Origin of the sequence: Moraxella sp. CTOTU48841, from assembly GCF_032061225.1 — a bacterium.
Lineage (GTDB): Bacteria > Pseudomonadota > Gammaproteobacteria > Pseudomonadales > Moraxellaceae > Faucicola > Faucicola cinerea.
The window spans coordinates 1-57,671 of the sequence record NZ_DAMBFQ010000001.1 but is presented as its reverse complement, the minus strand read 5'-3'; the positions used below and the strand labels follow the sequence as shown (position 1 = coordinate 57,671).

The 57,671-nt window shown below is 44.3% G+C and carries 40 protein-coding genes (1 of these 40 running past the window's edge); 24 read left to right on the top strand and 16 right to left on the bottom strand.

Annotation, left to right across the window (positions count from 1 at the left end; genetic code table 11):
* Together lpxK and kdsB are read left to right on the top strand one after the other, a co-directional pair.
* Positions 1 to 537, top strand: partial view of a tetraacyldisaccharide 4'-kinase gene (lpxK, locus tag RT034_RS00200; protein WP_313012208.1) — the 3' portion only. The gene continues 552 nt to the left of window position 1, outside the view; only the last 537 of its 1,089 coding nucleotides appear in the window; its start codon lies beyond the left edge, outside the window; its stop codon occupies positions 535 to 537.
* A gap of 21 nt (positions 538 to 558) precedes the next feature.
* Positions 559 to 1,353 (top strand): 3-deoxy-manno-octulosonate cytidylyltransferase, encoded by a 795-nt coding sequence (kdsB, locus tag RT034_RS00195; protein ID WP_313012205.1) that lies wholly within the window; start codon positions 559 to 561, stop codon positions 1,351 to 1,353.
* Between the two features lie 57 nt (positions 1,354 to 1,410).
* Here kdsB and RT034_RS00190 read toward each other — a convergent pair whose 3' ends face one another.
* The 3 genes from RT034_RS00190 to RT034_RS00180 all read right to left on the bottom strand — a co-directional run bounded on the left by RT034_RS00190 (position 1,411) and on the right by RT034_RS00180 (position 3,616).
* A complete protein-coding gene (locus RT034_RS00190; RefSeq protein WP_313012203.1) occupies positions 1,411 to 2,412 on the bottom strand; it encodes an LLM class flavin-dependent oxidoreductase in 1,002 nt (333 codons plus the stop codon).
* 70 nt (positions 2,413 to 2,482) lie between these two features.
* Positions 2,483 to 3,409, bottom strand: coding sequence for a LysR substrate-binding domain-containing protein (locus RT034_RS00185; RefSeq protein WP_313012201.1), 927 nt, complete (start codon positions 3,407 to 3,409; stop codon positions 2,483 to 2,485).
* Positions 3,410 to 3,466: 57 nt separating this feature from the next.
* Positions 3,467 to 3,616 (bottom strand): type II toxin-antitoxin system HicB family antitoxin, encoded by a 150-nt coding sequence (locus RT034_RS00180; RefSeq protein WP_313012198.1) that lies wholly within the window; start codon positions 3,614 to 3,616, stop codon positions 3,467 to 3,469.
* A 324-nt stretch (positions 3,617 to 3,940) separates the two neighbouring features.
* Between RT034_RS00180 and RT034_RS00175 the strand changes: the two genes are divergently transcribed.
* Genes RT034_RS00175 through RT034_RS00160 form a run of 4 tightly spaced genes read left to right on the top strand, consistent with a single transcriptional unit; the run spans position 3,941 to position 8,563 of the window.
* Positions 3,941 to 5,539, top strand: coding sequence for an AmpG family muropeptide MFS transporter (locus RT034_RS00175; protein WP_313012196.1), 1,599 nt, complete (start codon positions 3,941 to 3,943; stop codon positions 5,537 to 5,539).
* Positions 5,532 to 6,386 (top strand): peptide chain release factor N(5)-glutamine methyltransferase, encoded by an 855-nt coding sequence (gene prmC, locus RT034_RS00170; RefSeq protein ID WP_313012192.1) that lies wholly within the window; start codon positions 5,532 to 5,534, stop codon positions 6,384 to 6,386. The genes RT034_RS00175 and prmC overlap by 8 nt, the downstream gene beginning before the upstream one ends.
* Positions 6,387 to 6,441: 55 nt before the next feature.
* Positions 6,442 to 7,236 (top strand): HesA/MoeB/ThiF family protein, encoded by a 795-nt coding sequence (locus tag RT034_RS00165; RefSeq protein WP_313012188.1) that lies wholly within the window; start codon positions 6,442 to 6,444, stop codon positions 7,234 to 7,236.
* Positions 7,237 to 7,249: 13 nt separating this feature from the next.
* Positions 7,250 to 8,563 (top strand): ABC1 kinase family protein, encoded by a 1,314-nt coding sequence (locus RT034_RS00160; protein WP_313012184.1) that lies wholly within the window; start codon positions 7,250 to 7,252, stop codon positions 8,561 to 8,563.
* Between the two features lie 12 nt (positions 8,564 to 8,575).
* Here the strand turns inward: RT034_RS00160 and RT034_RS00155 are convergent, their stop codons facing one another.
* Together RT034_RS00155 and RT034_RS00150 are read right to left on the bottom strand one after the other, a co-directional pair.
* Positions 8,576 to 10,798 carry a DNA primase gene (locus RT034_RS00155; protein ID WP_313012182.1) on the bottom strand — a complete coding sequence of 741 codons (2,223 nt, stop codon included), beginning with the start codon at positions 10,796 to 10,798 and terminating at the stop codon, positions 8,576 to 8,578.
* A gap of 87 nt (positions 10,799 to 10,885) precedes the next feature.
* Positions 10,886 to 11,968, bottom strand: a complete 1,083-nt coding sequence (locus tag RT034_RS00150) for an outer membrane protein assembly factor BamD (RefSeq protein ID WP_313012178.1) — start codon at positions 11,966 to 11,968, stop codon at positions 10,886 to 10,888.
* Positions 11,969 to 12,217: 249 nt separating this feature from the next.
* On the opposite strand from RT034_RS00150, the gene RT034_RS00145 reads away from it, so the two are divergent.
* Complete coding sequence (locus RT034_RS00145; protein WP_409566280.1) at positions 12,218 to 13,273, top strand: RluA family pseudouridine synthase; 1,056 nt, start codon at positions 12,218 to 12,220, stop codon at positions 13,271 to 13,273.
* 102 nt (positions 13,274 to 13,375) lie between these two features.
* On the opposite strand, the gene RT034_RS00140 is transcribed toward RT034_RS00145, so the two are convergent.
* On the bottom strand, positions 13,376 to 13,948 hold the full coding sequence (locus RT034_RS00140; RefSeq protein ID WP_313012170.1) for a hypothetical protein: 573 nt from the start codon (positions 13,946 to 13,948) through the stop codon (positions 13,376 to 13,378).
* 378 nt (positions 13,949 to 14,326) lie between these two features.
* Here RT034_RS00140 and RT034_RS00135 point away from each other — a divergent pair, with 378 nt between their 5' ends.
* From RT034_RS00135 to RT034_RS00090, 10 genes are all read left to right on the top strand, one after another.
* Positions 14,327 to 15,523 carry an amino acid aminotransferase gene (locus RT034_RS00135; protein ID WP_076776244.1) on the top strand — a complete coding sequence of 399 codons (1,197 nt, stop codon included), beginning with the start codon at positions 14,327 to 14,329 and terminating at the stop codon, positions 15,521 to 15,523.
* A 290-nt stretch (positions 15,524 to 15,813) separates the two neighbouring features.
* Complete coding sequence (locus RT034_RS00130; protein ID WP_219299432.1) at positions 15,814 to 16,596, top strand: vWA domain-containing protein; 783 nt, start codon at positions 15,814 to 15,816, stop codon at positions 16,594 to 16,596.
* Between the two features lie 61 nt (positions 16,597 to 16,657).
* A complete protein-coding gene (locus RT034_RS00125; protein ID WP_313012163.1) occupies positions 16,658 to 18,739 on the top strand; it encodes a PP2C family serine/threonine-protein phosphatase in 2,082 nt (693 codons plus the stop codon).
* A 3-nt stretch (positions 18,740 to 18,742) separates the two neighbouring features.
* Positions 18,743 to 21,163 (top strand): hypothetical protein, encoded by a 2,421-nt coding sequence (locus RT034_RS00120; RefSeq protein WP_313012160.1) that lies wholly within the window; start codon positions 18,743 to 18,745, stop codon positions 21,161 to 21,163.
* 41 nt (positions 21,164 to 21,204) lie between these two features.
* Positions 21,205 to 22,113 (top strand): RDD family protein, encoded by a 909-nt coding sequence (locus RT034_RS00115; protein WP_313012158.1) that lies wholly within the window; start codon positions 21,205 to 21,207, stop codon positions 22,111 to 22,113.
* A 49-nt stretch (positions 22,114 to 22,162) separates the two neighbouring features.
* Positions 22,163 to 24,397 carry an FtsW/RodA/SpoVE family cell cycle protein gene (locus tag RT034_RS00110; RefSeq protein ID WP_313012155.1) on the top strand — a complete coding sequence of 745 codons (2,235 nt, stop codon included), beginning with the start codon at positions 22,163 to 22,165 and terminating at the stop codon, positions 24,395 to 24,397.
* 59 nt (positions 24,398 to 24,456) lie between these two features.
* Positions 24,457 to 27,480, top strand: coding sequence for a penicillin-binding transpeptidase domain-containing protein (locus tag RT034_RS00105; protein ID WP_313012151.1), 3,024 nt, complete (start codon positions 24,457 to 24,459; stop codon positions 27,478 to 27,480).
* Between the two features lie 25 nt (positions 27,481 to 27,505).
* Entirely contained in the window at positions 27,506 to 29,095 is a 1,590-nt protein-coding gene (locus tag RT034_RS00100; protein ID WP_313012147.1) for a hypothetical protein, read from the top strand.
* A gap of 57 nt (positions 29,096 to 29,152) precedes the next feature.
* Positions 29,153 to 30,049, top strand: a complete 897-nt coding sequence (locus tag RT034_RS00095; RefSeq protein ID WP_313012143.1) for a pseudouridine synthase — start codon at positions 29,153 to 29,155, stop codon at positions 30,047 to 30,049.
* 51 nt (positions 30,050 to 30,100) lie between these two features.
* Entirely contained in the window at positions 30,101 to 31,471 is a 1,371-nt protein-coding gene (locus tag RT034_RS00090) for an FAD-binding oxidoreductase (RefSeq protein ID WP_313012139.1), read from the top strand.
* A gap of 15 nt (positions 31,472 to 31,486) precedes the next feature.
* Here RT034_RS00090 and thiE read toward each other — a convergent pair whose 3' ends face one another.
* The 3 genes from thiE to RT034_RS00075 are packed head-to-tail and all read right to left on the bottom strand — an operon-like array spanning position 31,487 to position 33,558.
* Positions 31,487 to 32,143, bottom strand: a complete 657-nt coding sequence (gene thiE, locus RT034_RS00085) for a thiamine phosphate synthase (protein WP_313012138.1) — start codon at positions 32,141 to 32,143, stop codon at positions 31,487 to 31,489.
* Positions 32,133 to 32,594 (bottom strand): GNAT family N-acetyltransferase, encoded by a 462-nt coding sequence (locus RT034_RS00080; protein ID WP_313012135.1) that lies wholly within the window; start codon positions 32,592 to 32,594, stop codon positions 32,133 to 32,135. The genes thiE and RT034_RS00080 overlap by 11 nt, the downstream gene beginning before the upstream one ends.
* 31 nt (positions 32,595 to 32,625) lie before the next feature.
* Entirely contained in the window at positions 32,626 to 33,558 is a 933-nt protein-coding gene (locus RT034_RS00075; protein ID WP_313012132.1) for a lantibiotic ABC transporter permease, read from the bottom strand.
* Between the two features lie 464 nt (positions 33,559 to 34,022).
* Here RT034_RS00075 and RT034_RS00070 point away from each other — a divergent pair, with 464 nt between their 5' ends.
* Positions 34,023 to 35,468: an FAD-dependent oxidoreductase gene (locus RT034_RS00070; RefSeq protein ID WP_313012129.1), complete on the top strand. Its 1,446-nt coding sequence runs from the start codon at positions 34,023 to 34,025 to the stop codon at positions 35,466 to 35,468.
* A 217-nt stretch (positions 35,469 to 35,685) separates the two neighbouring features.
* Here the strand turns inward: RT034_RS00070 and RT034_RS00065 are convergent, their stop codons facing one another.
* Positions 35,686 to 37,350: a fatty acid--CoA ligase gene (locus RT034_RS00065; protein ID WP_313012127.1), complete on the bottom strand. Its 1,665-nt coding sequence runs from the start codon at positions 37,348 to 37,350 to the stop codon at positions 35,686 to 35,688.
* Positions 37,351 to 37,594: 244 nt separating this feature from the next.
* On the opposite strand from RT034_RS00065, the gene RT034_RS00060 reads away from it, so the two are divergent.
* From RT034_RS00060 to RT034_RS00050, 3 genes are all read left to right on the top strand, one after another.
* Complete coding sequence (locus RT034_RS00060) at positions 37,595 to 38,782, top strand: JmjC domain-containing protein (RefSeq protein ID WP_313012124.1); 1,188 nt, start codon at positions 37,595 to 37,597, stop codon at positions 38,780 to 38,782.
* A gap of 12 nt (positions 38,783 to 38,794) precedes the next feature.
* On the top strand, positions 38,795 to 39,466 hold the full coding sequence (locus tag RT034_RS00055; protein WP_313012120.1) for a hypothetical protein: 672 nt from the start codon (positions 38,795 to 38,797) through the stop codon (positions 39,464 to 39,466).
* 80 nt (positions 39,467 to 39,546) lie between these two features.
* Positions 39,547 to 40,104 carry a hypoxanthine-guanine phosphoribosyltransferase gene (locus tag RT034_RS00050; protein ID WP_099808079.1) on the top strand — a complete coding sequence of 186 codons (558 nt, stop codon included), beginning with the start codon at positions 39,547 to 39,549 and terminating at the stop codon, positions 40,102 to 40,104.
* 102 nt (positions 40,105 to 40,206) lie between these two features.
* Here the strand turns inward: RT034_RS00050 and recD are convergent, their stop codons facing one another.
* From recD to RT034_RS00035, 3 genes are read right to left on the bottom strand one after another with little or no spacing between them, the layout of a single operon-like run.
* Positions 40,207 to 42,168: an exodeoxyribonuclease V subunit alpha gene (gene recD, locus RT034_RS00045; protein WP_313012116.1), complete on the bottom strand. Its 1,962-nt coding sequence runs from the start codon at positions 42,166 to 42,168 to the stop codon at positions 40,207 to 40,209.
* 30 nt (positions 42,169 to 42,198) lie between these two features.
* Positions 42,199 to 46,713, bottom strand: coding sequence for a UvrD-helicase domain-containing protein (locus RT034_RS00040; RefSeq protein WP_313012115.1), 4,515 nt, complete (start codon positions 46,711 to 46,713; stop codon positions 42,199 to 42,201).
* A 25-nt stretch (positions 46,714 to 46,738) separates the two neighbouring features.
* Positions 46,739 to 51,316: an exodeoxyribonuclease V subunit gamma gene (locus RT034_RS00035; protein ID WP_313012110.1), complete on the bottom strand. Its 4,578-nt coding sequence runs from the start codon at positions 51,314 to 51,316 to the stop codon at positions 46,739 to 46,741.
* Between the two features lie 362 nt (positions 51,317 to 51,678).
* Between RT034_RS00035 and RT034_RS00030 the strand changes: the two genes are divergently transcribed.
* Positions 51,679 to 51,891, top strand: a complete 213-nt coding sequence (locus RT034_RS00030) for a hypothetical protein (RefSeq protein WP_239742402.1) — start codon at positions 51,679 to 51,681, stop codon at positions 51,889 to 51,891.
* A 24-nt stretch (positions 51,892 to 51,915) separates the two neighbouring features.
* Here RT034_RS00030 and RT034_RS00025 read toward each other — a convergent pair whose 3' ends face one another.
* Both RT034_RS00025 and RT034_RS00020 read right to left on the bottom strand, forming a co-directional pair.
* The gene (locus tag RT034_RS00025; protein ID WP_050325384.1) at positions 51,916 to 52,587 is read right to left on the bottom strand and encodes a YoaK family protein; all 672 of its coding nucleotides are present in this window, start codon (positions 52,585 to 52,587) and stop codon (positions 51,916 to 51,918) included.
* 187 nt (positions 52,588 to 52,774) lie between these two features.
* Complete coding sequence (locus RT034_RS00020) at positions 52,775 to 53,578, bottom strand: enoyl-ACP reductase FabI (protein ID WP_099834020.1); 804 nt, start codon at positions 53,576 to 53,578, stop codon at positions 52,775 to 52,777.
* 190 nt (positions 53,579 to 53,768) lie between these two features.
* Here RT034_RS00020 and folE point away from each other — a divergent pair, with 190 nt between their 5' ends.
* The gene (gene folE / locus RT034_RS00015; RefSeq protein WP_312538998.1) at positions 53,769 to 54,347 is read left to right on the top strand and encodes a GTP cyclohydrolase I FolE; all 579 of its coding nucleotides are present in this window, start codon (positions 53,769 to 53,771) and stop codon (positions 54,345 to 54,347) included.
* A gap of 247 nt (positions 54,348 to 54,594) precedes the next feature.
* Positions 54,595 to 55,653, top strand: a complete 1,059-nt coding sequence (locus RT034_RS00010; protein WP_313012103.1) for an NAD(P)H-dependent flavin oxidoreductase — start codon at positions 54,595 to 54,597, stop codon at positions 55,651 to 55,653.
* A gap of 78 nt (positions 55,654 to 55,731) precedes the next feature.
* Here RT034_RS00010 and ggt read toward each other — a convergent pair whose 3' ends face one another.
* Positions 55,732 to 57,501, bottom strand: a complete 1,770-nt coding sequence (gene ggt / locus RT034_RS00005; protein ID WP_313012100.1) for a gamma-glutamyltransferase — start codon at positions 57,499 to 57,501, stop codon at positions 55,732 to 55,734.
* Positions 57,502 to 57,671: the final 170 nt, after the last annotated feature.

Genomic DNA, 57,671 nt, shown 5'->3' with positions numbered 1-57,671 from the left:
CGCGAACCGATTAAACGGCTGTATCAGCCCAATACCACCGTCATATTTCACCAAAGTGATTGGCAGGATACGCAGACTTTAACCCATTTTTCAAATAGCCTAAGCAAAAATTGTCATAGCGTGTCCCCAGATATTCGTATGCATTTGCTACAAAAACCATTAGAACCTTTATTTAAAACGCCTTCGCAAGATAGTCTACCTCCCCAACAAGTCATTGCTATGACGGGGATTGGATTGCCGCAGCGTTTTTTCAATAGCCTAAGCCAATTAGGATTTAACATCATACCGATGCCATTGAATGACCATCACACTTATAGTTTGCAAGATTTTGCCAACTTGCCAAAGTTACCGATTATCGTCACCGATAAGGATGCGGTCAAATTGCGTGTCTTGTTCGCCCAAGTTCATGAGAAAAATGACATTGCAATAAACATCTGGGTGTTACCGGTAGAAGCTGAATTATCAGCCGCCTTTTATGCGTTAATCGACCGACAAATCGGTAAATTGGTTACCCTGGCTGACAACGCTGACAATTAAAAAACTCGTAGGAAATACAATATGTTAAAACATTTGGTCATACCAGCCCGTCTAAAAAGTACCCGACTACCCAACAAACCGCTGTTAGAAATTCATGGCAAACCGATGATTCTATGGGTGATTGATCGTGCCAATGCGGTGAAATCGGCGGGCATTGCCGATGATATTTTTGTGGCAACAGATGATGATAGCATCGCTCAACTGTGTCAAGACTATGGGGCAGCTGTCATCATGACTGACCCCAATCATGCGTCTGGCACTGATAGGCTTGCTGAGGTAGCTAGATGTCAGCAGTGGTCAACTGAAGATATCGTGATTAATATGCAAGGCGATGAACCACTCGTGCCTGCAGGACTCATCAAACAAGTGACTGAGCTTCTGCTACAAAAAAAAGATTGCGTGATGGCGACTTTGGCTGAACCCATCCAAAGCGTTGAAGAGTTTTTACGGCCATCGGTGGTCAAAGTCGTTAAAAATGCTCACCAGGAAGCCTTGTATTTTAGCCGAGCGCCAATTCCTTACGATCGCCATACAGCATTGTTGACTGACCCGCCAATCAGTGGGGAAAATAGTGCGCCAAAAAACGCTTACCGACATCTAGGTATTTATGCTTACCGGGTTAGTTTGTTACAACAATTTAGTGTTTGGCAGCAAGGCGAGCTAGAGCAGCTTGAATCATTGGAACAATTGCGTATTTTGGAGCAAGGCATGCGTATCGCCATTGATGCTGCTTCAGAATTGTTGCCGCCCGGTGTAGACACGCAAGAGGATTTGGATCGGCTCAATGAGTTGGCGTTATCAGAATTATTGAAATAATAAAAAAGCCCAAGTTAATCTTGGGCTTTTTTGTAGTTTGCGTTTTTAGGGTTTTGATTAGCTTTTTAAGCTAAATAAATCAAGCGCTTTCACCAAAGATAAGGAGTTGAGGCGGGCTTGTTGGTCATAAATATTACAAGTGACAATCAATTCATCAGGACGGATAGTCTCAAGGAAATGGTCAAGTTTTGGTTTGACACTGTCAGGTGTACCGACAAACGAAATTGCCAACGATGATTCAACCATGTATTTTTCTGCAGATGTCCAAAAAGCATCAATATTCTCAATCGGTTTTGGCATTTGTGAGGGTTTACCACGGCGCAAATTGACAAAACTTTGCTGCGCTGAGGTGAATTGGTAAGCGGCTTCCTCATCGGTATCGGCCAATAGCAAGTTACTTGCTACCATTACATAAGGTTGTTGCAAGTAGCGAGACGGCTTGAAATTCTCACGGTACAATGTCACCGCTTGCGATAACATCTGCGGCGCAAAATGCGAAGCAAACACATAAGGCAACCCTAATGCAGCGGCAAGACTGGCGCCAAATAAAGACGACCCTAAAATCCAAACAGGGACATTCAAGCCATTAGCCGGCATAGCGGTCACTGTCTGACCATCGAGCGGGTCAAAATAATGCATCAGCTCTTGCACATCTTGCGGGAAGTTTTCGGCATCATTCATGGTGCGGCGCAAGGCACGGAACGTTGCTCCATCCGTACCCGGGGCACGACCCACGCCCAGATCGATACGTTCGCCATACAAAGTGGCTAACGTACCAAACTGTTCTGCGACCACTAAGGGTGCATGGTTAGGCAGCATGATACCGCCTGAGCCAATTCGTATTGTTGAAGTGTGAGCGCCAATGTGAGCTAGCAACACACTGGTTGCAGTACTGGCAATGCCGCGCATGTTATGGTGTTCAGCCAGCCAATAGCGATTAAAACCTACTTGTTCGGCAGTTTGGGCAACAGTCACCGCTTGCTTAAGCGCGTTTTTAGCGTCGCTCCCTTCAGGTACAGGAACAAGGTCTAAAAATGAAATAGGGATTTGTTTGGTCATCTTTGTCATCATTGTAGTCATCATAAAAAGAATAGTAGTCCCTTTATAATGGCGAATCCAAAAAAATCAATCACCCAAATTGTTGCTGACAAATATCAATGAAAGCTTTGCCAAAATTACGGATATCCCCATCGACACGGGTGGCTATCCACGTCACATGTTTTCCAAAAATTTTCGTTGGAATTTTGACAAGATTGCGATAATTTTGACCTTCAAATGCCATTTCAGCAATCGTGCCCACGCCCATACCAATACCGACATAGGTACTAATCACATCGGCATCCAAAGCAGTAAGTACAATATTGGGCGTCAGTTCTGCCGCGCTAAAGGCTCTATCAATCGCACCACGACCCGTAAAACCGCCGTGATAAGTGATAATCGGATATTTCGCTAAGGTCTGGATATCAATTTCGGTGCGATTCTCAAGCTCATGTCCCACGGGCACAATCACATGATGATACCAATCATAATAGCGAATACAGTGTAGATTATCGTGCGCAAGCAGCGATTCAGTTGCGATGCCAATGTCGGCTTGACCTTGTGCCACCATATTGGCAATCGACTCAGGGTCAGCTTGATGTAAAATCAGATGGACATTGGGAAATTGTTGTTTAAAGCGCTGTATCACCCAAGGCAACACATAACGTGCTTGGGTATGCGTCGTGGCAATTGATAATTCACCCTGATGGGGATTTTGAAAATCTAAGGTTAAATTTTCAATCGACCTTACTTCCACAAAGATTTTCTCAATATGCGGCAGTAGCAGCTCACCGATAGGGGATAGACCCACCAATCGTTTACCCTGACGCACAAACACTTCCGCCCGAAGCTGACTTTCGAGCGCGGCAATATGCTTACTAAGACTGGATTGACTGGTATGTAATACTTTGGCAGCTTGGCTCAGATTGTAATTATTAATCACAGTCTGCCAAACGGTTTCAAGTTGTTTGAGTTGGATTTGTAAATAACGTTGATTGATGACAACATTGATTGCCATAAAATGACCTTAATAAAAAAACGAAATAAAATGCTCGCTATAGGAGCTTGGTTGAACTTAAAAATTAACAAAACTAGGCATTACCGCCATACGTGTATTAGACACTGCGCCTGCCATGCTACTATCAATTACAAATATGCTTTCAATATCAGGTACCGTGACATGATAGGCATTATTTTGCTGATAGATAGCAATCGGGTATTGCATAATTTGCCTCAAAGCCGCTAACAAAAAGGTTAAAAGTCACCGCAGGGTGTCAAGTATAGCATATTACCATAAAATAGCAGGTTCAAAACCTAGCTGCTTATGTCAGGCTTATTAAATAGGGTTAAAATTTAAAAAATTGATTAATGTGACAAGTCTGCAAACATTGGCTCAGTTATCGACTTGATTGCAGTGCCGCCTTGTTTCAGATATCAACGTTTCAGACATCTATAATAATTTTAGTTTGTCTACACCTAGAAAACCGCTACAATAGCAAGATTTTAATGAAGTTTTGTGGTAAATCGTGCGCGATGAGTGAGAGGTAACATGGAAATATCAAAACAACCTGTGTCAAACGACCAAGCGGCGCTACCAAGCGAAAGCTCAACAGGCACAAAAAAGTCTTGGGGCGAAGCCATCAAAGCCTATATGGACAAGCGCGCTTGGGTGATGTTGCTATTGGGTTTTTCTTCAGGGTTGCCTTATCTATTGATATTTTCTAGTTTATCAATTTGGCTCAAAGAAGCAGGGTTTGATATCAAAATTATCACCATGTTTAGTTGGGCGATGCTGGGGTACTCGTTTAAGTTTGTTTGGTCGCCACTCGTCAATGCTGTGCCGATTCCATTGTTTACTAAAATGCTGGGACAACGCCGTAGTTGGCTAATTGTGGCACAAATTGTGGTCGCCTTTGCAATTTTTATGCTTGGTAGTTTCAATCCCACCAGTGATGTTGTACTTGATTACATGGCATTTTTTGCCGTGTTGTTAGGTTTTTCAGCGGCGACACAAGACATTGTGATTGATGCTTATCGCATTGAAATTGCTGAAAAATCCATGCAGCCCGTACTCTCTGGTATGTTTATGGCAGGCTACCGAATCGGTCTGATTGTTGCAGGGGCAGGGGCGCTGTTCTTGGCAGAATATTTTGGCTCGACCAAAGCCACTTACAACTACGCTGCTTGGCAACAAACCTATTATATTATGGCATGTTTGATGCTCATAGGGGTTGTCACTACCCTTTTGATCAAGGAACCCACCGTCACCCGTGAGCAGCATGAACGCCCGATGTCGGATTATTTTCAACTGTTTTTACTATTTTTAATTTCAGTGATTGCGCTGATTGCCAGTTTTATTGTCATCGGTCACGTGCTTCCAGAGACTGAGTCAAAATTTTTGGGCTTTGTTTATGAGAGTATTAAATTTATTGGCGCTGTTGTTATCGCCATTAGCACCGCTTTAGTGTTATTAAAAGCCAAAATCATCAAAAAGCAAGTCGCGGTTGACATGTGGGTCGCGCCAATTCAAGACTTTTTCATTCGTTATGGTAAAAAAGCCGTATGGCTGATTTTATTGATAGGCTTGTATCGTATTTCAGATATTGTGGCAGGTACGACGTCAAACTTGTTTTATGTCAATTTAGGCTTTAGCAAAACCGATATCGCCTTGGCGGTCAAAACCTTTGGGATGGGGATGTCAATTGTAGGTGGTATTCTAGGCGGCTTGCTTGCCGAGCGTTTTAAAATCATGAACGCTATGTTGATTGGTGCTATTTTAGCTTCAGCCAGTAATTTATTGTTTGTGATTTTAGCGGGCAAGGGACATGATTTTTTTTACATGTACTCAGCGGTGATGTTTGATAATCTCGCATCAGGTCTAGCAAGTGCTATCTTCGTCGCCTTTTTATCCGTATTGACCAATATTCGCTTTAGCATGGTACAGTATGCACTGCTTAGTTCATTGATGACGTTAACACCAAAAATTTTGGGTGGCTACTCAGGTGCGATGGTAGAGACCATGGGATATCCTGCTTTTTTCACTTTTACTGCATTGATTGGGGTGCCTGTGCTGTTGTTGATTTATATGGTAGATAAGCATGTGATGAGCCAAGATGCGACAAGAAGCGATAACATCACCCATGAATAACCCAATGTCATCTTACACTATTCAATCATTGTTGGCTGTACCAAGCACGGTTGAAAAACATATCCGCAAACAGTTGCTGGGTGAGTATCTTCATGTAGGGCAAACTTATCTTATTACCCATGATGGCGAAATGGTGACTGCAACAATAGCCACTCAATATTTTGCTGCGCTAGAGGAGTTGATAGCCGGCAAACCATTCGCTTATGTGCTAGGTAAACAAAGTTTTTGGCAGCATGAGTTTTTAGTCAACCAGCATACTTTAATACCGCGTCCTGATACCGAAAGGTTGATAGAAGCGGTGCTTAATCACCATAAAAATAGCCTAAGCAAAATAATGAATATTTTAGATTTAGGCACGGGGTCAGGCTGTATTGCCATCACGCTGGCAGAGGAATTTAAAAATTCATCCGTTAGTGCAGTAGACAAATCACCTGATGCACTGAAGATGGCAGCACAAAATGCTAAAAGACTAGGGGTTAATAATATCGCGTTTTTTGAAGGCAGTTGGTATGAACCCTTTATGACAACCCATGCAGATGAAAACAACAAATTTGATATCATCGTATCTAATCCTCCTTATATCGATCCCAACGATCCCCACTTGGCAGGCTTAACCGATGAACCCATTAGTGCGCTAATCGCGGATAATAAAGGTATGGCGGATATCTGTCATATTGTCAAAACTGCGCCACAATTTTTACAGCCTCATGGGTTATTAGCCATTGAACATGGGTATGATCAGGGCGAACAGGTTAGGGGTGTGTTTTTGTCAAATGGCTTTGACGAGGTAATCACCGTCAAAGACTATGGTGATAATGAACGGGTAACGCTAGGTGTACTAAATTAGTGTACTAAATTAATGTGCTAAAATAGCCTAAGTAAATATGTGAAATTTAACTACTATGTCAAAACAAACAGAATTAACCGATGCAGAAATGCTACGCTATGCCCGCCAAATATTGCTAGAAGGGTGGGATATAGAAGCACAAACGCGGCTAAAAAATAGCTGTGCGATTATTATTGGGATGGGCGGGCTAGGCTGCCCACTTGCAGAAACCTTGTGCCGTGCTGGCATTGGCAAACTACTGATTATTGATGATGATACGATTGATGAGAGCAATCTGCAGCGGCAGTCGTTATTTACCCCTCACGACATCGGTCAATCTAAAGCGCTGGTAGCCAAGGCTAAATTACATGAAATCAATGTATTTTGTGAGGTTATCGCCATACAAACGCGTTTGACAGCAGATAATTATCAACAAATGGTTGAACAAGCTAAATTAAATAGCCTAAGCAAATTAATCTGTGATTGTACAGATAACTTCAAAACACGAGACCTCATTAATACCATCGCTGTCAAGTCAAATTTGTCATTATTATCAGCCTCAGCCATAGCGCAAACCGGGCAATTAGCATTATTTGCGCCGCAGCAGGGTTGCTATCATTGTTTATTCCAAGGAATAGGGGATGACGAACGAACGTGTGCCACTAGCGGCGTGCTTGCCAGTACTACCCAAATCATCGGCAATCTTCAAGCCCAAGCGGCTTTAAGTTTTTTGGGACTGGGCATCAATCCTATAGCGCAAACGTTATTGCTATGGAACGGCAAAACCATGAATCTTAAAAAACTTCACTATCATAAAGACGCTAACTGCGAGATTTGTAGCCAACCATCCGCTATAACAGACGTAATTTAAAATAGAGTCAATCATGCAAAAAAATCACTTTTTAAAAAAATCCTTAAATGTCATTCAGCGGGTCGGGAAGACGGCAACCGTTGCTGGCAAAGCAGGGCTACGCATTGCCCAAGGCGAAAAAATGACCCCAGCGCTGCTGCGTCAAAGCTTTGAAGAGTTGGGTACTACCTATATTAAAATCGGTCAGTTTATTGCCAGTACCCCGTCCATCTTTCCCCGCGAATATGTGACAGTATTTCAAGGCTGTCTGGATCAAACCACGCCCATGCCTTACAGTTATATTGAAGGCGTCTTAAGAGAGGAACTAGAAAAGGGCGGACAGACACTGGAAGATATTTTTCAAAGTATTGAGGTCACACCGCTAGCATCTGCATCCATCGCCCAAGTTCACAGTGCTATTTTAAAAAATGGCGATAATGTGGTGTTAAAAGTGCAAAAGCCTGAAGTAGATACCATCATTCAAACCGATTTAGGTATGATGGTTGGATTAACTAAACTGATTGATAGTATCGCACCGTCGCTAAAATTTGCCAGTATTTCACCCATTATTGATGAAATCCGTTTGCGCATGGCAGCAGAAACGGACTTCTTACAAGAAGCCAAAAACATTGATGATTTCCAAGATTTTTTGAAAAAAACTGACAATCATAAAGTAGTCGCACCCGATGTCTATCATGATATCAGCACCAAAAAAGTACTTGTCATGACACGGTTCTTTGGGGTGTCGATGATTGATGATGCTGCCATGCGTCAATACTGCAAATATCCCGCACAGGTGATGACAGATACTTTAAATACATGGTTTTCTAGCTTGATGTTGTGCAATAGTTTTCATGCCGATTTGCATGCAGGCAATTTGATGTTGTTGACCGATGGTCGTATTGGCTTTATTGATTTTGGGATTGTAGGCAAACTTGAACCCAAAGCGTGGCAAGCCAGTATGGGGATGATGGATAGTTTTGCTAAAGAAGACTATCGGGGCATGGCGCATTATATGGTTGAAATGGATATGACCCATGCGCGAGAGCAAGTCAATGTCGATGTCCTTGCCCAAGATCTTGAATCAGTGATGAAAAAAATCTTGGCAGATGATAGTTTGTTTATGGGAAAAACCATTGACCAAACCATGCCAAACCGATTAAAAGATCATACTGATGAAATCAACCAAATGTTGCTTGAAATGGTGGAAGTCGGTAAACGCCATGGCATTCACTTTCCAAGAGATTTTGCGCTACTGACCAAGCAACTGTTATATTTTGACCGTTTTATGAAAGTACTTGCCCCTGAGATGGATATGTTTCATGATGCGCGGATTAAAATGGCATAAACACACGATGAATTAATCCTCTTTGCGCTGTAGCCATGTTCTAAGCCAAGTTAAAATCGCTTGGTGGTGTTTGATACATAGGCTCAGCGCCTTCAAGTCTGCTTTTAGGGTTTTTTGTTGGCGCTGTAGGCTTTCTAACATCAGTTGAACCACCAACTCTGTCACCAGGTCTGAGATATCATCAATATTGCGCTGACTCAGTTCCTTAAAAAACCGCGCCCAATGTTTGATAAGTTTGTTTTGCTGCTCTGATGTCAAGCCCGCCAGTATAAAATGTGCTTTGGCATTGATTCGCTCGTAAGTTGACCATTTTGGGTTATCGAAATCCTGCAATCTTGACTGAATGGTTTGAATCCAAGTAATCAACTTCAATAATTCTTCATCGGCAATGGCTTGCCAAGTTAGGCAGCAGCTTTCATCATAGTTTTTGCAGGGCGCATTCATCGCATCCATGATGACATCCGTGATAACACCAGTGTCACCGGTTGAATTTTCGTCTAATCGAATAGGGGCTGTTGGTTTGGTAGAGGGGTGTTTGGGCTTAAAAACGTTAGCCGCTTCGCTGCGCTGATAAATCTCGCGGATGACAGATTGGCTAATACGGTTATTTTCCAGACTGCCTAACAGCTCTGGTTGAAACAAAAAACACAACTGCAGATGCAGTTGTACCGTCAATTCGCTATCAAAATTGAGCAGGGCATCTTGCGCTTGCCGTGCTTGGTTTTTTCGCCCCAATCCCATTTTGTTCTTGATGTCTTCACGCAGTAACCAGCCATAACTGCCTTTTGGCAGTTTTTGGGTCAGCGCAGAGAGTTGCTGCAAAATCTTGCTGCGGTTTTCAGGGGTATTGGTAGGATATTGACGCGTCAGACTTGAGTACAAATACGCTGATAGGGGAACCGCTTGGGCGATTTGTTGCTGCATCGCTAACAAACCATGCGCTTTGACATAACTATCAGGATCATGATTATCTGGCAGTGTCAAAAAGTGTAGTTCCTTGCCATCAGTGAGCGCAGGCAACCCAACTTCCATGGCACGCCAAGCGGCTTTTTGTCCTGCACTATCGCCATCAAAACTTAAAGTAAGTATGGGATTAAATTGCAGTAATCTTTCGATTTGTGATTGCGCCAGCGCTGTTCCCATGGAGGCAACTGCACCATACACGCCCGCTTGATGAAGGCTTATGACATCCATATAACCTTCAACCACCAGCCAGTCTTTGGCTTTGGCCTTGCGACCTTCAAAAAGACCATACAACACGGCTTGTTTATGAAATACCGGTGAATCTGAAGAATTGATATACTTGGGCTGCTCATCATCGGATAGGGTGCGACCGGCAAAGCCGATCACGCGCCCTTGTTGGTCGCGGATGGGGAAAATCACCCGATTGCGCAGCAAGTCAAAATTACGCCCATTTTGCGAAGTGCGCACCAATCCCAAGATTTTTAAACCTTCGATGTCTTGGGGGAAGGCTTCCTCAAGATGTTGCCAACCGTTTGGGGCAAAACCCAAGGCAAATTCTTCGATAGTGTGCGGCGTCAAACCACGTTTGAGCAAATAATGTTGGGCAAAGCTATTTTGCTGTAATTGATGTTGATAAAACTGGCAGATTTGGGTCAGTAAGTCGTATAAACTTGATGAACTATCCTGCGAGCTGCTATTACCCAAGTCATCAAAGGGTGAAAACTCGCCAACGCTTGCGTCATCATACTCGCCAAAAGGGATAAAGCTGGCATCTAAGTTATCAGACGTTTGAAAGTCATCAAAAGCGTCTATCCACAAAGCCTCTGCATTGGCAATAGACGGACGCTCGGCAACATCTGAGTCAGAGAGGGCTTGAACGGGACTTTGAGCTAAATTTTGCTGCAATGATGCCCTTGCTTGCGATAAAGCAGGTTTGGGTGGAACGGGAGTTTTTTTATAGGTATGCGATTTATTGACAGGTTCTTTGGGCAGCTCAATCCCCGTTTGACGGGACAGTTCTTTGAGCGCTTCACCCGCGGTGAGGTTTTCGTACTCTTTTAAAAAGGTGAGCGCATTGCCTGCGACACCACAGCCAAAACAGTTATATAGCCCTTTTTGCGGATTGACAAAAAATGAGGGCGTCTTTTCTCCATGAAAAGGGCAACAACCTTTGAATTCATTGCCCGAACGTTTGAGCTCCACATGCTTGCCAATAATCTTAACGATATCAGCATTGGCAATGATTTGATCAATGATGGCATTGTTACTCATGGTAAAAAGCGCATTTCCCGTTAAAAATTAGCTGATTGAAAAAAAATAGCTAGGATAAACCTAGCTAATGTTAACAGGGTTTATAGATTATTTGACTTGACTGGTATTGTCAGGTGGCAGACCTAAGCCAATTGTAGTCTCACGTGGTCTTGTCGGTGTTTCATCATTTGCCGTGGTAGCCGGATTTGGCAGGCGCATTGCCGCAGCTTGCTGAATTGAAGTCTGAATCACTTGCGGCTTGGTGTTGCCTGAATATTGCCCCGACTGCTGGGCTAGCCCTTGAACAGCAGCATTTTGTGAGCTTTGACCCAGCACGCCTAATGTGGCTTTATTTAACCAGTTTGAACCGGTACGGGTATTATCAAGTTTGACGTTGCCACGCGCATCAATCAGACCAGGATAGTTGATACGAAGGAGTTGTTTATATTGATTGGCGGTATCGGTCATTCCCAGTTTGTCATAGCTATAGGCGATGGTTGCAATAGACTCTGGAATCGCCTCGCTTTGTGGATAGTACTGAAACACCCATTTAGCACGGTTGGCGGCTGCCACATAGGCTTTGCGTTTAATATACCAGCGCGCTACATCCATCTCACTTTCTGACAATTGGTTATAAATATAACGCATACGTAGCGCAGCGTCTGGGGCATACGCACTGTTTGGGAAGCGATTGATCAGTTGCTGAAAGTTGTTAAACGCAATGCGCGAATAGCCCATATCACGGTGTGCAGGATTGAGCTTGGTGTACTTCATCACGCCGCCAGAGGCTGCCTGCATATTTGAGATGCCGCGAACATAGTAAGCATAGTCAACTTGCGAGTTTGATGGGTAAGACTGGATAAAACGATCAGCACTGGCAATCGCATCCAAATAGTCACCATGTTGGTACTGCGCATACATCAAGTCAAGTAACGCTTGCTCGCTGTAATCACCCACAGGATAGAAAGTCCGCAAATCGTTTAACTGGCTAATCGCTTTAGCAAGGTTGCCTTTTTTGATGTTGTCAGACGCCGCTTGGTAGTAGCCTTGTTCGCTTTTTTCAGCTTTAGTCGCGACGACTTCGTCTTTGCCGCCAAACAATTTTGAATTTTTTAGCGTTTGACACCCAGATAAAGTGGTCAAAGCCAGAGTAATTGCGGTGACACCCACAACTTTGGAAAGATGATGCATACGAACCTCAAATCTATTGCAAAAATATTTGCCCATCATAATACTTATTGTTCAAAACTGAATGCAAAATATTGTATTAAAAATTTCACTAAGTCTATCACGAAACGTTATACTTTGTGACCTATCCGCGCATATTAATTTTGCAAATCCCTATACCCTAAGTCTGAACTGTTTATGACCACGCCAATCGCCTCACATCCGATTAACTCAAATCCAATCGAATCAAACATTGAATCTATGACTGAATCTATGAATCAAATCAACATCAATCAACTCGAAGAAGAATGGGAAAACCTGTCACAACCACACCCAAGCACTCAAAACCTGCAGACCCACGACGCTGGCAGTCATCAAATTGTCCAAAATTATACCGTCAACTCTGAGCAAATAGGGGAGCGCATTGATAAAATTGCTGCCTTGGTGTTTAGCGACTATTCGCGTGAGCAAATTAAAAATTGGCTTGAGTCAGGCGAACTAACCGTAAACGGCGCAGCGCAAAAACCCAAATATCGTCTTAAACCCAACGATGTACTGATGCTTAAAGCGGGTTTGACCGCTCAACAGCAAGATTTGCCCGAGAATATCCCACTTGATATCTTATATGAAGATGAGGCGGTGCTGGTCATCAACAAGCCAGTAGGCTTGGTCGTTCATCCTGGTGCAGGCAATGGCTCGGGTACGCTAGTCAACGCGCTACTTTTTCATTATCCTGACAGCCGCACGCTACCTAGAGCAGGATTGGTACATCGCATCGATAAAGAAACATCGGGCTTAATGGTGATTGCCAAAGACAGTCAAAGCCAGCTGCATCTAATTAATCAGCTTAAAGACAAATCCGTGTACCGGCTTTATCAAGCGATTGTGTTAGCGTCCGCGGCTGAGCTTGCCCGCCATCGCACCATTGATGCGCCCATTGGTCGCCATCCGACCCAGCGCACCAAAATGGCGGTGGTGGGTAGTGGTAAACCTGCTGTCACCCATCTTGAGAAAATCACAGCGATAAGCGACGCTGTCTCATTAGTCAGTGTCCGTCTTGAAACAGGGCGCACCCACCAAATCCGCGTACACTTATCAAATTTGGGTTTTCCATTGCTCGGAGATCCGCTATATGGCGCTGCTCGTAAAAATGCAATATTGTTAAAAACCTTGGATGACGACCAAAAACAAATCGTACAACAGTTCCAGCGTCAGGCGCTACATGCTTATGAGCTTGGCTTTATCCACCCAAAAACAGGCGAGCCTATTAAAGTGCAAGCACCCCTACCAGAAGATATGCAAAAATTACTCGACACCCTAAAGCCCTAGCAAAGCCATAACTTTTTACTGTACTACTATTTTTAGTCAACTTATGACCAATACCCAAGTTATCAGTGCCGAGTCCTTTTTACGGTTTAATGGAATAACCGATTAAGGATTAACGATAATAGCCGGTGCGGTCGTGACAGGCACGGTGGTCATTGTCGCTACCGCGGGCGTTGATGCGGGTAGCAATACAGGGGTTGTCGTGGTAGTAGAAACAACCGTAGCAGGTTTTGACACGGTTACTGTCGCGCCTGAGCCTGTTTGTACCGTCACTGGGGTGGTGGTATTGACATTCGATGTTGATACTACAGTTGTAGTAGGCAGTGTTGTAGTAGGTGCTGTTGTTACCACAGGGGCTGTGGTAGTGACGACAGGCGTAGAGGTAGATGTAGAGACAGTGCGATAGGTCGGCGTGGTGACAATTTGCGTCGGGTAAAATGGCATACCGTCAACGATGGTAAATCCATTGGGTCGAACCATTACCGTATCGCTCGTGCCATCGATATGTTGATTGACAATTGTTGTGGTTTTTGGTGCCACGCGGGTCGTGGTTACTGTTGTCGTTTTTTTGGCGGCGGCTTTAACGGTGCGCGCATGACTCGGCGTTGCCACGGCACTCATGGCAATCACCGCAACTGTCGCGGCAATGATTTGGGATTTTCTTATAGCAGTCATCATGTTGTGTTTCCTCAAAAATACACAGTTGTGAATAAATAGGGGTCAAAATATACACCGAATTGATAAAATTATTATGCGCATATTGTTGATAGAAATATAAGTTATAAATGTAAATAGCACGCAAAATTTGCAATTTATGCGATAGCTGCTGTGAAAAAATGTAACTGCATGGGTAGGTTAACTCATCAAATGGGACACTTTGATAGGCTTAAAACTTTGTCCGGTAAAGCGCTTAGACAAGCAAAAAAATAGGCGTGACGGTTGTTTTATTGGGTTACAAGGTTTATCCTTATCCGTTGACATTGAATATTTGGGCAATGCCACGTTAGCGTAAATTTTTTAGCAGTCAAACTTATCAATTAAATGTAGGAGCTATTCATGTTTTCACATGTAGAACCGTATGCGGGTGACCCGATTTTGGGGTTGATGGACAAGCATAAACAAGACCCACGTGCCGACAAAGTTAATTTGGGTGTGGGTGTATATTTTGATAATGACGGTAAATTACCCGTCCTCAACTGTGTGCAAAAAGCTGAAGCACAAATCGCTAATCCACCAAAACCACGTCCCTATTTGCCAATGGACGGTCTGCCAGGTTATCGCGCCGCTTGCCAAAACCTATTGTTTGGTAAAGATGCACAAGTATTAAAAGACAAACGTGTAGCAACCACAGCGACCATCGGTGGTTCAGGTGCGCTCAAAGTCGGGGCTGATTTTATTCATGCTTGGTTTCCACAAGCCAAATGCTATGTGTCTGACCCAACGTGGGCGAACCATATTGGTATCTTTGAAGGGTCTGGTTTTGCGGTGGGTAAATATCCCTACTATGATGCAGCGACCAATGGCATCAAATTTGATGAGCTGATTGCCTTTTTAAACACCTTGCAAGCCCATGATGTGGTGTTGCTGCATCCCTGTTGTCATAACCCAACGGGCGTTGACTTGACCCAAGCGCAATGGGATAAAGTGCTTGAAGTGGTAAAAGCGAAAAACTTGCTTGCCTTTATGGATATTGCCTATCAAGGCTTTGGTGAAGACATGGATGCAGATGTCTATGCGATTCGCAAAGCAGTGGACATGGGCTTGTTATTCTTTGTCAGTAACTCATTTTCAAAAAATCTATCACTGTATGGCGAACGCGTTGGCGGTTTATCTGTGGTGTGTAAAGATGAAGCACAAGCCAAAGCAGTACAAGGTCAATTGCAGTTCAATATCCGCCGCATTTACTCAAGCCCACCTTCGCATGGCGGTCACGTGGTTGATATCGTGATGAATGACGAAGCGTTATTCAATGAATGGGTACAAGAAGTGTATGTGATGCGCGATCGTATCAAAGATATGCGCCAAAAACTGCGTGACAGCTTAGAGGCCAAATTACCCGGTCGCAGTTTTGAATATATCACCAAGCAAAACGGTATGTTTAGCTATACGGGTCTCACCCCTGAGCAAGTAGCGCGCATTATCAAAGATTTTGGTATCTATATGGTCGCTAATGGGCGTATCTCGGTTGCCGGTCTAAACGCTAGCAATATCGACTATGTAGCCAATGCCATGGCAGAAGTGTTAAAAGACTAAGCTTTTTAAATGCGCTTATTAAATAAGCCTGTTAAAAAACTAAGATAGCTTAAATCATCAAAACCCTTAACCGCGTGTTAGGGGTTTTTTATGACGTATGGCTTACGTTATAAGTGATGGTTTATGACTTATGATTAACGGGGCGGGGGAGTATTTAAGCCCGTTTTGGTAAGATTGTAGAAATATTTTTGAGGGTTGTTAATTAAATCCCCACAAAAAACCTTGCTTTTCGTATCGGCTTTTGCTGAGATACCGATTACAATAATTTTAATAAAAATAGGATATCTTTTATGGTCGCCCACAACCCCATACCCAATTTTCAAAACCCAACTGATTCTACGCCGCCATCCATCCCTCAAGCCCTTACCCCCCAGTTTCGAGAAATCGACTACGGCAATAACGTTGCCCAGCGTACCCTATGCGTTTTGGTGTTGGATTTGTCAGGCTCAATGGCGATACGCTCAGGCAATGGCGACAAACGCCGTATCGATATGCTCAATGAAGGGATTGAGGCGTTTTATCATGATTTGATGAAAGATGAAACAGCCCGCAACCGTGTGCGTTTGGCCATTGTTATCGTAGGCGGGGTCAATGACACTGCAGAGCTGATGATGGATTGGACGGATGCGATTGATTTTTTCCCCATTAAATTTCGTGAAAATGGCATGACGCCGCTCGGACAAGGTATGTTACTTGCGCTCAATTTGATTGAGCAAGAGCGTATCAATCTACGCGACAACGGTATCAATTATACCCGTCCTTGGGTTATTGCCATGACGGATGGTCTGCCCACCGACAGCCAAGATGTGTGGCAGGCGGCTATCAATCAATGTCACCAAGCCGAGCAAAATAATCAATGTATTATTTATCCGATTGCCATTGATGCGGGCGTGCAAGAAGTGAAGATGCTCAAGCAATTGTCGATTTTGACCCCGCCCGTACATCTCAACTCCGTTAAATTTGTCGAATTTTTTGTGTGGTTGTCGGCGAGTCTTAAGACCGTGTCACAATCTGCGCCTGGAGAAACCGTGCAATTAGGGAGCATCTCACCGTGGGCGACTATTCAAAGTTGATGGCAAAGATAATCACCTTCAACGCTCATGATAATAAAAAAACCTAAAAAAATTGGGGATAATGATGAACCAAACCACGGATTTGTTCGCGCAATCATCGCAATCATCAGTCCAGTCATCTTGGCAAGTGTATGGCGCATCCAGTATTGGTAAATCCCATATCGACAGCAACCTGCCCAATCAAGACAGTATCTATTTGCAAAAAACCGAACACGGTATGGTCGCCGTGGTATGTGATGGGGCGGGCTCGGCAAAATTTAGCCAAGCGGGGGCAGCGTTTTTTAGTCAATCGATTGGAAAAATGCTGCTCAGTTTTAGTGTTAGTCACAGTGCCAGTATCAGCGGCATTGCGTTTGATTTGGTGCAAGTCAAACAGCAAATTATCGAGCAATTATCACAAATACGCCTTGACTTGCAGTCACAGCTGACCGCCGAATCGAGCCTAAGGGATTATCACACCACCTTTACTGGGCTACTCATCCATGCTAATCATCAAGCACTATTGGTGCAAATCGGTGATAGTCCTCTCATCACTAGCCAATTTGTTGTGCGCCATCCTCACATTGATTATTTCACCAACTTACAAGTGTACGGGGATGATAGCAAGAATGAATACGTCAATGAGACGCATTTTATTACCCAAGACAATTGGCAATCCTTTTTAAGGGTTGAGCCCATTGATTTATCGCAAGTGGATTGCCTTGCACTGATGTCGGATGGCTGTGCGGACTTGGTATTTGAAGGCGCAAGTGTTACGCCCAAAATTTACCGCCCTTTTTTTGGCAACTTGCTGTTTAATTTAACCCAAAGTCAAAGCTCACAGCAGGGCAGCGCGATTATTGAACAGGCGCTTGGCAACCCTGCGACCTATCGATTAACCGGTGATGATAAATCCTTGGTGGTGTTGTTAAAAAATCAACAGCATTATCAAAGCCTTGAACCCATGGTTGAGGGGCAAAATGAAACCCTAGCGACTGCACCAAATAACCCCACGGTCTGGCATACCGATGCTGTCAATCATAAAAATCCCCGTGCCACTAGCACGCTTGATGACCTAGCCTTTAATAACATCAATAACATAGCGCCTAACCCAAAGCCGCACGCCAGTGTTGTAGATACTGCTTGTGCAACTCCAGCGGCCACAACGTCGCATGTGTTGCCCCCTTCACAGTCCGTCAGTGACTCAACCAGACAGCGGCGTAATACTGCTATCATGGCTGGCGCCGCGATGCTCATTGGCACAGGTATATTAGGCTGGATAAATAAAGATCGATTGCTGCCCACGCAAACTGTCAACAATGCCAATACTGCGGCATCGGTGGCGAGCACAACGCCCACCTCGGCTATAACGCCCCCACTGACCGCGCACGCACTGGGTGATTCCTATGCCATTGACTTGACCAAAGCCGCAACGGTTACCGAAAGTGGCAATCCGAGCGATGATCCCATCTTTAAGGTAATAATAGCTAGCCCGCAAGGTCAGTCTATCGATGTCATCGAGCAAAAATCTAAACAAAAAAGTAGCGCTAAAACTAAAAACGACAATAAAAACGAAAACAAAAATAGTGTGAATCAGCCATTATTATCCGCCACTATTACCACGGTGGTCGCTAATAAAAACCCATCGGCTGCAACGGTTGCCAGAGTTTCCAGTGGCGCAGCGAGTACAGCGTTGCAGAACCAACGTACCGAGACCGAGGCTACTTTGACCGACTCACAATTTAACAATCATGCTATCAAACTTGCCGCTAAAGCAAGCTGTTTGCCAGTTATTGATACCCATGATTTGACAAGTTTGGGTGTCACCATCCAGCCCACGATGCATTACTACAACTGCCAAATTAGCTTGCCTATCAAATCAATAACGAGCCAAATAGCAGGGTTAAGCAAAAAGACGGAAATCTTGGATAGTCTGACGCTTGACAAAGGGTTATCAGAAATTTTAACTAGTTCTACCACCAATATCGCAGCTACCGCCTCATCGGTTACGGGTTTGCCTGCTAGCACGGTCAGCGATTCTAGCGGCAATCAGCAAATACAGCTATACTATTTGGGTATTACTGACTCAGTAAATCATATGAGTGCCACTGCTAGCACTGAGTTAGCCGCTTTACCCACCTCATCTGCCCATCTGAAGAGATAGTCCATGCCGTATTTAATTGCAAACAATCAGCGTATCACCATTGATTTGCCTATCTCTCATGAGATCGGCTCTGGCGGTATGGGCATTGTCTACCGTCTTGGTAATCTGTTAGGCACGGGCAATTTGGTGGCAAAAATCTTTAAAAACCCTACCGATCCCAAAAACCCCAGCCTTGCCAAACTACAAGCCATGATGGCGCGCCCGCCTGAGCATATTTATGAAGTGATTAATGGGGTAGGATATACCCAGTTTGCTTGGGTGAGACATCTGATTGTCGGCGAGCATGATGAGCTCATTGGCTATGCCATGCCAGAGCTGGATTTTGATAGGTCGTTATCGCTCAATCCTTTTATGTACCCACGAGAGGCAGCAAAACTGACCGCGTATCAGCAGAGTCTCAATTATCGCGTGCAGCTGTGTGCCAATATTAGCGCCTTGATGGCGGACTTACATGGTCATGGGCATGCCTTTATTGATTTTAAAGAAGCCAATATGCGCCTGATGCCAGAGCCAAGCACGGGCATGGATGATGATTATAAAGGCTTTATCGTTGGGTTTATCGACTGTGATAGCTATCGTATTACTGCCAGTGATGGCAGCGTTTATCCAAGTCCTGTCATCTCCCCTGAAATGACCAGTCCTGAGTATCATGAACACAAAGATATTGGTTTGTTGGATGAAAAACACGACCGTTTTGTACTGGCGATTGAGCTGTTTAAAATTTTAAACAATGGTATTCATCCTTTTTATTTTATCCCTGTGTCAGACCGATTAAAAAATGCTGCCCATCGCAATACCGACCAATTCATCAAAGAGCGGCTATATGCTTATGGCTTGCAGTCACAGCCAGAGATTGCACCGCTAAAAAATAGCATTCATGTGTGTTGGGATGACCAAACCCGTGCAATGTTTGATAAAGCGTTTTTATCGACCCATCCAACTGATCGCCCAAGTGCCGCCGAGTGGGAAAACCATCTACGCGGATTGGTTCAACACCGCCAGTTTAAAGTGTGTGAAAATTATCCCAATGATGCCAGCCACATTCATTTTGTCGGTAAACCCTGTCATCGCTGTCTGTTTTTAACCGTACCCAATAACCCGTTAACCACGCCCGTACCCGCAATCAGCGCTGCAGCGACAACCAGCGTCTGGCAAACCACGCCCACCCATGTTTCTGTAGCGTCCACTGCCGCAAATCACCCAACTCATCAGCCAAGCGCGGCTTTGACTGGTTTGATGGATGATGAAACATTGGCAAATAATCGTCGGCTTGAGCAATCGCTCAATACTCAGGCTAGCAGTCACAAGGTCATGCCGAGTCAACCCGTCAATGCAATGGATGCAGTTGACGACGCAACCCAAACACCGGCGACTCATTCAATAACAGCACCCGCTACGCAACCGCCTACCACTGCCACAGGTGAGGTATCTGTCAAAAAGCCCTCTAAAGGGTGGCTGATAGCGATGATCGCCGCTCTAGTGGCAATCGGTGGCTATGGCGTATCAAGGTTAAAATCCGCCTCAACACCCACAACGTCACAATCCGCCACTACCAATCAGTCCGATAATACCAAAGCGGCAAGTACCGATGACAATCCACAAAAAAAACCAAAAAGCCAAAATAGTTACAGCACCATCATCAAATCGCTGCCGACTGCAAAAGCCACTATGACGCAAGCGCTTAAAGCGCAAAATGGCTTTTTTTCTTCCTCATCGCAAACTAGCGTAGCCAAGCTGTATCAAGACACGCTCGGTATTAGCCCTGAGTTTTTTGATAACGTAGTCAAGGTGGGTGAGTTTGCCGAGCCATCGCTCAAACAGCTGCAAGAGCTCGGTTACAGCCAAGATATCAATGCGACAAAGCAATACTCGCTTGAAGCCTTTCGCAACGCGGATATGGGCTATTTTAAACAGCAGCCCACGAATAAAACGCTCGCCAAACAACTCAATGAAGCGGCAAAAAGCTATTACTGGCGCAAAAAAGACCCAAAAGCCGCCGTTTATCTTCAAGCGCAAGCAGTCAAATACAATCCCAACCAAGGCGAATATGTCGCCAATTTCGCTTATTATTTATTTAAAAATAACTATCCTTATAGCAAATCTTTTTTGCTTTATGCGCTACAAACGCCGCGTGATAGCAGCAAATATCCCAATACTTATATGATTGAATTGGCCGCGGCAATGGCACTGCAAGCGGGTGATGACAAAGGCGCAGTGGGTTCGTTATTGGCACAGTTTTATACCACGGACGATCAACAAAAACGTTGCCAAAACATGTTAAATTATCCGCAAACCTATCCAGAACTGGTACCCATCGCCGAGAAAGTATTAGCCATTATCGACCAGCAAAACAGCAGCGGCGCCAATCCTGTGCCCGCTGAGTGTTTGCCGCCATACAACTGGTTCGTTGGATCGTCAAATTAGTTTATCAAATTGAAAATATGAAAATAGGGTAGTAAACATCTATGATTATTGTCTGCCAACAATGTGGTCAAAAATTACCAAAAACTGCGGTTATGTGCCCAAATTGCGGCAGTCGTCAGTTTGCGCAACAATCTGATAATCATACTCAGCCGCAGCAAGCAAATTCGTTTGTACAGTCAAGTGGCTATAATGCCCATGACAGTGCCTATGACGCGCCTCAGACCTCTCAGGTGCCGCAGCCAGAACATTCTACTTGGCAAAGTTATACGCCAAATCCATCTGCAGGCAATTATCAACCGACCGATATGCCAGCTGTTCAGGCTAGTCAACCTATGCAGCAACCTGCTCAACCAATCTATGCCCAGTCTAATTATGAACAGCCTGATATTGCTCAGACGTCAAATCCACCCGCACAACCCACTGACTACGCAAATCCTTATGTCGCTCCCGCAGTGCAACCACAACAACCTAGCCAATACCCAACGCCTGCTACCAATCAGCTGCCTTCGACCGCGCTGCAGACTCGCAAGCCTGCTTATACCATGCTGTATGCAGGTTTTGTGCGCCGCGCATTGGCTTATCTATTTGATTTAGCGTTAGTGAGTTTATTATTGGGATTGGCTTATCAATTATTGTTGCCGCAGATTTTACCGAAGATTGGCATTCGTGGGTTTACCGATCAAACGCTTGCCTTGATAGCGTATGGATTTTATTTGTTCTATATGACGTTATTGACCTGTTTGGGACGACAAGCAACGGTGGGCAAGGTGATTATGGGTATGTGGGTGTTTGGTATGCAGGGTCAACGGGTTAATTTTTTCCATGCGCTGATTCGAGAAACGCTCAAACTGATTTTGCTGCCATTTGGTTTTTTAATGTGGTTTACCGCCCGTAAACAAACGCTGCATGATTTAATCGCTCGCACGGTGGTGTTGTATGACCCCAATTAATTTTTAAACAGGGATAGCAATAAAAAAGTTAATCAATTTGGAAAACCCCATGCTAAACATAGTGAGTCGTACAAAAGCCAGCAAAAAACCCAACGCCAAAGCGCAAACGTTGAGCGAAATCATGATTTTAGCGGTGGTATGGCTCCTGTTAATTGGCGCATTTTTACTGGCAGATTACGCCCATTCGCCCAAACTGCAGCGTTATCAACTCGAATTGATGAGCTATACCGAAGGCATCGCCAAACCGCAACTGCTCAGCAAATATTGTGGTGACAATGTTATTACTAATCTGTATGACAACCGTAATGACCCCAATTATGGCATGACTCAAGCCTGTGCCCAAGCCAGTCAGCCCACACAATTAATGAGTGAGGCAAAGCAACATTTTGTTAAAACCCAACAAGCTTTAGTGGCCGCATGGCAGGCCCAAGGCAAACAGCAACGCCAAACCGAGCTGGTTGAAAATGAAACCGAAGTGAATTTGGGTGGTGATAAACTCAGCAATCGACAAGATTGGCTACACCTTAACGCTAGTGGGCAACTCGATAGTTTAAACAACCTAATGGCGGTAAAAACCGATAAATTATCCCCTGCTGACCAAGCCAATTTTGCGGTGTCATTGCTTGCGGTTGCCGATGGCAATCGACGTTTTGCCTACAATCGCCTGTTTAGCAATCAGCCTGCCATTGCCAAACTGTTAAATCAATCGGCAAATGATGTTGCCAGTATCTATGACGCCAATAACAACCAACAAAAAGCCTTGCAAGCGAACAATTTACTGCCGTTAATTGGCACGCCCACCCATTTGGGAATGCTCGCTCAAGTGTTTATTTGGTCATTGGTGACGTGGGGCTTGCTATGGCTGTCGCGGCGTAAGCACTGGCTGGAAGTATTACCGATAGCCATCACCGTGTGGGGATTGGTCATTGCGGGTGTTAGCCATACGGTGATTTTGCCGATGATGGTGGGGGGCGTGCTGTTTTGCGTCGGCGTGTTAATGAGTGTATTGACGATTTTTTCGCCCATGCGTCGGTTGATGGAAAAATTCCCTGATAACCGTGCCATGCTGTCATCCGCGTGGATTTATCCGTTGTTTGTAGGCTTTGCCACCTTTGGCTTGATGATTTTATTTGATTTAAGCACCCGTAGTTATCTGTCACTGCGTTATATTTTTCTCAATCATTTCAAAGATTTATTTTGGTGTTTTGTGTTTATTAGCCTTGCCCGCCCGCTGAGCAGTTTGCTGAGTTGGGGGCTAAAAACCTTGGTCGCCAATAACTTACTACACAGCAGTTGGGGCAATGTCAAATCTGCCACGACCAAAGCCCGTGTGTGGCTGCTTACCTTTGCGGTGGGCTATCTGGGCTTGGCGGTGCTGATTCACAATGACAGCGCGAAAGTCGCTGAACTGTCAAAAATTTGGCTGATGGTGTTTTTGGGCGTGTTTCTAGCGATTAACCAACGCGGCTTGATTAATCATCTGTTTTTTCGCTCCAAAAAAATGACCCTGCTGCTTGCTTTTGCGGTGGTGTTGCCGTTTATCGCGCTGGGTATTGCCAATGAAAAAGGCACCATGCTGGTATTTTTGTTTTTGTTTACCTTTTTGGTGGGCGTGGCGCTATCCAACAAAATTTTCCAAATGGGCGGACGGGGTTATATTTTGGGCGTGTTGTCAAGTACCGCGATTTTGCTTGTGTTGATGATGGTGTTGGTGAATTTAAGCGGGTTTGATGCGCGTACTGCCGAGCGGGTCAATGCGTGGGTCAATCCGTTTGTGGCGAGCAACGATCAGATGGCGATTTTGCATTGGTTTCGCGATAGTGTGCCGATGATTGGCTATGGGTTTGGCGATATTCCGTGGTGTGGGTATCATTTGTCGGGCTGTCAGGGCGTGCCGCTACAGATGCAAAGTGACTATACCATTACCTCGGTGATGGCAGTGGTGGGTATCGGGGCCAGTGTGGTGCTGATGATGGTGTATTTTGCGTGGCTTGCGCTCATTGCCCGTCAGCAGATGGCGTTTGCCAGTGAACAGATGAAATCACGGCTGTTGTCGGGTGGTTATTTTTTGCTGGCGTGGGTGATTTTGCTGTGGGTGGTGATTACAGTGTTTCAGGCACTTGTCACCATTTCGGGGAATTTAGGAATTTTACCGCTCACGGGGGTGACGTTGCCGTTTTTAAGTTATGGCACCAGTAATTTATGGCTCAATAGTATTATGCTCAGTTTGGCGCTGTTTCAGCCAAAGTTGATGTTGGACGGCAATAAACCGTATGCTCAATAACTTATCCAATCGTAGAAACGTCAAATTTTAGTAAGGCTTGCAAAAATTAAAGGTTCAAAATGACCGAAAACCAAACCCCGAAAGACGAAAACAGTCAAGAAACTATGAACAGTGGCGATTTAGAAACTGTCCAAAACATAGATTCTAATATCTTACCACAAGATAATAATGTCATTGATTCAAACACAGAGGTTGAAGAAACAGCCACGCCTGCCCTTACATCCGACAATACGCAAGCAAGTGAAACAAAAAATACTAACAAAAAAATCAAAAACGATGGCAAAGTTGCCAGTTTTCGGGTTTCTCAAGCGCTTTACAAAACCATTTTGACCAACTTACAAGTGATTTTGGTGGTGTTTGTTGTCGGTCTTATTGGCTGGCTGGCGTGGTATCTCTCGCCCTTAACTGCCTCAAATACCACGTACAATGCAGAGGCGAATGAAAACGCCGTGTCACTTGTCGTCGATAATCTAGGTATGGCGGATGTGGTCAACCAAGCCAACAGCCAAAATACTAATACCCAAAATGCAAACGCTAATCTATCAAGTTCGGTCAACGCCACGCCTGCCAAAACGTGCGATTTAACTCAGCCCAAAAACCAAGCCCGTTTTACCGACAGTATCAACCGAGTCAATCAAAGTCTGTTGAGCTTGTATCAGCAAAAACGTCTAGCCAACCAATACCAATTGCAAACTGCAAGCCTTTGGCAACAAACCTGTGAGCAACATATCAACGAAGACGCGTTAGCCTTTGCCCTCAAAACGCTTGCCAGCCCTGAGCGATTGTTGCAGCTACAATGGCGAGAACAACAGCCCAATCGCCGCAATCAAAACGACCCCAATGTCGCTCATATGCCAACCAATTGGCTCACCCAAACCAACCCTTGGTATGGGCTGCCGGGCTGTGTGTACCTCAAAACCGCCAAAACGGCGGACAATCAAACAGGCTACCTGTACGTCGATAGTCGTAGCAATACCACTGACACAGGTGACGTTGATCCATTAACCCAGCTTTGTAACAACCCTAGATTGATTCCGGTGTCGGTGAAATCCTTGTTGGCTAAATCATTGACAGGGGCGGTGACTTTGCCCAATGCACCAACATCTGACCCAAATAATGCTTTTAATAAAACCAAAAACGATATTCAAAACCAAGCCAATGGCGTGCTGCAAACCCTCCAAGACAAACCCACGCAAGACCCGAAAAAACGAATTGCCTCCACCAGCAAAACTGAGGTTGCTTTACCGACCAATCTAGGGTTGATGTATAGCGAATTGTCCAACATTCACGCCAGCCATTTTGACCGTCAATTATTGGATGCTTATCAAAGCTACCAACAAAAAAATGATCAACGCAGCTGGTGGCAAAAACTCACGGCACCGCCAATCAATAGTATCAATGTCGATGGCTCGGATATCAAAATCGGCTACAACATGGCGTTGACCCTGGATCCCGCCGTACAGACCACCGCCCAACAAGTAGCGGATTGTGTCACCAATAACCCCAATGGCGCGGACTGTAATAGCGTGCTATCGCCTGCGTTGCAGAATGTCGCCAATGGCATGTATGAGAACGCCTTGGTACGCAGTATAGGTATCGCGGTGATTGATGTCAAAACCCAAGGCGTGCTTGCCCTTGCTAGCGCTGACTCCAACTGCTACCGTGCCGATAATGGCGATACCACGATTAAGCCCACAGGTTGCCCGATACTGTGGAAAAAAGATTGGAGCAAGCAAAATCTCATGAACCATGCGTTATACCAAACCGTATACCCAGGTTCGACCGTTAAAACCGTACAAGCATTGGCACTGGTACGCGCCAATCCACGGTTTAAAAATATGCAAACCCCTGAAGCGCAATATCTCAAACAAGTAATAGCAAGCTCATCTACCGAAAAAGTCGCGAACTTTTTATATTGTCACCGCACGACCAGTGCGATGTCATTGCAACGTGACCGACAAGGCGTTTGCCAAGGTATGCCCGCCTTTAAAAAAGCCAGTGATGACATGGGCTGGAGTGTGAATTGTGCCGATAAAGGGGGCGTGAATTGCGGATTTAAAGATTTATTGTTTGGTAAAGCCTATAATAGCGACCCGATGCTTCAAAGCCGCTATTTTTCAGGTGTGCTGCTCACCGATGGCAAGCAAGATTACACCACCAAACAATTACAATTTACCGAAAGCCAAGTGGCAAGCTGTGTCAAAGCCAATGGCGGACGTATGAATGGGGCGTGTCGTCAAGGGGGCGATATGCTTAATGCCAGCATGAACCAAGTGTTTGGCGCAGGTAATGCCAAAACCTCGGTACTGGGTGTGTCGGATATGTTTGCCAATCTGCTGATTGCCGATAATGGCGCGACCCAGCGTCGTGGCGTGCATTTGATTGAAGATTTGTGGGGCGTCAATCAAATTCCGCTGCGTCCTAAAGCCTGGCGAGGCGATGCCCAAAGTCAAGAGACATTGACCACAGCTACCAGCCAACTCGGCGCCATGCCATTGGGTATCAACCAATCTGACGCCCGTGGTGCGCTCAATTTATTATCTGGTACGCTGCTAGCAGGCACAGGTTTGGGCGGCGGCAATGGCACAGCTTTTGCTGCCTGTAACCAAGCGATTGGCAGCTGTGCATGGACACAGGGCGTGATGGTGGGTAAAACAGGCACACCCGGCTTTAACTATCCAACCCGCCAAAACGGTCGCAGCTTTTATACCCCCAATGTCACCGTCAGTATGGTGGCAAATCTGTGTAACAATGCAGACATTCGCGCAGGCAAAACTCAGCCATCGGTGGCGTGTTATGCTCGTCCGTATAAATGGTTTGTCTATGGGCTAAAAGATAAAAATGGCAAATGGGATAAAGCAGTAGCGGTATTGGTTGAACGTAACTGGACTAAAAGTGGCTTGGTCGATGACCCCCGTGATGGCATTAACCGAGCGGTACAGGCAGGCATGATATTAGCCAAACACATGTATCAAAGCTCGGCGATTAGCCGTCCTGACAGCGCCAACCCAAGGGCCGATTCAGTGGTTAGTCCAGTAACTGATGCTACGCAAGCTGGTAAAAAAACACAAACCCATCAATAAAAAAATTCACCATTAAGAGTAAATTATGGCTTACATCACCACCAATCACCGTTTTATCATTGACGACAAACACCCAAGCGATGTGTTTGATGAAATGGAAAATTTCTTTAGCCTATACACCACCGCCATTGATGACTTACAACGTGTGAGCGTTCAGCTCTCGGTGCCGACGAGTTTTGATATCACTGCCAATAAGAAAATGGCAGAAAACTACCGGCAATTTACCCAATCGCTCAAATACACCATTCCTGATATTCATATTTTACCGATTAAAACCCATACCGCCCAAACAGCGGATGACGACGACACAGCCAGCGAAGCAGATAATTCGGTCATTTTGCTGATTCAACGGCTTGACGGCTATGCGCTAGATAACGAAGACGAAAAACCCAGTCTGTATCCCAGTCTATATAGAAGTGTGTTAGGGCGACTGATACCACGATTTGCTGAAGAAAAATCTGCTACAGGACACTACCCTGAACGCGCCCCAATCACCTTGCCTGAACCTATCGGGCAACCAGCGCCTTCAGCCCAGATACCTGTAGCGCCGCAGTATCCAACTCAACCTGCCCAACCTGTTTCGCCACAACCACAGCCTGCTCAAGCTTATCAAAGACCTGTGCAGCCAACAATACCGCCTTCAACCCCCAATCCAGTGCCCGCAGTTGTACCGATGCAGTCGCCGCAGGTGAATATCGAGCCTACGCCACATAAGCCACAACCTACGAGGGTGCAACCACCGGTGCAAACGCCAACAGCTGCGCCCAAGCCGATGGTCACTGTGTTACCAAACATCCAAAAATCCGCCAAGCCGTACCAAGACTTATTGACCGATGCGATTATGGCAGCGGCGAAACAATGGGTAGATAAATCCCAAGTGATTACTCAAATCACCTTAAAATCCAATGATGGACTGACAACCGCGATGGTGGCGCAGTTATTTAGCAGTTTTAATCATGCCCATGAATCCACCCATACCCCGCATGATGCCATTGATTTGGTATCTTACGGCTATGAGGTATTAAAACCCAAGCTTGCCACAATTGGGGTAACTTTGTCCGACGAAGCACAATTTGGGTTAAAAGCCAAAGTGCCAGCCACGCCAACTGATATCGCACGTTTGCAAAAAGGTGAGGTATTTAGCAATGAGATTAAACTGGGTGTTAAATTCATGACTCAGGCACAGCCAAACTCAAATCACCATACCCCAGCAAGCCCTCCCGCGTTTAGTACTGCTAGTACTGCGCCACGCCAAGCGCAAAGCAAACTGCCGCAGTTGAACCAAAATCTGCAGCAGATTGTTTTGACCATAAAATCTGTGGATGGGCTAGGGGAGCGCCAACAAAAAGTACGCGAGTTTCCGATTGTGTTTGCCAGTCGCGAGGCACAAATCGCGCATGCCTTACGTCTATTTGCCGCCAATGACCTAAAGCTTGCTAGCGGCGTGTATTTTGCGATTGTCGAATCTCAAGGACAGCTGCTGATTGATGAGATTGATCCCAATATCAGCATTACCCGAAACGGTCAACCCATCAAACAACATGATGTTTTGCTGCCCAATGATGTGCTAAGCATTAATCATGCGATAACTGTGCAGTTGTTGTTAACCCAATAAATGGGCGTAAAGTAAAACGACATCGATAAAGTGGTTTTTTAAGATGATAGAGTTAACATGATAGAACGTGGCATAAAACCCAGTAAGTTATATTTACCCCATGATAAGTCGTTTGTGGGTGGGCGGCTTATCGATTATTTGGCAGCGCATTTTTCTCATATTAGTTTGACAAACTGGCAACGACGATTTGACAGCGGTTTAATTAGCCTTGAGCGTGGCGAGCCGCTCAAACAAGATTCGCCCTATTTGGCAGGGCAAACTATCTTGTACTATAGGCAGGTTGAAAATGAGCCTATCATTCCATTTGAGCCCAATATTCTTCATTTGGATGAACATTTACTGGTGGTCGATAAACCGCATTTTTTACCCGTTACACCGTCAGGTCACTATGTCAGCCAAACCCTGCTAGCCAAATTAAGAAATCATCCAGACTTACAGCAGCTCGCCGTGAATGATATTTCACCCTTGCATCGGTTGGACAAAGACACGGCAGGCGTGATGTTATTATCGGTTAATCCAAGTAGCCGCGCTTGCTATCATGCGCTGTTTGCCGATAGACACATACACAAAACTTACCACGCAATAGCACCGACTCGCAGCGATTTATGTTATCCCTTTCACATCCATTCCAGACTTGAGCGTGGCGAGCCGTTTTTTTTGACCAAGACGGCCCAAGGTGAGCCCAATGCGCATACCACAATTGAATTGATTGAAAATAACGGGGCGTTTAGCTTATACCGATTAACCCCGGTGACAGGCAAAAAACACCAATTGCGAGTGCATATGGCAAGCTTAGGTATGCCGCTGTTAAATGACAATTTTTATCCCACTGTCAAACCTAAAGGTATAACCGATTTTGCAAAACCGTTAAGATTGCTGGCAAAATCCATCGCTTTTATTGACCCATTGACTAACGAATTAAGGGATTTTAATAGTAATTTGAGTCTAAATTAATCCAAAAAACAAATGGACTAGAGATAAAACTAGGTAAGGTAAGTTATGCAAATGAATGATTTTTCACAGGCGATTAATGCGCTACAAGCACGTTTTGGCAATCAATTATCGACCAATTTAACCACTCGTGAACAGCACGCCCATACTATGAGCTGGCTACCCAATGAGCCTGCCGATGCTGTTTTGACCGCTCACAACAAACACGACGTCGCCGATGCCCTCAAAATTTGCAACGAGTATAAAATGCCTGTGATTGCCTTTGGTGTTGGTTCATCGGTAGAAGGTCAGCTTAATGCCCCTCATGGCGGATTGTGCATTGATATGTCTGCGATGACCGAGATTTTGCAGGTCAATGAAGCGGATTTGACCGCCACCGTACAGGCTGGCGTGACTCGTGAACAGCTCAATCATCATTTGCGGATGACTGGGCTATTTTTCCCCATTGACCCTGGGGCGAATGCCACGCTTGGCGGTATGGTCGCCACTCGGGCGTCTGGCACGAATGCGGTGCGTTACGGTACGATGAAAGATGTCGTGCTGTCGCTTGAAGTCGTCATGCCAAACGGTGAAATCATCCACACAGGCACACGAGCCAAAAAATCATCGGCAGGCTATGATTTGACACGGCTGATTATCGGCTCAGAAGGCACGCTTGGTATTGTGACCGAGATTACGGTGAAACTGTTTGGCGTGCCAGAATGCACAGGCTCTGGGATTTGCCATTTCCCAAGCATTGACTTGGCGTGTCAAACTGTGATGACAACCATTCAATACGGCTTGCCAGTGGCTCGCATTGAGCTACTCGATGCGGTGCAGATCAAGGCATGTAATGCGTATTCCCAATTAACCTTAAAAGAAATGCCAACCTTATTTGTCGAATTTCATGGCACAGAAAATGGCGTAAAAGAACAAGCCGAATTGTTTGCAAGTATCATTGCTGAGTATCAAGGGCAAGACTTTGCGTGGGATACTGCCGAAGATAAACGTAAACAGCTTTGGACGGCTCGCCACAATGCCTATCACGCCAGCCGAGCATTACGCCCAGAATGTGGCAGTTTATCGACCGATGCGTGCGTGCCAATCTCGCGCCTTGCTGAATGCGTCACCGAAACGGTCAAAGACATCGAAAGCACAGGGATGCTTGCCCCGATTGTCGGTCATGTGGGCGATGGCAATTTTCATGTGTTGCTGCTCATCAATATGAAAGAAGAAAATGAAGTAAAAACCGCTGAAGGCATTTTACATCGCCTAGCCGAGCGAGCGATTGACATGGATGGAACTTGTACAGGTGAGCATGGGATTGGGCAGGGCAAACGTAAATATATGGATAAAGAGCATGGCAATGCGATTTATTTTATGAAAGCGATTAAAAACGCCATTGACCCAAACAATATCATGAATCCTGATAAAATTTGGCATTAATTATTGATTTCATTATTATTTAATCATTTTTTTGAGCTGTTCACTGGCGAGTTTGACATCTTTTTGCCCTAAAATTGCAGAAACGACTGCCACGCCGTCAATCACACCATCAGTGGACGTTTCGGCAGCTTGCAGTGCTTGTTGTAAGGCGGGCAGGGTGGTGTGATTGATACCACCAATGGCGACAATCGGAAGCGTTACCGCTTGTCGTATTTGCATTAAGCTCGCTATGGTAACTGTTTGGGCATCTTGTTTGGTGGATGTGGCAAACATCGCGCCAACGCCCAGATAGTCTGCGCCGTCCGCTTGCGCTTGGATGGCTTGCTGGGCAGTGCGCGCGGAAACTCCAATGATTTTATCCTTGCCTAAAATTTGCCGAACCACGCCACACGGCAAATCACTTTGACCGATATGCACCCCATCTGCATCAACTGCGAGGGCGATATCGACACGATCGTTAATCAGTAATGGCACGTTATAGTGGTGGCAAATCGCTTTGATACGCAGCGCGCGCTCATAGAACTCTTTGCTAGCAATCGCTTTTTCTCGAAGCTGCACCAATGTGACGCCGCCCAATATCGCCTGTTCAACAGCTTGTTCAAGCGTTTGCTGTTGCAAGCAATGGCGATCTGTGACCAAATATAGCCGATAATCAGCACGGTTATGCATCATGTTTGCCTTCCAATATCATATTGACATGCTCAATGCCGTCTTCAAGGTAACAGTCACCTTGTATACAAAAGCCGAGCGCTTGATAAAAGTGGATCAGATAAGTTTGAGCGGCGATAAAAATCGGCTGGCTAGGGTAGTATTGCTGGCAAATTTCAATGGCTTTTTGCATCAAATCACGCCCATAATGGTGACCGCGAAAATCGCCAACCGTCAACACGCGACCAATCCCGACATAACCCAAATAATGATAATCAGGTGGGATAATCCGCGCATAACACGCCAGATTATTATCAATAAAACCCTGTAAATGCCAACACACCAAGTCGGTATCATCAATTTCTGGATAGGCGCAGTGTTGCTCTACAACAAATATTTCGCAGCGCGCCTTAAAAATGCCATACAAGTCTTGTGATGATAACTGTGGCAGTAGATTGAGTTGAAACGTTAGCATACGAATAAATCAAACGGATTGAACATCAGCATTATTTTAGGCTGGCTTGGCTGTCGATAGCATGCCATTTGACCATCTTTTTACCCAATAACGGCAAGCAAAACGAAGGCAATTGGTACGCGCCAATCAGTGGTAAAAACATCGCACCCATAAACGGCGTGGTGATGGTATACGCCAATAACACATTGCGACCACCGCAAGCCAGCGCAGAAATAATGGCGTTTTCATAGCCAAAGCGGCGGTATAAAAAATAGGCAGAAAAGTAAAATACTAACGACAAGACAGTGCCCAAACCAAACAAGCTTAACGCCTGCATGGGATTGGTGTCAAAAGTATGTCTAAAGCCCGACATCAATCCAAGCGGAAACATCATCAGTAGAATAATGTTAAACTTGGCAATTTTTGGATAATAAGTATTGAGCTTATCACGGGGAATATATTGGCGTGCTGCGACCGCCAAAATCATGGGGGCGATAATGTAAATTAATAACCGCTTAATATACAGGACAAAGTCTAAATGGGCGTCCTTGCTGCCAAGTAACCACAATATCACCAGTAAGCTAACAGGCATGACCAACGTGGCTGTAATGGTCTTTGCCATGGCTAATAGTGCATCAAAACCAACCGCATTCACAATAGCACCTGTACCAAATAGCGGTGCGGTGGCTGACAGACCCGCGATAGCCAACAACAAATCACCACGGACACCCAATAAATAAGCAATTAAGGTCATCGCCAAGCTCATCAGCGCACTTTGGAAGATGGCAAACCCCCAAACATATTGCGTCGTCATGCGTCTAATCAGCTGGGTTTGGTCAATGCCCAATAAAGTAAAGAACATTAAGAAAAATAAAATCTGCGGCAGAAGCCCAAGTACAAAATGCGACACGTCAGGAAATATAAATCCAAGCACACCAAACAACGGCATAAAAATCGTACTATGACGGGCAATAAATCCAATCATGATAAATCCTTGGCGATTTTAATGATAAACGAACAAACGATAAATAAATAATTGAGTGAGCATACTACTCATTATTGATTGATAAATGCAAATGGTTTTGCTGCTAAAATCAGATTTCCCAATGCCGAAAGCCGATAGCTTTTATTTCGCATAATGTATATTATGTTAAATAATATATGGCTAACTCGCTTTCGTTGGATATGTTACCACTTTAAACTGTTTTGGCAGCGACTGTATTTATTATAAAAATAAGCATGCCCTTTTTGACGTATCTGTTTTTAATATAGCCTTTGCGGGCTAATAAATGGTTGAGCTTTCCAATAATCAGCGACTCACGCTAATATACTATGAAGTAAAATTCATTAACAACAAAAGCGACAATGACTGCATAAACGTCACAGTAACTAGATTATTTTCCGCTACAATTTATTTCTTCACTTTGGGCAACGCATAAGGGCAAAATTATGTACGTTAATTCAAGTACGCAATCACCGACCGTAGCAGTGATTGGCGGTGGTTCAGCAGGTTCTACGATTGCTATACGGCTGGCGATGGCGGGCATTCATGTACATTTGATTGAAAAAAATGCCAGCCTTATCAACGCGCCACCCATGTGTCATCTGCATGCAGGTGGCAATTTGTACCGCGAAATCAGTGATGAAGATTGCCGCATGTTGATGCGACAATGTATTGACATTGCCAAGTTATATCCAGAGAGTATTGATGTGCGCCCCACCCTCATCACGGTGCCAAAACGCGATAACAATACCGCCACTGACTTACTGCCACGTCTTGATATGTTAACGGCTTACTATCAATCATTGGTTGATGCTGACCCTAGCAACCAAGTGTTAGGCAATGTCGAAGATTATTACCGAGTGTATGACAAGCGGCAAATTCAACAGCTAATTCAATTAGAAGCTAAAGACATTCCGATGACCACGGATGAGTGGGTTGTGGCGGCTCTTAAAGTAATGGACGTGGAAAAACTGCAATACCCCATCATTGCGGTGCAAGAATTTGGCTGGAATATTTTTAGACTCTCTGCCAGTGCTTTTTTACAATTGCAGCGCCTACAGAGCGCTCAAGTCCATCTAAATGCCCAAGTTGATGATCTAAAACGTCATATGGATGGCTGGCAAGTGTCATTTACCGATGAACATGGCACGCTTCAGCATATCTATGCCGATTTTGTGGTCAATGCTTGCGGGTTTAGAACCGGTATTATTGATGACAAAGCAGGCGTGCATATTAAGCGCATGGTTGAATTTAAAGCTTCTTATATCAGTGAATGGCGTGATTATAAGGGGCGTTTGCCTGAGATTATTTTTCATGGTGAGCGTGGCACGCCCAATGGCATGGCGCAGTTTACCCCTTATCCTGACGGGTTTTTTCAGCTGCATGGCATGACCGAAAACATCACCTTATTTAATGATGGTTTGACCAAAGCCACACAAGAAAGCAGCCAACCGCCCATTAATCCACAATATCTAAACTATATTGAAAATGGCTGGGAGCCAAACGCACTAAAACAACGCACCCAAAACGCCATAGATTATGTCAGTGAATTTGTGCCAAGTTTTCGAACTGCACAAGCGGGAAATAATGCGTTATATGGTGGGCAGCAAGTACCGAGTGATGATATTACCGTGCGCGTCGCAGATTTACAGGTGTTTGCCAAGCTGCGTTATGCGGTGGCAGAAAATGTGAAAGCCAATTCGACCCTAGATGTGGCGGATAAAGTCATGAATGCGCTAGTTGACGCTAATTTGATAGAGAAATCTGCTTGCAAGCGTCCTAACTGGTACAAAATTGATGTCAATGAGGTCAATATAGTGGCACGCGATATTGCCAAAGCCCGACATTACCCATTACCGATGGCAAAGGTCAATCAGCGCTTACTGGTTTGATGGATTGCTTGATTATTTGATTGCTTGGGTATTAAAAAAGGTAGAAAAAATTCTACCTTTTTTACTTTCTTTTTTACTTTATCGTGATTAAGTAATACCTAATCCAATAAATATCGTATTGTAGTAACTTATTGCATAAGCACAATATGTGGAATCTTAAACAGGGCATAAGTATTACGCTCCCTACTACTTTAAATTTTGGGTTTGGTATAACAGTCTAAGCAAATAACCCTTGGGCATATTGATCGCGGATGACTTTTTTGTCAATTTTACCCACGCTGGTTTTTGGTAATTCCGTGATAAATTTCACGTCCTGCGGAATGCCGTATTTTGGCAAATGACCGCGCTCATACGCTTGCTGCGCAATCGCGATGATGTCCTCGGCTTTGGTGTCTTGATGATCGGATTTGAGCACAATCAACGCCATCGGACGCTCACCCCAGCGCGCATCAGGAATCGCAATCACAGCAATGTCGGCAACGCTTGGGTGTAATGACATGATGGTTTCTACTTCAAGCGAAGAGATCCATTCGCCCCCCGATTTGATGACATCTTTTAGACGGTCGGTGATTTTGACATTGCCTTTTGCGTCCATCCAACCGATGTCTTGGGTGTGCAGGTAACCACCTTCCCACAGCTCGTTGCCTGCGTCCTGGTTTTTGTAGTAACTCTGTGTCAACCAAGGTGAACGCACCACGATTTCGCCTGTGGATGTGCCATCGTTTGGCATACGTTTGCCGTTGTGCCAGATTTGCAAATCGACCAATGGTACTGGTGAGCCTGACAAGCAGCGATGCTCAATTTGTTGCTCTTCACTCATGTGTTGGAATGTTTCATCAAAGTTGACAATACTGATAATAGGACAAGTCTCTGACATGCCATAGCCCGTAGACACTTCGATGCCGCTGGCTACAGCCATTTTGGCAAGTCCTTGATTAAGTTTAGAGCCACCGACGACCATTTTTAAGCCGTTGAATTTTTCTTGGCGTTTGTTGATTTCACCCAGTAGCATTTGCAAAATCGTGGGTACGCCATGGGTGGTGGTGACATTGTGTTTTTTTACCAAGTCAACCATAGTGGAAGGCACATAGCGACCTGGATAGATTTGCTCCAGTCCTAGCATGGTTGCGACAAAAGGGAAACCCCAAGCATGGACATGGAACATAGGCGTCATTGGCATATAGACATCTGAATAGCGCAGCCCTTGACCTTCGACATTCAGCGCACAGCCAATTGCGACGACGAGCGTATGCAGGACGATTTGACGATGGCTAAAAAATACGCCTTTGGGATTGCCGGTTGTACCGCTGGTATAGAAGGTTGTGGCAATGGTGTTTTCATCAAAATCTTCAAACTCGTACTCATCGCTGGCTTGTGCTAGCATGGCTTCATATTCGCCTTGGGCGTATGGGGCCATTGGCGTGTTGTTATCATCCAACCAAATCACATGCTCGACCGATGGCGCATCTTGGGTGTGGCTTTTGATCATCGGCGAAAATTCTGAATTTAACAGTAGCGCTTTTGGTTTGGCATGATTGATGGTATATAGCACTTTGTCTTCTGACAAACGCACATTGACGGTTTGCAAGATATAGCCACACATCGGAATGGCAAAATAACACTCCAAATAACGGTGTGTGTCCCAATCCATGACCGCAACCACATCACCCTTTTGTAGGTTTAAGCCTTTTAAGACATTGGCTAAGCGATTGACACGTTTGAAAAACTCATGATAGGTGTAGCTGGTTTTGTCGGCGTAATGGATTTTTTTGTCGCCAGAGACCACTTTGGCACGAGACAATAAATTTTTGATAAGCAAGGGAAAACCATAAGCTTGGTCGGCTTGTAGGTAGTTTTCGTGCTGATTTAAAATGGCTGTCATAGAACATTCCTTTGTTGTGGTATAACCAACGAGTCAATCAAATATTGCCCGTCTAACTTTCCTGTGAGTATTGACTATATACGAGCGCTATAACCAATACAACAAAAAATATGAAACTTTCCAGTTCAATATGTTTCATATTTTTACGCTTTTTTTACACTTTGGTGAAAAAAATTTTATTATAGGATTTTGATAGACTGCCTTTGCTATAATGCGCGTTACCTATCCCACTGAACGAAAAAATATGACCCAGCACTTTTGTTTGCCTAGCGATATTAGCCCCGAACAATTTTTGAGTGAGTACTGGCAAAAAAAACCACTGCTAATCAAGCAGGGCTTGCCGCAATTGGTTGGTATGTTTGAGCCAGACGATATCATCGGACTTGCCCAAGATGAGGACGCCACTGCCCGACTCATCAGCGAAAATAACCAGCAATGGTCACTTAAAACCAGCCCTCTTACCGCCAAAGACTTTCAAAAACTGCCAAAACATTGGACGGTGCTGGTGCAAAATATGGAACAATGGTCGCCAGCGCTTGGCAACCTATGGCATGCGTTTGATTTTATTCCACAGTGGCAACGTGATGACATCATGGTGTCGTATGCGCCCTCAGGTGGCAGCGTTGGCAAACATTATGACAATTACGATGTCTTTTTGGCGCAAGGGTACGGCAAACGCCATTGGCAATTGGGCAAGTATTGCGACCAAACAACCCAATTTGAAGCAGGTCAACCGATTCGTTTGATGAATGAGATGGGCGAGCTGATATTTGATGAGGTGCTTGAGCCAGGCGATGTGTTGTATGTGCCGACCAATCTCTCCCATTATGGAGTGGCAGCTGAGGATTGTTTAACTTTTTCCTTTGGATTTAGGCGCCCTACCCCATTACAGCTGCTCGATAGTTTGGCGGATGTCGCTACCCATTTTGATGATTTAGCCATCCCCCTCAAAATCAACCAACCCCCCGCCGTTGCAGGCGAGCTGTCGATAGCCAGTATTCAAGATATCAAAGCGCAGCTGATTGCGCTGCTAAACTCTGAACTTGGCGATGAAATAATGACTCAAGCGATTAGCGAAACGGTAAGCAAGCGTCAATATGAGCTGATGCTCCCTGACGCGTATGCCGATATTGATGAGCTACAAAGCGCTTTGGCAGTGGGTGCGGTCATCAGGCAAGACATGTCTAGCCGTATTATTTTTACCCAAACCCAAGCGGATTCAAAAACTCACGTAAAAATTTATGTCAATGGCTGTGCCATTGACGCGGACGATATACCCGCTAACGCGCAATCACTCCTCATACGGCTTGCCAATGGTGAATCCTTCGATGAGCAAATTTTGCAAGCAGCCGATATCGAAACTGATATAATTTGTGATTGGATAGAAAATGGCTGGGTAGTGATTGATTACCCTGAAGAAATCATTGGATAACGAAAAAATATTATGAGCTATTATTTTGGGTTTACCCCTTCCGTAGAATTGAGCGCTACCATTGATAAGGCGTATGAGCTGATTGCTAGCAAAAGCAGTGAACGTTATGATGTTTATCGCGATAAAATCACCCAGTTGACCAGTAAAGAGCTGATGGATGCGCTACTGATTAAATTAATCGAATCGCTACCCGATGATTCAGAACGAAAATCGCATTTGATTAAAACTGCAGAAACCATTGAAGCGACTAGCGACAAACTGATTAACACACTGTTAAGCCCTACCAAAAATGAGGATGTGTTACCTAGCTTTGATTTTTTTGACCAAAAAGTATTAAAAAACACCCGATTGGGTGAACGTCGTATCTCAGTGCCACTGAGTGACGAGCTAGCAAAAAGTTTACTGGCTACTATAGAAAACGTCCAAGCAGGTAACGGGCTTGAAGAGCAGCAAAATTTGATTCGGTTATTTAGCGAGTTGACCAAAGCCTGTTTGCAGCATTTCTTAGTTGACTTTACCAAAACGCTCAATTTAAATATGCTCAAACGCGCGGCAATTCCAGTGACCGATGGCATCATCGTCAAAGTAATTGATATCGCGCTACGCCGTTTAATCCCCCAAATGCCGCAAGAATCGCTTGAGCGTTTTACTAAACATTACCAAGCGTTAATATTTAACAATTAGGTATTGCTAACCGTTATTATTCAATTGGATAAAACTGCGTTACAATAGCCCACTTATTTTTTTAAATTAATAGGTCCACCATGAATCAACTTAGCAATCAGCAAATCGAAGAAGCGCTACGCAATTCTGAATGTCTTATCAGTAGCTTTGAAGTGAGTAGTGCTTACGAGCGTTTGGCAGCCAGTGTCAACCTGCACTATGCAGGTCAAAATCCCATTGTGATGGTGGTGATGAATGGTGGGTTGATTCCAGCAGGTCAACTGCTTACCCAGTTTACCTTCTACCATCGTATGTACTATCTCCATGCTACCCGCTATCGCAACAACCAAGGCACCAATGAACTTGAATGGAAATTCAAACCTGATATTGATTTGGCGGGTGAAGATATTTTATTGATTGATGATATTTTTGATGAAGGCATTACCTTAAAAGCAGTGGTCGATGAGCTGGCAAAAGAAAATCCAAAATCTATCCGCACCTGTGTGCTACTCAATAAACTCCATGACCGAAAAGTGCAAGAGTTTAAAGTCGATTTTGTGGGTCTAGATGTGGCAGATCGTTATGTGTATGGCTGCGGTATGGACTATCACGGCTATCTACGCCATATGCCAGGGATTTATGCGTTAAAAAATGTGTAAAACTGCTTGTCATAAATAAAAAGGTATCGTTGGATACCTTTTTTTATGGCGTGTTTTTTTAGAAGATATCTTTGTATGATGTCTGTTTTTATGACCTATCTTTTATGGCGTGTTGTTGAGATGATCAAATTGGAGTTGCAAACCAGTTTGTCGCACGGCTTTTTGTGTCACCGCTAACTCAAAATTTTCTTTAGCGCTATATATGGATAAGGCGGATTTACTGCGCGTCACCGCTGTATAAATCAGCGCTTGGCTTAGTAGTCTTGTATGGGCTTTATCAATACAAATGGCAACTGTATGAAATTCTGAGCCTTGTGACTTGTGAATGGTCATCGCATACGCATAGTCGCAACTTTCACGGCTTAATCGCTGAATAGGTATCACTTTTTCTGCAAAACACGCGTATAACTGCCCTTGGTACAACAGACAAATCGCAATATCACCATTGAATAACCCCAACTGATAGTCATTATTTTGGATGATAATCGGTAAACCGTGATAAAAGTAAGCTTTGGTTCGCGTAATCTTGGAAAACTCGGTAAAAGCTAGGCTCATCTTTTGGTTGATTGATTGGGTGCCCAATTGTCCTTGATGACCTGCACATAGAATACGATAACTATCAAATACCTCAAACAACCCTTTTCGATTATCCGCTTCAAAAATATTGACGGGCTTGCTGTACCATTGCTGCATAAGCGCAAAAAATGGATGATAAGGTTTCGCTAATTGGTTGAAAACAGCAGGCAGACTCGAAGACGCATCAATTGGGTAAAAAGGAATATTAGCTGTTTGCTGTGTTTTACCAGCCAGGTCTGATGGATTTTCACTTTGAGACGGCTTAATTGCTTGCAAATCAATGGGTTGTAATAATTGATGGATTAGCTTTATTTTTTTAGGCGCAGGCAAATTTTGCTGAATGGCGAGAGCAAACTGACCGACAACTGAATTTGAATCAAAGCGTTTTGACTCGGTCAATTCCGTGATATAAGGCTGCAAACGCGTCACCGCACACAAATCTGATAGAACCGACCCCGCATCTACCGCAGCCAGCTGGTTTGCATCACCCAACAAAATCAACCGACCCGTGGGTTTGATAGCATCAACCAACTGACTGGCAAGCTCAAGACCTAGCATGGATGCTTCATCTACAATAATCAAATCATCGGGTAATGGATTTTTGGCATGATAGCGTGGTATGCCATCACTACCAATACCTAACAGCCGATGTAATGTTTTTGCATTGTCCAAAGTGATTTCTTCATCTTGCAAGCTTTTTTGCAAGCTTATACGTAATGATTCTTGCATACGCTGCGCCGCCTTCCCTGTGGGTGCAGTCAAGGTGATAGATAAAGGTGGTAAATTAGGGTCCTGTTTTCTTTTATGCTCGTGCCCCTTTTGCAAACTGGTTACCAGCTTCGCCACGGTAAAAGTTTTGCCGGTACCAGGGCCACCGATAATGATACTCAGCGCGTGTTGACTCGATTTTTCGATGGCGAGCTGTTGCATCGCATTGGGCGCTAAACCATTATCGATGTCCTGTGATGATGATATACCATTAAATGCCGCCACTTTTCTATGGGCAATTTTCATCAACTGCTTGGCTAACGATTGCTCTGCGTACCATTGCCGATGCAGCCAAACAATGTAGCTAACTTGCGTTTCACCAACTCCATCAACTGATTGGGAGAGCTTTTGAAGAATGATAGGCGTATTGGTGTCATGGTTGTATAACTCATCATCTTTCGTCCCTATTACGCTTGCCCAGTTATCGTCCGTCAACTCTGCAATGAGTGATTTTTCATCTTCATTGTTGACCGTCATTTCATACACAGTATGTCCTTCTGACAGTTGTTCATTGATTTGGTCAAAAATTTGCAGGATTTTTGGTTTTTCTTTTGTTTTTTTGTGGTTGTTTTGATTCTTTCTGCTTAGGCTATTTTTATTAGTGTCTGTATTAGTTAGCTGTGATTTTTGCTGCTTACGGTATTGAATAAAATTGGCTAATTGGGTTAATTTAGCAGTTTCTTCAATTGTAGCGGTTAGCTTAGTCGTGTTTGTTTTCATGATAAATTCTTTATGCGTCATTGTTAAATTTTAATTGCCATTGGGATAGCCGAACATATCATCGAGTGCCAAGATGAAGGCACTATCAAACTGCTTTACTAGTTTCCCCCGGGTATCATGTTTGGGTGACATACCGCGTAAAAAAGCATATTCGACCGCACCCAAATGGGTATTGATGTCATAATTGGGTAGTCGCAGTTTGAGATAGCGATGCAATGCCACTTGGTAGATGCTCGCTTGTAACCAATAACTATGCGTGGTCATCGCGTCATATAATGCTGCTTGGTTATAACTGTCGAAATCATTGCCAAGATAATTGCTTTTATAATCGACGATAAAAAACTGTGTGCCGTGCTGATACACCAAGTCAACCTCCCCTTTGAGATACTGCCAAACCATGGTGTTGACTTCTTGGCTCTGCAATTGCAGTGGGATATCAAATTGGTGAAACAACGCATTCAAGTCGCTAAATGACAAATGCTGGTTTAAGCGTAAATTAAACCCTAATTCAGCAACTTTTTGGTTGTATTTGATATTGACCAGCGGGACTGTTGAAGCGGCTAACGGCGTATGGATGATGTCATCTAGCCAATCCACCAACGCAATATAATCAGGCTGCAAATCATCAATGTTGATATCGTGCCAGTTGCCATACTGCCCTGCACTACTCTCTTGTGTAGAAAAATAATTGCTCGGCATTTGGTAGCGTCTTAACGTGCGATCCACCATGACTGACCAGCGTTTTAACTTGTCTGCTCTCGCATCTTGTTGTTGTGGTACAGCCAACTCAGGGGTTTCATTGTAGTTATTGGCGATGTCCTCTAAAACACTATGTAAAAAAGTACCCGGGTTTGTGCCTTTTTCAAAGTTAAATCTAATGAAATTAACCTCGTTGCTCGACTCCCCCGCCATCCTGTTATTGGGGATAGTTAATACGCTAGTTTGCGCCGCTGACAAAATATCATCATCTTGCCTGTCTTCGGCATTAACCACTGTGTCAACGCTAGTATGATCGATATAACGAGACAATGCGGTAAAACTGGTATTCGCCCATCCTTTAAAGGTATCGATGGTGATGACTTTGATGATTTCGTCGTAATCAATCTTAGCGACCGTAGCATTTTGCTCATTTTGCCTATTTTTTTTGAGTGTGAATTTTAGCTTTGAGTCATAGTATTTGCTTAGGCTATTTGAATTTATGATATTTGTCGTTTCAGTCAATGTTTCTTTGACAGCAAATTTTGCTAAATCCTCCATGAAAGGCGCCAAAGCAGAATTTTTCACCGCAGATTTTTTGGCGACAGTCACAAGATACACTTGTTCTTTTGCACGGGTAAGGGCAACGTACAATAATCGCAATCGTTCCTCATAGGCAGATTGGTCTTCAATGGCGACATAATTGATTGGATTGTTATCGGCTATTTGGCTGGGCAATGCGGTCAATCGCCGGCTTAACAGCGGGTTATCATTTTTTTGAGTCAATTTTTGAGTGAATTGGGGCGTTGCTTGATGGGTGGTTTGTATACCATACAGGTATAATGGCGCACCATAAAACTTGGCTTTACTCTCCCCGGTAAATCCAACCACAAACACTATCGGAAATTCCAAGCCTTTAGACGCGTGAACCGTCATCAGTTGCACCCCTTCATCGGATGGCAAGCGCTGCTGCGTTGACCAATCTTCTTTTGGCTGCTGTTGCACTTGGGCGCAGAACCACTCAAATAGTTGATGCTCGCCTACCTGCCCATTGAACTGGTCGCTAATAATATCTAACAACTGGCGCAAATCGATGAGCAATCGCTCGCCATTTGGATGTTTGGCGAGGCGCTGCCAAAAATTGAGTGTGATTTGGCTGGGTAAAGTAAGCGGTTGATTTAATAGCCATTGTATAGCGACCAAAAAACTGTGTTTTTGCCACAATTCGCTAGCGGTCAATACCAGTTGCTGAATCTCAGCCAGACTGGTGTTTGTTGACGCTTGATGAGGATGAGCTTGTCCCCGCGCCTCTTGAGCGTTAGTTTGATTAAGCGCATCATACAACTGGTTGATTTGTTCAAGGGTCAGCTGAAAAAAACTAGACAACATCAAGGATTTTAATTTTGATTCGCTAAATGGCGTCAATAGCACGCTTTGCAAGGTCATCAAATCAACACTCATACTATCGCCAAAGACACTTTGACTACCACCTCTGACCGTCGCAATCCCATGATGATGTAAGCGTTTTTCGATGGTATGAAGTTCATTGTTTTTGACTGCCAACACACAAATATCACTTAGCGTCAAGCCACGATTTTGGTAGCTTAATGGTTTACCATCATCAAATAAATCAAAAATTTGCGCGGCAATGGCATCGGCATAATCCACCGTTTTTTCATCACTTGATGAGATGATGTCATTCGAGGAGTGAGTGTTATTCGAGGAATCAGTATCATTTGATATGGCTTCATTTTCGGCTACTGCCACCACTTGCTGACTATAGGGCGCTTTATATTCGATAGTAATATGATTGAACGCAGGTAAACTGGCCGCTTCATTGTCTAGCGCATTGCCGATAACTAGCTCTGCGGTTTCGCGCGTGGCAGAGATTTTACGATAATAAATTTCACGCCCCATAAAATACGGCTGTTGGTTGATATTGGGTAGCTGTTCGGCTTCATTTGGATCAATATCTTGCTCGCCAACGCCATACCAGTGATTGAGGCTATCAATCAGCGCGGCTGATGAGCGATGGTTTTGGTTGAGTGACTTGGGCTGTTCCGGAAATAATTTTTTTAGTGTGGTGTAATTTTGTACGTCCCCACCGCGAAATCCATAAATTGCCTGTTTGGGATCGCCTACCAACAGCAAAAATTGTGAAGGGGTGTGATATTTTTTAGTATTTGATTTTTCTGCTTTATCTGCTGTCTCTGGCTCAAAGTCTTGTAAATAAACCCTTTGAATTAGTAACGCTTGTTCGGTGTTGATATCTTGCGATTCATCAATTAAGGCGATGGGATACTGATGGCGAATATAACGCGCTAACGACTGACCTTTTTTGCCCGATAACGCATCGTTTAAGCGCGCCAATTGTAAGGCAAAGGTAGTTAGCCGCTGTGATTCAAGGCGTTTTGGTAGGTGGGTACGCACATAACGGCTGATAAACTGGATAAAGTAAAAATTTACTTGTTTAAAGTAGTCTTGCAAGGCTTGCGTTTGTTGGATAAGCTGCCAAATGTTGTCCACGATATCAAAGGATTTGAATGTAGCGCTTTGCTGTTCTTTTTTGCTGTTAAAGCCTTTATCGTTGGCGTATAAATCTTCAATGCCTTCTAGCACCTTGACTATATTGCCAGCTTTATACATAGCAAAGACATTGGTAATATCACCCGTGCTGAGTAAATTTTGCAGATTTTTAATTTCGTTAAAGTGTTTATGAAGTTTATTGCCAGCACTAAACCCTTGCGCTTTACGAAAGTCACTATCAAAATAGACCTCAAACCCACTATCATTATCATCTGCAATCGACTGCATCAGTGCCTTGATAGTAGTGGTATCAAACGCTGTCAATGGTACCGTATCGATGTCAGCGGTATAAAAATTCAGCGCGCGATTGACCGCCTCGTAGTAATCATCAACGGGTAAAAACACGTTATTGTCAAACATCATCGGGTACAATTCAGGCATATTGGCATTGACCTGCGCCATAAATGCCCTAAGTTGGTCGTGAATCATACCCTTGATGATGCCGCTGACATCATTACTGATTTGTACCTCTGCAGAAAACCCAGTTTCGCTACTGTATTCTCTTAGCCACTTTTGACACAAACTATCGAGAGTGCTGACAAATAAGCGATCAAGCTGGTTGAGCGCCAATGTGGTGCGCTGCAGTGCGATACGAAAATTGACGGTATTTTTGGCAGGTTTATGGGTGCTGTTTTCACTATCATCGGCGGTTGGCTTTGGGGTGCTTAGGCTTGCTTCCGGGCTTACTTTTGGGCTTACTGCTGGGGTTTCATCTACCGGCAAACCAAAGACTTGTTTGGCGATCCACTCAATTAAGTGTTTATTGATAGGGTCTTGGTACTTACCCAGTAAATTTTTTTGTGCCGCAAGCGCTTGTACCTGCGCAATAAAATGTGCATATTTTTGCACAGCGATAGCTTTGTTGCTATCCAACTCACTGTCATTTAACGGTGTAAATGTAGAATGATTAATCATTTGCAGCAATTGATAAAAATCTTGCAAGCGCTCACGAATCCGCTGGCGCATTTCGGCAGCGGCACTTCGCGTAAAGGTCGTGGCGATAATTTTTTCACACGGCTGCCCCGCTTGCACGATTAGTCGCAACATCACGCCCGTCAGCGTCCATGTTTTGCCTGTGCCTGCTGAGGCTTCAATCAAATGACGCCCCGTCAATGGCAAAGTGACTGCAGGAGGTAGTAAAGATTCAGCGTCTTCTTTAATGCGTGCTTCGTCGATGTTTGTTTGAGTGTTTGTTTCGATGTCTGCCTCGATATTTGTTTCACTACTTACTTTTATGCTTAGGGTATGAAGATCGTGTTTCATAAGATTTCTTTGATAAAAATGCGTGTCATGCTTCAATAAGTTGATGCAATTCTTTGACCATAGATAACATAGGCTCATAAATCAGCGCGCCCAGCGTCTGTGCAAACCCAATAACCACCGATGGTTTATAATCGCCAATTAAATGCTGCCAAATCGGGTAGTCAAACTGGTTCACATCCACAAAATTAAAATTACTGTCTTTTAGCCAATCACCTAGATGCTGGCTGGCTGGTGCCTCTGGCTGCTTTTGTTGTTTTTGTAAAAATGACAGGCAAAAAGCGGGCGGTACAATGGTTACGACGCTATCAATGAATTGATACACCATCACAATGTCCTGCAAATAACCACAGGCTTGCTCACAAGGGATGGCAGGTAAATACACGGTTTTTTTATTGCTAAACTGCCATAGCGAAAAGCCATCATTCAGCTGTGCTTGTTGAGCCGTGGTGCGGCGAAGCACTTGCCAACATAAATGATGCAACCAAAATTGCAACAGATATTTTTCTTTGCCAGAGGTTGGCAAGTAGTTTAACCAATAGCTGGGATTGGCAGCTGCTGCAACCTTATCTTCAATTGATTGATAAGGTTTATATAATGGCAGGTTAGCAGTGATGACCCAGCTTTCTTTATTGTCTATCAGTCCCGCTTGTTTATCCAGCGCCAAGGCGTTAATGGCGATTCGCTGCTCTTCACAGGGGGTTAACGCCGTTGCCACCCAGTGGACGACCTCATCGGTGTTTTGTACATTTAACGCCCCAAATTTATCTGAATAAAAATCCCCTAATAACTTTGCCTCAGTAGCATCGAGCTGTTGGCTGATGGTTTTTAAGTGATGAACAAAGTCCTGCAAATCTTTTTTGAGTTGTTGCTGATTTTGCTGCAACGATTGGTAGCGGTTCACCCCGGCTGGTAATAACTCATTGATAGCGATGTTCATTGATTGTTGAACGATCGATTCTTGAGCGACTGATGTTTGCGCATTTGCTGCGAGCTTCATCTCGTTGTTATGATTATTATGATTATTATGGTTATTATCTCCCTTATCGGACAAGGCTTGGGCAAAAAAAGCGTCTAACAAAGATTTACGCAACAACCAGCCATCTAACGCATCCAAGGTTAACGATTCAAACTCGTTATCATTGTCATTTCTATCATGGTCACCTTGGGCAGGGATAGCAATGTTTTGTGCCTTCACAAAGGCTTTGGCAGGATCGGCTAGGTTGCCAACGATTTTGCTCAAGTTGACATAATGCTGCTGCGACTGTTCAGGCAGGTCGGACAAACGCTGTTTTAGTTGTTGCCACTGCGATAGCCAGTCAGTTAGTTGCTTTGTATCCCAAACTTGCACGATTGGCTGAGTGGACGTAGCGTTTTTATCTTGCAGCGCCGTATAAAGATTGTGCCAAATTTTGGCAGGTGGGTACAGGGCGGTTTTTGACAGCTTGATTTGCTGGTTTAGGCTGGCTGTGGTTTGTTGTAAATCAGCGGATACCCTATCGTTATTGATTTGCTCGGGACTTTGAATACCTTTATCTTTATGCTCGCTGTTATGCTCAGTTTGCGCCAATTCAAAATAACTTTTATCAAATGGCAAGGCGGCATGATGGGTGACCAAATACGCTTTCACCCATTGTTCAAAGTTGGTTGACTGGGGATTTTGAGAATTACTACTTAGGCTATTTGAGTCGTTACTGGGGTCAAGAATAGCGTCATCATTCGCCATTCGGTTTTGCAAAAAGTCGAGTAATTCCTGTACGGGACTGGCAGGTAAATGCTCGTGGGTATCTGTGGTACTTTTACCATTGTAAAATATCCAGCACGCTTGCTTGGCGCACAGCAACGCATCCAAAAAAGCGCCTAAATCGTCATCTTCTCTAAATCTGTCACCGCGAATCGGCAATCCTGCCTGCATCAAGTTATAACGGTTTTGCTGCTCTTGCTTTGGAAATTCAGATAAATTTAAATTGAGCATCACCACCAACTTATACGGCAAGCTGCGCACTGAACCGATACGGGCAAAGGTAATCACCCCAGACGGCTCGGCACTTACTTGCTGATTGATAATCGATTGGGCGATGTTTTCGAGTACAAAAGTGAGTTTAAGTGGCAAATTCTCGGTGTCAATTTGTTGCACTGACTCGGTAGGTGGGTTGGAGTTTTTTGCGGGTGTGCTTGTTACCGTAGCGAGGTATTTGCTATTGGCTTCAATATTTTCTTTTAGGTCATTTTGTGCGGCAAAAATCGCGCGCCACGCATTGGTTTGATTAAATAGGCTAAATTTTTGTTGAATGAGTTTTTCTATTTGGCTTAGCCAGTCAGGCAGGGTTTTGACGTCATTACCTAGGTGACGATTGTCATCCAACGTTTGATAAATATCACACAGCACAGCGACGATGTCGGCATCCGCCATGGTTAAGTTTGTCAGTGGTATAAACTTCTCTACCACGCCAAAGCTATTGGTATACTCGCCAAAACTGACCACCGTGGCTTTGGGCATCATCACGCCAGCAACCAAGCGCTCAAGCGCGTAAGCAAAGGTGTATCGATAGTCATCATCGGCAGCACTTAAGGTTTGCTGCAAATGCAGCTCGTCAAACCCGCGAATAAATCCCGCCTGAGTCAGCAAATCACAAGCACGGGTCATCTGCTCCAAATTAAGCCCAAAGCTTTCATATAGCGGCGCTAGCATCAACCAATCAAATACTTCGCTACGCTGAAACCGAGCGCCTGCCCGATTGAGCAGCGTGTAATAACCTGTAATCGCTTGCCAAAGCAGGTTGATATCTTTTGCCACCACGCCTGTCACTTTGGCGGGCAACTGATAGCCATCGCCGCCCACATGTTTGGGGAACGTGGCTTCGATGATGTTTTGGTGGGTTTCGATGTCGGGCAATAATACCAAAATATCTGACAACGCCCGTCTATCCCAAGGATCGGTGGGGATCTGCGCGGGTGTGGCTTGCATGTCGCTATAATTTAGCCACCCGATAATCATACTGCGTAGCACTTCAAGCTGGCGCACCATGCTATGACAGACATGAATGGCAATACTGGTATCAAGTGGTTTGGGTCGCCATTTTTCCACGTTTTCAAGTTGCTTGTTGGATTCTTGCTTGAGTTTGTCTTTAATGGCTTTGTATAAACCAAGCGTGGATTCAATATCTTTAAGCCCATTACTTTGAATATTGGCAAGCTGCTGCTGCAAAAGCTGGGTTTGCTGCGCGAGGTTTTGGCGGCTATCTTCACTCGCTGCTTTTGCTGCTTTCGTTTCATCGCCTTTCACCAGTTTAAGCATGTCATTGATTTTGGCGGTGGTTGCGACTTCTTCTAGCATTAAGATGTCATGTTGTATAAATTCGAGTAACGTATTGGGCGGGGTATTATCAAAGTCATCTTGCCATAGCACATGCTCATATTCATTACCCGATAAGCTTGCGAGCATGGCAAACACTTCACGCGATTGTTTGCCAAACCGTGACAACAAGGTATGACCATAATCTTTTAGATACCAAGCGTCATGCTTGCTGGCATCGTCTTCCATTTGCATTTGCATGAGCCAGTTTTTATCGACGATATCTGCCCAAAATTGCTCTGACGGGTTAAAGTGTAAAATCGTGACGTCGGTTAGCACCCCTAAGCGTTGTAAATCCAATAACTCTGTCGGTGGTAACTGCTGCAAAGTAAATAAAAACACGTGCTTTGGTAACTTGCTACGACTGATGTTGCGGATACGGGTCTCTGAATGGTTTAATGCTTGCCAAAACTGCTGATGCAACTGCTCGCGAAACCGGTAGTCATCATCAAACAGCTGCCGCCATAAAAATCGCTGCGCGGCTTCTAACTGTTCGTAATGCTCAACAAGCCAGTCTGGTGTCTCGATGGCATTGGACGCATCCCGCCCGTTTAAGCGGTTATGCAGCGCATCTTTTTTGGCAATCATGTCACTCACCGCGACAGGTTTGTCTTGCCCCCAATGAGTAAGCCACTGCGGACGATAGGTCATATAGCGATTGAGCATATTTGCCATATCACTGGCTAGCTGCCAGATGCGTTGATCTTGGGTTTGTAAGTCAGCAGATTGGCTAATCACGTCATTAGACAGTAGCGATTGGTTATTCGCCCAACTTAAACTGTCAATGGTGGCGGGTGTATCAGATGCAAAACCAGTCGCATTTGGGCTATCCGCTTCTTTGTCCTCAACCAGCGGCGATAAAAATGGATAAAGCGGATGTTGCGGCTGCTCCACAATGGCTTGTCGGTACTGGGTTAAATAGCCAAAGATTTGCCACTGCATGACGTTTTTGGACAGCATTGCCACTTCTGGCACGTCTAATATATCGTCGTCCTCCGAGATGCGCGCATACGTTCTTAAAACTCGCTGCATCAGTCCCAAAAAATAGCGACCCCAAAATTCAGTAGTCACTAAGGTGCTGATGCCTGCCTTATCTGCGACTTGTTTTTTTAACCACTCCCCCATGACTTTAGATGGCACAATCACCTGAAATGGCTCAAAAATTGAGCTTTGATAACTGGGATTTTTGTAGGCGTTTAACAAATGGTCAAATAGCTTATCGACTTTATTGCTTTGTATAATCGTTAGCATGCAGTAAATACTCAAGAATTTTTATAGATCGTAAGTGGGTCGCTCAAAAAATTATACAGCAAAAAAAACACCTCACCATCACCGCTTAATGAAAAAAACGCCCGAATTGCAACGGTCGCGACAGCTAGTGTCGCCTACAATCTATTAACCTCTGTAACTCACTTAGCTGTCATACAATACAAAATATGCAATACGCGGCGAACAAAGTGATAAACTTATCCCTACGTCACTCATGAGTATGTTTTTGGTTACGTTTCATTTTTAAGTGTTGTAAGCCATTTATTTTACTTATAATATTAAGCTTACTAGGTCTAACGCATAAAAGAAAAAACCGTATAAGAGAAAACAATAAGGAGACGATCATGACTGACAATACTAACGCTAACCCTATCGACAAATCTCAATTAGACAACGCCCAATCTGATGTTGCCAATGAAGCGATGGAAGGCATCAATCGTACCGACATCAACCAAGATAATGCGAGCACTCCTACCTCTAAGGGTTCTGATGAATCGCTACTTGATATGCTACATGAGGCGAAAAAATTCGAAGATGAAGATGAAGATGAAGAATAAGATAAAATCAAACGGTTAAGGTATTTACTTAGCCGTTTTTTTACGGGTTAATAAATATGTTTGATAAGCCAGCGCTGATGATAACACAATCACAATGGGTAGCATCAGCGTCATGTATTTGTAGTGGATATAGCCCAAAGCACCTAATACCCCGCCCCCGCAAAAGCTATACCATATCATCGCTTGAAACACGAACATCTTCTTATTAATCGATCTGCCTGCCAGCCAATTACCCAAAGCTGAGCCCATATCTGAGGTCAACCCTGTCAAATGGGTGGTGCGAATCACTGCACCGCTATAGGTCGCGACCATCGAATTTTGCAGTCCGCAAGCCATCGCGGCAAACACCTGCCCCCAAAATGACTGATAGCTAAATAAAATCAAACTGATGATTAATAAACTTGCTTCAATTAACAGAGCTTTGCCATAGCGTTTACCTTCTTTTAATGCCGTACTACCCACCACAAAGCCACTGATAACTGCCCCAGATAAAAACGATAACAGCACGATACAAACCATCGCCATCTGCTGGTAGTGCTGTTCCGCCAATGCTGTGGCAAATAGCGTCACATTGCCCGTTACATGCGAAGCAGATAAGTGCGTGAAGCCGACTAACGCGGTGCTATTGATACACCCTGCATTAAACGCCAGCACGCAGCCACCCCATAAAATCCACTTAGGTAATTTATTAATCATTAGCTACCGCCATCTATCAGTCTTTAGCTGACTTGCCAAACATGTTAAGCCTGACAAAAAATGGTAAGCTTAACCAGACGGCTTTGCAATCCCTATCCAAACATCAATCAAAAAAAGTAAGCAAAAAAACAGCAAGCAAAAAAAAGAGCAACCATGGTCGCTCTTTTATCAACTAGTAGCCTAAAAATTAGTCTTCTACCTGCATCATCACTTGTTCAGAGAGTGCCACAGTATTAAACCCAGCATCGACAAATAAAATCTCGCCGGTGATACCAGACGCCCAAGGCGATAACAAGAACATCGCGGCATTGCCGACTTCTTCAATATTGACATTGCGCTGTAGCGGTGACATTTTGGCGTTGGTGTCGAGCATTTTACGAAATGATTTGATACCGCTTGCCGCCAAGGTACGAATTGGACCGGCAGAAATCCCATTGACACGGATACCATCGCTACCCAGAGAGCTGGCAAGGTAGCGAATGCTCGCTTCCAGACTCGCTTTGGCTAGACCCATGACATTGTAGTTTGGCAACACATGGATACTGCCTTCATACGTCAATGTTAACAGCGAGCCTTGGCGTTTTGCCAGCAATTCACGGCTGGCTTTAGCAAGCGCCACAAAGCTGTAGCTACTAATATCATGGGCAATGGCAAAGCCTTCACGGGTGGTCACTTGAGTAAAATCACCATCTAGCTGATCGGCAGGGGCAAAACCAATGGCATGTACGACCCCATCAATGCCCTCTGGCCAGTGTGCAGCAACTTGGGCAAAACACGCTTCGATTTCGCTATCTGATGCTACATCACAGGCCAATACCTTCTCTGCACCAAAAGTTTCGGCTGCCATATCCACGCGTTTTTTCATTTTTTCATTCGGATAGGTCAAAATTAAACTCGCACCTTCACGATGTAACGCTTCTGCGATACCCCAAGCAATCGATAATTTACTGGCGATACCGGTAACAACGAAACGTTTCCCTGTTAATAGCATGGTTTTTCCTTATTTTTCAGTGAACGAATATGCACTATAATAGCTCAAAATTAGGGGTTAATTCTAGCAAAAAACCCAAACAAAGCAAATTTAGTGATTTTCATGGCGTTTGTGACAAAAATCGCTTTACAAATAGTGGTAAAGCGTTAAGCTATGCCTATTTTTTTGAAACTTAAATGTTATCATGACTATGCCTGCAAATTTTGACGAGATTATCCAACAAAACAGTGATGCCTACCGCACCCTCATTGCATCAACAGGGGAAGACTTAACACGTGAAGGACTGCTTAATACCCCAGAACGTGCCGCTAAAGCCTTTAGTTTTTTGACCCAAGGCTATCATCAAGACTTGGTCGAAATTACCAATAACGCGATTTTTCCCACTGACAATAATGAATTGGTCATGGTAAAAAATATCGAGTTTTATTCGATGTGTGAGCACCACATGTTGCCTTTTTATGGCGTGGCGCATGTGGCGTATCTGCCCGATGGCAAAGTGATTGGACTGTCAAAAATGGCACGTATCGTGGATATGTACGCTCGACGTTTGCAAATTCAAGAAAACTTAACCCGCCAAATCGCGCAAGCGGTGATGGATATGACAGGGGCAAAAGGCGCGGCGGTGGTGATGGATGCCGCGCATATGTGCATGATGATGCGCGGCGTGATGAAACAAAAATCTGATACCCGCAGTATGTCACTACTGGGCGAATTCAAAAACAATACCGAGGCAAGACAAGCGTTGTTAATGGCGATTCCAAGCGCCTAATATCTAAGCTACTTAATACCTAAGCTCAGTACCTAAACTTAGCGCCTAAACAAGTCAACCTAAATTAACTAGTCAAATAAGCCCCAGTGATGTTACTGGGGCTTATTTATATTCAGCCGATTTATAACGGGCATATAGTACTTTTCAATCTCATCTATTGGCGATACACTAAAATGGTTTTCGATTTTTGCCCTGTAAGACCATAACATTGAGACAAACACATTAAGATAATAACAAGGAACATAAAATGATCCATCATACCAAGGCGATTAACCGCTTTCTTGACTACGTTAAAGTTCAATTGCCCATCATCCAAGCGCCGATGGCAGGTGTCCAAGACAGCAAACTTGCTATCGCTGTATGCCAAGCAGGCGGACTCGGCTCACTACCTGGCGCCTTGCTCAGCCTACAAAAAATCGAAAGTGAAATTAAGGCTATTCGTGCTGCGACTGATGCCCCTTTTAATGTCAATTTTTTTGCGCATCAACAACCTGACTGTACCCAAGCGATGCAAGAAAAATGGTTGAATACCCTACAACCTTATTATCAAGAATTTGGTTTGACGCAAGATGAGATAGCTGCGACCGGTGGACGTCAGCCATTTACCCATGAACAAGCAGCGCTATTGGCGGATTTAAAAGTCCCTGTGGTGAGTTTTCATTTTGGGCTACCGGACAAAGCTTTGTTAAATATCGTCAAAAAATCCGGGGCGATTGTGATATCCTCTGCCACCACGCCTGCGGAAGCACGCTGGCTGCAAGCCAATGGGGCGGATATGATTATCGCGCAAGGATTGGAAGCTGGCGGACATCGGGGTATGTTTTTAAGCCAAGATGTCACGCTGCAAGCGGGCACTTTTAGCCTATTGCCCAATATCATCCGCTCTGTCAGTTTGCCGGTGATTGCGGCAGGTGGTATCAGCGACAACGCTACCGCACAAGCAGCGTTTGCCATGGGTGCCAGTGCAGTACAGGTGGGTACGGCTTTTTTGCTGGCAGAGGAGTGTGATACCAAAGACTTTCACCGCAAGGCGCTACAAAGTGAGCGAGCCGAACACACCGCTTTAACCAATCTATTTAGTGGCGGCTTAGCACGCGGGATTGTCAATCGCTTTATGCAAGAAACGGGGTATATTAGCGAGTCTGCACCGCCATTTCCCCATGCATCGTTTGTCAGTAACCCCATTAAAGCCAAAGCCGAAAGTATGGGAAGTGATGAGTTTAGCTCACTGTGGGCAGGGCAAAATGCAAGATTGGCGAAAAGTGGTACAGTAGATAAAATTATTCAAGATTTACTGGGCTACTAATTGCAAAAATAATCTTGATATATTTTTTTAGTAAAAAAAACGTGAGTAGCATCACTCACGTTTTGTTGAATGAACAGTTTAGAAACCTAATGTTTTGCCATCAGGATTTCTTGGGTCAGAATAGCCATAAAACCCAGAATCATCAGCTTGAATAATTTGAATACGTCCCATTGGTGCTTTAGTAACCACTTTATGACCTTTGTCTTGCAACAATTTTATCGTATCAGGACTAATGCCTGCTTCAACTCTAAGCTCATCAGGTAACCATTGGTGATGAACGCGTGGTGTAATTATCGCTTCTGCGGGATTCATTTCATGGTCAATCGTATTAACCACACTTTGTAATACAGTCGTGATGATACGAGCACCGCCTGGACTACCTGTCACCAGCCAAGGTTTATTATTCTTCATGACAATCGTTGGTGTCATTGAAGAAAGTGGACGTTTTTTTGCTTCAATCGCATTGGCAGTGCCACCCACTAGACCAAACGCATTTGGCACACCGGGTTTCACTGAGAAGTCATCCATTTCATTATTGAGTAAAATCCCTGTGCCTTCTACAACAATGCCACTACCAAAGTTAAGATTTAATGTATAGGTGACAGCAACGGCATTGCCCGCTTTATCCATGACGGAAAAATGCGTAGTCTGGTCACTTTCATAAGGTTGTGGTTTACCAGGTTTAATGTCTGATGAAAGTCTTGCTTTATTATCATCAATCGTTTTGACCAATTCATTAGCATATGCTTTCGATGTTAAACCTGTGACAGGGATTTTGACAAAATCCGGGTCGCCCAAATATTCTGAGCGGTCAGCATAGGCTAATTTCATACTCTCTGCCATGTGGTGAATATTTTTGGCACTATTTACCCCATCTTCTTTGATAGGGTAATGCTCAAGCATATTTAATATCTCAATCAAGTGTACACCACCTGAACTTGGAGGTGGCATGGTAACAACTTTATAGCCTCGATAATCACCAATAATTGGCTGACGCTCAACAACTTTATATGCTTTTAAATCTTCAAGTGTCATTGTGCCACCATGTGATTGCATTTCTTTAGCAATTTTTGTGGCGATTTCACCTTGATAAAATGCTTTTGCCCCTTGTTTAGCAATCAAACGCAATGATTTCGCCAAGTCTTTTTGTACCAACAAATCACCAGATTTCAGCGGTTCACCGTTTTTGAAAAAAATCGCTCTGCTAGCTGACCATTTACCCAGTGTTGATTTTTCTTCCTTTAACGTCTGTGCCAATACATCGCTGACAATAAACCCTTTGTCTGCAAGCTTAATTGCAGGCTCAAGCACTTTAGATAATGGCATGGTACCCCATTTTTTTAGCGCGTATTCCATCCCAGCTACTGTACCAGGCACACCTGAAGCGTCATGCGTGAACAATGATTTTCCATCAATAACATTACCTTGATTATCAAGGTACATATCACGGCTAGCTTTGGCTGGCGCAATTTCTCGAAAATCAATCGCAACATCTTTGCCAGTTTTATCATCATGCAACACCATAAAACCACCACCACCAATGTTGCCTGCATTTGGCAAGACGACTGCTAAGGCAAATCCAACCGCGACCGCCGCATCGATAGCATTCCCGCCTTGTTTTAATATATCCAAACCAACTTGCGTTGCTAACCCTTGCTCGGAAGCCACCATACCATTTTTACCATAGACAGGATGAAAGATATCATTACTGCTATCGTAGCGATTTGCCGCTAACTGGCTAGCATTGGTGGCGGGTTTTGGTAATAGTTTGCTTTGGGCAATGGGTGATATCACCAACATTAAAGCCAATGACAGATTGGTTAAAATCAGTTTAGGTTTTAGTCGCATGTCCCTATCCTTCTAAATTACTAGTTGATGTTGTGGCAGATACAAATAATATGTATTGCTACAATATACATAAATCCTTTCACAAAAAACGTCATATTAAATTGTGACAAAAATATTTGGTAGTGGTATGAAAAGTATGCTGGTATAGAAATAAAAAAGACAGCTTGAGA

Excerpts from the sequence above, each read along its gene's own strand:
- kdsB (WP_313012205.1), top strand. The coding sequence starts at position 559 with ATGTTAAAACATTTGGTCATACCAGCCCGTCTAAAAAGTACCCGACTA.
- RT034_RS00190 (WP_313012203.1), bottom strand. The coding sequence starts at position 2,412 with ATGACCAAACAAATCCCTATTTCATTTTTAGACCTTGTTCCTGTACCT.
- RT034_RS00185 (WP_313012201.1), bottom strand. The coding sequence starts at position 3,409 with ATGGCAATCAATGTTGTCATCAATCAACGTTATTTACAAATCCAACTC.
- RT034_RS00180 (WP_313012198.1), bottom strand. The coding sequence starts at position 3,616 with ATGCAATACCCGATTGCTATCTATCAGCAAAATAATGCCTATCATGTC.
- RT034_RS00175 (WP_313012196.1), top strand. The coding sequence starts at position 3,941 with ATGGAAATATCAAAACAACCTGTGTCAAACGACCAAGCGGCGCTACCA.
- prmC (WP_313012192.1), top strand. The coding sequence starts at position 5,532 with ATGAATAACCCAATGTCATCTTACACTATTCAATCATTGTTGGCTGTA.
- RT034_RS00165 (WP_313012188.1), top strand. The coding sequence starts at position 6,442 with ATGTCAAAACAAACAGAATTAACCGATGCAGAAATGCTACGCTATGCC.
- RT034_RS00160 (WP_313012184.1), top strand. The coding sequence starts at position 7,250 with ATGCAAAAAAATCACTTTTTAAAAAAATCCTTAAATGTCATTCAGCGG.
- RT034_RS00155 (WP_313012182.1), bottom strand. The coding sequence starts at position 10,798 with ATGAGTAACAATGCCATCATTGATCAAATCATTGCCAATGCTGATATC.
- RT034_RS00150 (WP_313012178.1), bottom strand. The coding sequence starts at position 11,968 with ATGCATCATCTTTCCAAAGTTGTGGGTGTCACCGCAATTACTCTGGCT.
- RT034_RS00145 (WP_409566280.1), top strand. The coding sequence starts at position 12,218 with ATGAATCAAATCAACATCAATCAACTCGAAGAAGAATGGGAAAACCTG.
- RT034_RS00140 (WP_313012170.1), bottom strand. The coding sequence starts at position 13,948 with ATGATGACTGCTATAAGAAAATCCCAAATCATTGCCGCGACAGTTGCG.
- RT034_RS00135 (WP_076776244.1), top strand. The coding sequence starts at position 14,327 with ATGTTTTCACATGTAGAACCGTATGCGGGTGACCCGATTTTGGGGTTG.
- RT034_RS00130 (WP_219299432.1), top strand. The coding sequence starts at position 15,814 with ATGGTCGCCCACAACCCCATACCCAATTTTCAAAACCCAACTGATTCT.
- RT034_RS00125 (WP_313012163.1), top strand. The coding sequence starts at position 16,658 with ATGATGAACCAAACCACGGATTTGTTCGCGCAATCATCGCAATCATCA.
- RT034_RS00120 (WP_313012160.1), top strand. The coding sequence starts at position 18,743 with ATGCCGTATTTAATTGCAAACAATCAGCGTATCACCATTGATTTGCCT.
- RT034_RS00115 (WP_313012158.1), top strand. The coding sequence starts at position 21,205 with ATGATTATTGTCTGCCAACAATGTGGTCAAAAATTACCAAAAACTGCG.
- RT034_RS00110 (WP_313012155.1), top strand. The coding sequence starts at position 22,163 with ATGCTAAACATAGTGAGTCGTACAAAAGCCAGCAAAAAACCCAACGCC.
- RT034_RS00105 (WP_313012151.1), top strand. The coding sequence starts at position 24,457 with ATGACCGAAAACCAAACCCCGAAAGACGAAAACAGTCAAGAAACTATG.
- RT034_RS00100 (WP_313012147.1), top strand. The coding sequence starts at position 27,506 with ATGGCTTACATCACCACCAATCACCGTTTTATCATTGACGACAAACAC.
- RT034_RS00095 (WP_313012143.1), top strand. The coding sequence starts at position 29,153 with ATGATAGAACGTGGCATAAAACCCAGTAAGTTATATTTACCCCATGAT.
- RT034_RS00090 (WP_313012139.1), top strand. The coding sequence starts at position 30,101 with ATGAATGATTTTTCACAGGCGATTAATGCGCTACAAGCACGTTTTGGC.
- thiE (WP_313012138.1), bottom strand. The coding sequence starts at position 32,143 with ATGATGCATAACCGTGCTGATTATCGGCTATATTTGGTCACAGATCGC.
- RT034_RS00080 (WP_313012135.1), bottom strand. The coding sequence starts at position 32,594 with ATGCTAACGTTTCAACTCAATCTACTGCCACAGTTATCATCACAAGAC.
- RT034_RS00075 (WP_313012132.1), bottom strand. The coding sequence starts at position 33,558 with ATGATTGGATTTATTGCCCGTCATAGTACGATTTTTATGCCGTTGTTT.
- RT034_RS00070 (WP_313012129.1), top strand. The coding sequence starts at position 34,023 with ATGTACGTTAATTCAAGTACGCAATCACCGACCGTAGCAGTGATTGGC.
- RT034_RS00065 (WP_313012127.1), bottom strand. The coding sequence starts at position 37,350 with ATGACAGCCATTTTAAATCAGCACGAAAACTACCTACAAGCCGACCAA.
- RT034_RS00060 (WP_313012124.1), top strand. The coding sequence starts at position 37,595 with ATGACCCAGCACTTTTGTTTGCCTAGCGATATTAGCCCCGAACAATTT.
- RT034_RS00055 (WP_313012120.1), top strand. The coding sequence starts at position 38,795 with ATGAGCTATTATTTTGGGTTTACCCCTTCCGTAGAATTGAGCGCTACC.
- RT034_RS00050 (WP_099808079.1), top strand. The coding sequence starts at position 39,547 with ATGAATCAACTTAGCAATCAGCAAATCGAAGAAGCGCTACGCAATTCT.
- recD (WP_313012116.1), bottom strand. The coding sequence starts at position 42,168 with ATGAAAACAAACACGACTAAGCTAACCGCTACAATTGAAGAAACTGCT.
- RT034_RS00040 (WP_313012115.1), bottom strand. The coding sequence starts at position 46,713 with ATGAAACACGATCTTCATACCCTAAGCATAAAAGTAAGTAGTGAAACA.
- RT034_RS00035 (WP_313012110.1), bottom strand. The coding sequence starts at position 51,316 with ATGCTAACGATTATACAAAGCAATAAAGTCGATAAGCTATTTGACCAT.
- RT034_RS00030 (WP_239742402.1), top strand. The coding sequence starts at position 51,679 with ATGACTGACAATACTAACGCTAACCCTATCGACAAATCTCAATTAGAC.
- RT034_RS00025 (WP_050325384.1), bottom strand. The coding sequence starts at position 52,587 with ATGATTAATAAATTACCTAAGTGGATTTTATGGGGTGGCTGCGTGCTG.
- RT034_RS00020 (WP_099834020.1), bottom strand. The coding sequence starts at position 53,578 with ATGCTATTAACAGGGAAACGTTTCGTTGTTACCGGTATCGCCAGTAAA.
- folE (WP_312538998.1), top strand. The coding sequence starts at position 53,769 with ATGCCTGCAAATTTTGACGAGATTATCCAACAAAACAGTGATGCCTAC.
- RT034_RS00010 (WP_313012103.1), top strand. The coding sequence starts at position 54,595 with ATGATCCATCATACCAAGGCGATTAACCGCTTTCTTGACTACGTTAAA.
- ggt (WP_313012100.1), bottom strand. The coding sequence starts at position 57,501 with ATGCGACTAAAACCTAAACTGATTTTAACCAATCTGTCATTGGCTTTA.